Annotated in this window: 55 protein-coding genes; 25 read left to right on the top strand and 30 right to left on the bottom strand. The window is 70.9% G+C overall.

Annotation, left to right across the window (positions count from 1 at the left end; genetic code table 11):
• Positions 1 to 116: 116 nt before the first annotated feature.
• The 8 genes from ABZ622_RS15600 (at position 117) to ABZ622_RS15635 (ending at position 7023) form a co-directional block, all read left to right on the top strand.
• Complete coding sequence (locus ABZ622_RS15600; protein ID WP_360543302.1) at positions 117 to 761, top strand: HAD family hydrolase; 645 nt, start codon at positions 117 to 119, stop codon at positions 759 to 761.
• A 42-nt stretch (positions 762 to 803) separates the two neighbouring features.
• On the top strand, positions 804 to 2009 hold the full coding sequence (locus ABZ622_RS15605) for an MFS transporter (protein WP_360543304.1): 1206 nt from the start codon (positions 804 to 806) through the stop codon (positions 2007 to 2009).
• Positions 1978 to 3150: an acetoin utilization protein AcuC gene (locus ABZ622_RS15610; RefSeq protein ID WP_360543306.1), complete on the top strand. Its 1173-nt coding sequence runs from the start codon at positions 1978 to 1980 to the stop codon at positions 3148 to 3150. The genes ABZ622_RS15605 and ABZ622_RS15610 overlap by 32 nt, the downstream gene beginning before the upstream one ends.
• 121 nt (positions 3151 to 3271) lie before the next feature.
• Positions 3272 to 4087 (top strand): phosphatase, encoded by an 816-nt coding sequence (locus tag ABZ622_RS15615; protein WP_360543308.1) that lies wholly within the window; start codon positions 3272 to 3274, stop codon positions 4085 to 4087.
• A 128-nt stretch (positions 4088 to 4215) separates the two neighbouring features.
• A complete protein-coding gene (locus tag ABZ622_RS15620) occupies positions 4216 to 4428 on the top strand; it encodes a helix-turn-helix domain-containing protein (protein WP_014046653.1) in 213 nt (70 codons plus the stop codon).
• A gap of 110 nt (positions 4429 to 4538) precedes the next feature.
• Positions 4539 to 4637, top strand: a complete 99-nt coding sequence (locus ABZ622_RS15625; protein WP_003948845.1) for an AURKAIP1/COX24 domain-containing protein — start codon at positions 4539 to 4541, stop codon at positions 4635 to 4637.
• A gap of 211 nt (positions 4638 to 4848) precedes the next feature.
• Positions 4849 to 5943: an NAD-dependent epimerase/dehydratase family protein gene (locus ABZ622_RS15630; RefSeq protein WP_360543310.1), complete on the top strand. Its 1095-nt coding sequence runs from the start codon at positions 4849 to 4851 to the stop codon at positions 5941 to 5943.
• 15 nt (positions 5944 to 5958) lie between these two features.
• Positions 5959 to 7023: a lysophospholipid acyltransferase family protein gene (locus tag ABZ622_RS15635; protein WP_360543312.1), complete on the top strand. Its 1065-nt coding sequence runs from the start codon at positions 5959 to 5961 to the stop codon at positions 7021 to 7023.
• 105 nt (positions 7024 to 7128) lie between these two features.
• Here the strand turns inward: ABZ622_RS15635 and ABZ622_RS15640 are convergent, their stop codons facing one another.
• From ABZ622_RS15640 to ABZ622_RS15650, 3 genes are all read right to left on the bottom strand, one after another.
• Positions 7129 to 8319, bottom strand: a complete 1191-nt coding sequence (locus ABZ622_RS15640) for a DUF5667 domain-containing protein (RefSeq protein ID WP_360543314.1) — start codon at positions 8317 to 8319, stop codon at positions 7129 to 7131.
• Between the two features lie 224 nt (positions 8320 to 8543).
• Positions 8544 to 9320: an ECF subfamily RNA polymerase sigma factor, BldN family gene (locus ABZ622_RS15645; RefSeq protein WP_351265330.1), complete on the bottom strand. Its 777-nt coding sequence runs from the start codon at positions 9318 to 9320 to the stop codon at positions 8544 to 8546.
• 359 nt (positions 9321 to 9679) lie between these two features.
• Complete coding sequence (locus ABZ622_RS15650; RefSeq protein WP_360543315.1) at positions 9680 to 10633, bottom strand: HAD-IB family hydrolase; 954 nt, start codon at positions 10631 to 10633, stop codon at positions 9680 to 9682.
• A 147-nt stretch (positions 10634 to 10780) separates the two neighbouring features.
• Here ABZ622_RS15650 and ABZ622_RS15655 point away from each other — a divergent pair, with 147 nt between their 5' ends.
• From ABZ622_RS15655 to hemB, 6 genes are all read left to right on the top strand, one after another.
• Positions 10781 to 11056, top strand: a complete 276-nt coding sequence (locus ABZ622_RS15655; RefSeq protein WP_360543316.1) for a glutaredoxin family protein — start codon at positions 10781 to 10783, stop codon at positions 11054 to 11056.
• A 272-nt stretch (positions 11057 to 11328) separates the two neighbouring features.
• The gene (locus ABZ622_RS15660; RefSeq protein WP_124722649.1) at positions 11329 to 12096 is read left to right on the top strand and encodes a redox-sensing transcriptional repressor Rex; all 768 of its coding nucleotides are present in this window, start codon (positions 11329 to 11331) and stop codon (positions 12094 to 12096) included.
• Positions 12093 to 13592, top strand: a complete 1500-nt coding sequence (locus ABZ622_RS15665; protein WP_360543319.1) for a glutamyl-tRNA reductase — start codon at positions 12093 to 12095, stop codon at positions 13590 to 13592. Before ABZ622_RS15660 ends, ABZ622_RS15665 begins: the two co-directional genes overlap by 4 nt.
• Positions 13589 to 14575 (top strand): hydroxymethylbilane synthase, encoded by a 987-nt coding sequence (gene hemC, locus ABZ622_RS15670; protein WP_360543321.1) that lies wholly within the window; start codon positions 13589 to 13591, stop codon positions 14573 to 14575. Before ABZ622_RS15665 ends, hemC begins: the two co-directional genes overlap by 4 nt.
• The gene (locus tag ABZ622_RS15675; RefSeq protein ID WP_360543323.1) at positions 14572 to 16242 is read left to right on the top strand and encodes a bifunctional uroporphyrinogen-III C-methyltransferase/uroporphyrinogen-III synthase; all 1671 of its coding nucleotides are present in this window, start codon (positions 14572 to 14574) and stop codon (positions 16240 to 16242) included. Before hemC ends, ABZ622_RS15675 begins: the two co-directional genes overlap by 4 nt.
• Before the next feature lie 136 nt (positions 16243 to 16378).
• A complete protein-coding gene (hemB, locus tag ABZ622_RS15680; RefSeq protein ID WP_360543325.1) occupies positions 16379 to 17374 on the top strand; it encodes a porphobilinogen synthase in 996 nt (331 codons plus the stop codon).
• Positions 17375 to 17441: 67 nt separating this feature from the next.
• Here hemB and ABZ622_RS15685 read toward each other — a convergent pair whose 3' ends face one another.
• The 9 genes from ABZ622_RS15685 to ABZ622_RS15725 all read right to left on the bottom strand — a co-directional run bounded on the left by ABZ622_RS15685 (position 17442) and on the right by ABZ622_RS15725 (position 25402).
• The gene (locus tag ABZ622_RS15685; RefSeq protein WP_360543327.1) at positions 17442 to 18722 is read right to left on the bottom strand and encodes a choice-of-anchor A family protein; all 1281 of its coding nucleotides are present in this window, start codon (positions 18720 to 18722) and stop codon (positions 17442 to 17444) included.
• A gap of 184 nt (positions 18723 to 18906) precedes the next feature.
• The gene (locus tag ABZ622_RS15690) at positions 18907 to 20892 is read right to left on the bottom strand and encodes a transglycosylase domain-containing protein (RefSeq protein WP_360543329.1); all 1986 of its coding nucleotides are present in this window, start codon (positions 20890 to 20892) and stop codon (positions 18907 to 18909) included.
• 102 nt (positions 20893 to 20994) lie between these two features.
• Entirely contained in the window at positions 20995 to 21453 is a 459-nt protein-coding gene (locus tag ABZ622_RS15695) for a hypothetical protein (RefSeq protein WP_360543331.1), read from the bottom strand.
• Positions 21454 to 21478: 25 nt separating this feature from the next.
• Entirely contained in the window at positions 21479 to 21841 is a 363-nt protein-coding gene (locus ABZ622_RS15700) for a DUF983 domain-containing protein (RefSeq protein WP_360543333.1), read from the bottom strand.
• Positions 21842 to 21912: 71 nt separating this feature from the next.
• Positions 21913 to 22704, bottom strand: coding sequence for a DUF4253 domain-containing protein (locus ABZ622_RS15705; RefSeq protein ID WP_360543335.1), 792 nt, complete (start codon positions 22702 to 22704; stop codon positions 21913 to 21915).
• A gap of 51 nt (positions 22705 to 22755) precedes the next feature.
• Positions 22756 to 23418 carry a 1,4-alpha-glucan branching protein gene (locus tag ABZ622_RS15710; RefSeq protein ID WP_360543337.1) on the bottom strand — a complete coding sequence of 221 codons (663 nt, stop codon included), beginning with the start codon at positions 23416 to 23418 and terminating at the stop codon, positions 22756 to 22758.
• 30 nt (positions 23419 to 23448) lie between these two features.
• Positions 23449 to 23700: a DUF397 domain-containing protein gene (locus ABZ622_RS15715; RefSeq protein ID WP_360543339.1), complete on the bottom strand. Its 252-nt coding sequence runs from the start codon at positions 23698 to 23700 to the stop codon at positions 23449 to 23451.
• Complete coding sequence (locus ABZ622_RS15720; RefSeq protein ID WP_360543341.1) at positions 23697 to 24521, bottom strand: helix-turn-helix transcriptional regulator; 825 nt, start codon at positions 24519 to 24521, stop codon at positions 23697 to 23699. Before ABZ622_RS15720 ends, ABZ622_RS15715 begins: the two co-directional genes overlap by 4 nt.
• A gap of 77 nt (positions 24522 to 24598) precedes the next feature.
• On the bottom strand, positions 24599 to 25402 hold the full coding sequence (locus ABZ622_RS15725) for a HEAT repeat domain-containing protein (protein WP_360543343.1): 804 nt from the start codon (positions 25400 to 25402) through the stop codon (positions 24599 to 24601).
• A 67-nt stretch (positions 25403 to 25469) separates the two neighbouring features.
• On the opposite strand from ABZ622_RS15725, the gene ABZ622_RS15730 reads away from it, so the two are divergent.
• Both ABZ622_RS15730 and ABZ622_RS15735 read left to right on the top strand, forming a co-directional pair.
• On the top strand, positions 25470 to 25937 hold the full coding sequence (locus tag ABZ622_RS15730; RefSeq protein WP_360543345.1) for a hypothetical protein: 468 nt from the start codon (positions 25470 to 25472) through the stop codon (positions 25935 to 25937).
• A 41-nt stretch (positions 25938 to 25978) separates the two neighbouring features.
• Positions 25979 to 26596 (top strand): GNAT family N-acetyltransferase, encoded by a 618-nt coding sequence (locus ABZ622_RS15735; protein ID WP_360543347.1) that lies wholly within the window; start codon positions 25979 to 25981, stop codon positions 26594 to 26596.
• 36 nt (positions 26597 to 26632) lie between these two features.
• On the opposite strand, the gene ABZ622_RS15740 is transcribed toward ABZ622_RS15735, so the two are convergent.
• Entirely contained in the window at positions 26633 to 27088 is a 456-nt protein-coding gene (locus ABZ622_RS15740; RefSeq protein WP_360543349.1) for a hypothetical protein, read from the bottom strand.
• A 362-nt stretch (positions 27089 to 27450) separates the two neighbouring features.
• On the opposite strand from ABZ622_RS15740, the gene ABZ622_RS15745 reads away from it, so the two are divergent.
• Complete coding sequence (locus ABZ622_RS15745) at positions 27451 to 28650, top strand: serine hydrolase domain-containing protein (protein ID WP_360543351.1); 1200 nt, start codon at positions 27451 to 27453, stop codon at positions 28648 to 28650.
• A gap of 101 nt (positions 28651 to 28751) precedes the next feature.
• On the opposite strand, the gene ABZ622_RS15750 is transcribed toward ABZ622_RS15745, so the two are convergent.
• Positions 28752 to 29483, bottom strand: a complete 732-nt coding sequence (locus tag ABZ622_RS15750; RefSeq protein WP_360543353.1) for a DUF4232 domain-containing protein — start codon at positions 29481 to 29483, stop codon at positions 28752 to 28754.
• Positions 29484 to 29794: 311 nt separating this feature from the next.
• Between ABZ622_RS15750 and ABZ622_RS15755 the strand changes: the two genes are divergently transcribed.
• Complete coding sequence (locus ABZ622_RS15755) at positions 29795 to 31243, top strand: helix-turn-helix transcriptional regulator (RefSeq protein ID WP_360543355.1); 1449 nt, start codon at positions 29795 to 29797, stop codon at positions 31241 to 31243.
• Positions 31244 to 31378: 135 nt separating this feature from the next.
• On the opposite strand, the gene argS is transcribed toward ABZ622_RS15755, so the two are convergent.
• Complete coding sequence (argS, locus tag ABZ622_RS15760; protein WP_360543634.1) at positions 31379 to 33151, bottom strand: arginine--tRNA ligase; 1773 nt, start codon at positions 33149 to 33151, stop codon at positions 31379 to 31381.
• A gap of 158 nt (positions 33152 to 33309) precedes the next feature.
• On the opposite strand from argS, the gene lysS reads away from it, so the two are divergent.
• Positions 33310 to 35073, top strand: coding sequence for a lysine--tRNA ligase (lysS, locus tag ABZ622_RS15765; protein WP_360543357.1), 1764 nt, complete (start codon positions 33310 to 33312; stop codon positions 35071 to 35073).
• 90 nt (positions 35074 to 35163) lie between these two features.
• Here the strand turns inward: lysS and ABZ622_RS15770 are convergent, their stop codons facing one another.
• The 3 genes from ABZ622_RS15770 to ABZ622_RS15780 all read right to left on the bottom strand — a co-directional run bounded on the left by ABZ622_RS15770 (position 35164) and on the right by ABZ622_RS15780 (position 38899).
• Positions 35164 to 36633 (bottom strand): DUF2637 domain-containing protein, encoded by a 1470-nt coding sequence (locus ABZ622_RS15770; RefSeq protein ID WP_360543359.1) that lies wholly within the window; start codon positions 36631 to 36633, stop codon positions 35164 to 35166.
• Positions 36634 to 36842: 209 nt separating this feature from the next.
• On the bottom strand, positions 36843 to 37706 hold the full coding sequence (locus tag ABZ622_RS15775; protein WP_360543361.1) for a DUF3558 family protein: 864 nt from the start codon (positions 37704 to 37706) through the stop codon (positions 36843 to 36845).
• Positions 37707 to 37969: 263 nt separating this feature from the next.
• Entirely contained in the window at positions 37970 to 38899 is a 930-nt protein-coding gene (locus ABZ622_RS15780) for a DUF3558 domain-containing protein (RefSeq protein WP_360543363.1), read from the bottom strand.
• Between the two features lie 170 nt (positions 38900 to 39069).
• Between ABZ622_RS15780 and ABZ622_RS15785 the strand changes: the two genes are divergently transcribed.
• Positions 39070 to 40263, top strand: a complete 1194-nt coding sequence (locus tag ABZ622_RS15785) for an RtcB family protein (protein WP_266492657.1) — start codon at positions 39070 to 39072, stop codon at positions 40261 to 40263.
• A 218-nt stretch (positions 40264 to 40481) separates the two neighbouring features.
• Here ABZ622_RS15785 and ABZ622_RS15790 read toward each other — a convergent pair whose 3' ends face one another.
• The gene (locus ABZ622_RS15790) at positions 40482 to 41240 is read right to left on the bottom strand and encodes an SDR family NAD(P)-dependent oxidoreductase (protein WP_360543365.1); all 759 of its coding nucleotides are present in this window, start codon (positions 41238 to 41240) and stop codon (positions 40482 to 40484) included.
• A 56-nt stretch (positions 41241 to 41296) separates the two neighbouring features.
• Positions 41297 to 41632: a YnfA family protein gene (locus tag ABZ622_RS15795; RefSeq protein ID WP_259930096.1), complete on the bottom strand. Its 336-nt coding sequence runs from the start codon at positions 41630 to 41632 to the stop codon at positions 41297 to 41299.
• Positions 41633 to 42050: 418 nt separating this feature from the next.
• On the opposite strand from ABZ622_RS15795, the gene ABZ622_RS15800 reads away from it, so the two are divergent.
• Positions 42051 to 42449 (top strand): hypothetical protein, encoded by a 399-nt coding sequence (locus ABZ622_RS15800; protein ID WP_360543367.1) that lies wholly within the window; start codon positions 42051 to 42053, stop codon positions 42447 to 42449.
• Positions 42450 to 42531: 82 nt separating this feature from the next.
• On the opposite strand, the gene ABZ622_RS15805 is transcribed toward ABZ622_RS15800, so the two are convergent.
• On the bottom strand, positions 42532 to 43989 hold the full coding sequence (locus ABZ622_RS15805) for an FAD-dependent monooxygenase (RefSeq protein WP_360543369.1): 1458 nt from the start codon (positions 43987 to 43989) through the stop codon (positions 42532 to 42534).
• 125 nt (positions 43990 to 44114) lie between these two features.
• Between ABZ622_RS15805 and ABZ622_RS15810 the strand changes: the two genes are divergently transcribed.
• Positions 44115 to 44687, top strand: a complete 573-nt coding sequence (locus tag ABZ622_RS15810; protein ID WP_360543371.1) for a TetR family transcriptional regulator — start codon at positions 44115 to 44117, stop codon at positions 44685 to 44687.
• Between the two features lie 124 nt (positions 44688 to 44811).
• Entirely contained in the window at positions 44812 to 45300 is a 489-nt protein-coding gene (locus ABZ622_RS15815; RefSeq protein ID WP_360543373.1) for a MarR family transcriptional regulator, read from the top strand.
• 94 nt (positions 45301 to 45394) lie between these two features.
• Here ABZ622_RS15815 and ABZ622_RS15820 read toward each other — a convergent pair whose 3' ends face one another.
• The 4 genes from ABZ622_RS15820 to ABZ622_RS15835 form a co-directional block, all read right to left on the bottom strand.
• Entirely contained in the window at positions 45395 to 46138 is a 744-nt protein-coding gene (locus ABZ622_RS15820; RefSeq protein WP_360543375.1) for a Mut7-C RNAse domain-containing protein, read from the bottom strand.
• An 84-nt stretch (positions 46139 to 46222) separates the two neighbouring features.
• The gene (locus ABZ622_RS15825; protein WP_360543377.1) at positions 46223 to 47077 is read right to left on the bottom strand and encodes an NAD(P)H-binding protein; all 855 of its coding nucleotides are present in this window, start codon (positions 47075 to 47077) and stop codon (positions 46223 to 46225) included.
• A 168-nt stretch (positions 47078 to 47245) separates the two neighbouring features.
• Positions 47246 to 47809, bottom strand: coding sequence for a GNAT family N-acetyltransferase (locus ABZ622_RS15830; protein WP_360543379.1), 564 nt, complete (start codon positions 47807 to 47809; stop codon positions 47246 to 47248).
• A 36-nt stretch (positions 47810 to 47845) separates the two neighbouring features.
• Complete coding sequence (locus ABZ622_RS15835) at positions 47846 to 48646, bottom strand: helix-turn-helix domain-containing protein (protein ID WP_360543381.1); 801 nt, start codon at positions 48644 to 48646, stop codon at positions 47846 to 47848.
• Between the two features lie 91 nt (positions 48647 to 48737).
• Here ABZ622_RS15835 and ABZ622_RS15840 point away from each other — a divergent pair, with 91 nt between their 5' ends.
• Entirely contained in the window at positions 48738 to 49310 is a 573-nt protein-coding gene (locus ABZ622_RS15840; protein WP_360543383.1) for a TIGR03086 family metal-binding protein, read from the top strand.
• On the opposite strand, the gene ABZ622_RS15845 is transcribed toward ABZ622_RS15840, so the two are convergent.
• From ABZ622_RS15845 to ABZ622_RS15860, 4 genes are all read right to left on the bottom strand, one after another.
• On the bottom strand, positions 49243 to 49581 hold the full coding sequence (locus ABZ622_RS15845; protein WP_360543385.1) for a hypothetical protein: 339 nt from the start codon (positions 49579 to 49581) through the stop codon (positions 49243 to 49245). The genes ABZ622_RS15840 and ABZ622_RS15845 overlap by 68 nt on opposite strands.
• Before the next feature lie 176 nt (positions 49582 to 49757).
• Positions 49758 to 50981, bottom strand: coding sequence for a hypothetical protein (locus ABZ622_RS15850; RefSeq protein WP_360543387.1), 1224 nt, complete (start codon positions 50979 to 50981; stop codon positions 49758 to 49760).
• 83 nt (positions 50982 to 51064) lie between these two features.
• A complete protein-coding gene (locus ABZ622_RS15855; protein WP_360543389.1) occupies positions 51065 to 52006 on the bottom strand; it encodes a universal stress protein in 942 nt (313 codons plus the stop codon).
• Positions 52007 to 52024: 18 nt separating this feature from the next.
• Positions 52025 to 53026, bottom strand: a complete 1002-nt coding sequence (locus ABZ622_RS15860; RefSeq protein ID WP_360543391.1) for a nitroreductase — start codon at positions 53024 to 53026, stop codon at positions 52025 to 52027.
• Between the two features lie 178 nt (positions 53027 to 53204).
• On the opposite strand from ABZ622_RS15860, the gene ABZ622_RS15865 reads away from it, so the two are divergent.
• Entirely contained in the window at positions 53205 to 54194 is a 990-nt protein-coding gene (locus tag ABZ622_RS15865) for a universal stress protein (RefSeq protein ID WP_360543393.1), read from the top strand.
• Between the two features lie 93 nt (positions 54195 to 54287).
• Here the strand turns inward: ABZ622_RS15865 and ABZ622_RS15870 are convergent, their stop codons facing one another.
• Positions 54288 to 54956: a TetR/AcrR family transcriptional regulator gene (locus ABZ622_RS15870; protein ID WP_360543395.1), complete on the bottom strand. Its 669-nt coding sequence runs from the start codon at positions 54954 to 54956 to the stop codon at positions 54288 to 54290.
• Between the last annotated feature and the right edge of the window lie 70 nt (positions 54957 to 55026).

Raw genomic sequence — 55026 nt, forward strand, 5'->3', positions numbered from 1 at the left:
ACTGCAGGGGGGACCCTGTGGGAGAGTAGGACGCCGCCGAACTCCTTTTACGGGAAAGCCCCGTGTCCTTGTGGACACGGGGCTTTTCTGCGTTTCCGAACGTCTAGGCTCGAACCATGCGCTACGAACTGGTCATCTTCGACAACGACGGTGTGCTCGTGGACAGCGAGCCGATCTCCAACACCATCCTGGCCGAGTACCTCACGGAGCTCGGGCACCCCACCTCGTACCAGGAGAGCCTTCGGGACTACATGGGGGCCGCCGTGCACCGGGTGCACGATCTCGTCGAGGAACGGACCGGGGAGAAGCTGCCCGCGGACTTCGACGAGACGCTCCACTCACGGATCTTCGCCGCATTCGAGCAGGAGCTGGAACCGGTGGCCGGGGTCGAGGACGTACTGGGCAAGCTCGTGGCCGACGGGATTCCGTACTGCGTGGCGTCCTCCAGCAGCCACGAGCGGATCCGGGTCGCGCATCGCAAGACCGGGCTCGACCAGTGGTTCGAAGAGGAGTGGATCTTCAGCGCGGAGGATGTCGGGCGGGGAAAGCCGGCGCCCGACCTGTTCCTGCGCGCCGCCGAGCGGATGGGCGTGCCCCCCGAGCGTTGCGTCGTCATCGAGGACAGCCCGCTCGGAGTGGAGGCGGCCAGGGCCGCCGGGATGGATGTGTACGGGTTTACGTCGATGATGCCGGCGGACCGTCTCTCCGGGGTCACCGGGCACTTCTCGGACATGGGTCAACTCCGGGAATTGCTGGCCTGATCCATCTACCCACGGGTAGAAACTGGCCTTACGCTCGCGGCCATGACAGATGCTCGTTTGCGGCACGGCAGGGCCTCCCTCGCGGTGAGTTTCTTCGTGCAGGGAGTCACCTTCGCTCTGCTGGTGACGCGGATTCCCGCCATTCAGGACCAGTACGGGATATCCGACGGGCTGCTGCCCGTCTTCCTGGCCGCGGTGCCCATCCTGGCCGGGGTCGGCAGCGTGGTCACCGAGAAGGTGGTCGTGCGGGTGCGGCCCAGGGTCGTGCTCAGGTGGGCACAGCCCGTCGTGATGCTCGCGCTGCTCGGCGCCGGCGCCGGGAACGCGCTGTGGGAGGCGGCCCTGGCACTGGGCGTGTTCGGGCTCTCCGTCGGGGCGCTCGACGCCTCCATGAACATGATGGGCGTCAGCCTCCAGCGGGCCTACGGGCGATCCATCATGCTCGGGTTCCACGCCGCGTACAGCCTGGGCGGGATCGCCGGGGCGTCCATGGCCTGGGCCGGGGCGCACTGGGACCTGTCGCTGCTGGTCTCCTACCTGCCGGCGGTCGCCGTGCTGCTGCCCGTCGCGTTCATCGGGAGCCGGTGGTACGCCGAGGGCGCGGAGCCGGACCCGGCGGCGGGCGAGGCGCAGGGCAAGGGGGCGGCCTCGGTCTCCTTCAAGCTGCTGATGCCGCTCTGTCTGGTGATGAGCTTCGCGTACATCGGGGACTCGACGGTCTCCAACTGGAGCGCCAAGTATCTGCAGGACGTACTGGGGAGCTCGGAGCAGCTGTCGACCGTCCCGTACAACGTCTACATGGTGACGACCCTGCTGGGGCGGGCCGTGGGGGACCTCGGGGTGCGGCGGTTCGGGGCCGTGGCCGTGGTGCGGTTCGGGAGTGTGCTGGCCGCCGCCGGGTTCGCCGTGGTGGCGGTGGCCGGTGGGGCGTGGACCGGGATGCTCGGGTTCACCATGCTGGGGCTCGGGCTCTGCGTGATCGTGCCACAGACCTTCGCCGCCGCCGGGCGGATGTTCCCCGGGGCGAGCGATACGGCCATCGCCCGGCTGAACGTCTTCAACTACGTGGGATTCCTGGTGGGATCGCCGTTGGTGGGGGCGCTCGGGGACGCCTGGAGCTACCGCGGGGCGATGCTCGTACCGATGGTGCTGGTGCTCGCGACGCTGGTGTACGCCAAGTCGTTCGGCACGGAGTCCGCCCGATACGGTGGCGGGCATGAGCGGCCGCGCACAGTTGATGTGGGATGACGCAGTAACGGGATACGACTTCGGGGAAAGTCATCCGATGGACCCCGTCAGGCTCGCCCTGACGATGGGGCTGGTCCGGGCGTTCGGGCTCGACGGCGCGGTGGACGCGGTCGCGGCCAAGCCCGCCGGGGATTCCACGCTGCGGCTGGTGCACCGCGAGGACTATGTGGCCGCAGTGCGGGCCGCCTCGGCTGATCCGAAGCACGCCGATCAGAAGTACGGGCTCGGGACCGTGGACGATCCGGCGTTCGCCGGGATGCACGAGGCCTCGGCGCTGATCGCCGGGCAGTCGGTGGCGGCGGCCGAGGCGGTGTGGCGCGGGGACACCGCGCACGCCGTGAATTTCACGGGCGGGCTGCACCACGCGATGCCGGGCGGCGCGGCGGGGTTCTGCGTCTACAACGACCCGGCGCTCGCCATCGCGCGGATGCTGGAGCTGGGTGCCGAGCGGGTCGCGTACGTCGATGTGGATGTGCACCACGGGGACGGGGTGCAGGCGGCGTTCTGGGAGGACCCGCGGGTCCTGACCGTCTCGCTGCACGAGCACCCGCGGACGCTCTTCCCGCAGACCGGCTGGCCGGAGGAGACCGGCTCCGGGGCGGGTGAGGGCAGTGCGGTGAATGTGGCGCTGCCGGCCGGTACGGGGGACGCGGGGTGGCTGCGGGCGTTCCACGCGGTGGTGCCGGAGCTGCTGGCGGACTTCCGGCCGCAGGTGCTGGTGAGCCAGCACGGGGCCGATACGCATTTCGAGGATCCGCTCGCCCATCTCGCGGTGTCGCTGGACGCGCAGCGCGCGGTGATGTCGGCCTGTCACGACCTCGCCCATGAGTACGCGGAGGGCGGTCGCTGGGTGGCCCTCGGCGGGGGCGGCTACGCGGTGGTCGATGTGGTGCCGCGGTCCTGGACGCATCTGGTGGGGATCGCCGCGCACGCGCCGGTGGACCCGGAGTCGGTGATTCCGTCGTCGTGGCGGGACGAGGTCTACGCCCGGACGCGGCAGTTGGGGCCGGCCCGGATGACGGACGGCCGTACGCCTTCCTGGAAGTCGTGGGAGGAGGGGTACGACCCCGCGGACCGGCTGGACCAGGCGGTGCTGGCGACGCGGCGGGCGGCGTTCCCCTTGCGGGGGCTGCTGACCTGAGGCGGGCGGGGGCGGTCGTGGTGCGGCCGTTTCCGGCGGTGGCGCGTAATGGTTACGCCAACTGTGGGGCGTAACCGGGCTTCCGGCCCCCCGGCCGGGTGACTGGGGGAGCATCGGTGGGGTGTTGAGCACCGGAGCGCTGCGTGCGCATCTGCTGGCGGCCCGGCTGGCCGGGCCCGTGGCCACCTCGCGGGAGGTGAGTCTGCGGAGTTATCGGCTCTTCGCGGCCCGGGATCCGCGGGTGACGCTCGGTCTCGACCCCGGGCGTGGCTGGGCGGAGCGGGATCTGCTCCGGCTGATGGCCGACAGGTGCGGGGTCTCGGACGATCCCGCTCATGTCACGGGGCCGGATGTGATCGATCCGGAGCGGACTCTGGCAGGTCTGGACGCTTTTGCCGAGCGGCTCTCGTATGCCGCGGTCCGGCGGGCGCCGGTGCTGTTCGGGACCGGTCATCCGCACCGGCTGCTCGGTTTCTACGCAGCGCTGGCAGACGCCATGTCGGCGGCGGGGTGTTCCGTACTCACCCCCGCGCAGGGGCGATGTATCGACATAACGACCCGGTTCGGCGTACGCACGTGCAGCCTCGACTACGTACGGGGAGTCGCGATGGTGCGCGAACCCGGCGTGCGGTCGCACGGTGGTGACACCGGCGCACACACCCATTCCCCGCTGCCGGTCAGGGTCGTCCTGGAGGCGGCGGCGGAGGGTCGGGGACGGTTGCCGGAACTGGTCGTCGGGGACCACGGCTGGGTCTGCGGGGCAGGTCAGCTGGGCATTGAGACGATCGGTCTCGCCGATACGGACGATCCCGCGCTGTTCGTCGGAGAGGCCGAGGGGCGGGTGGCGGTCGCCGTGCCGCTCGACGACGGGGTGCCGTCCGCGTACTACCGGCCGCTGACGCGCTATGTACTCAATCGGGCGTTTCTGTCACGGTAGGCGGCCGATCGTCTCACCTCTTCCCCACTCGCATCACCCGCCCCTAATCTGGGGAGTGAGCGCACAACGACGAAGAGTCACCGGAGGGGAAGCCGGTGGGCGTCTCGTGCGGAAGGTACAGGTGGGTCATGGCTGCTGGCAGCGAGAGGCCTCTCAACGAGGTCAAGTTTCTGACCGTGGCGGAAGTCGCCTCGGTCATGAGAGTGTCGAAGATGACCGTGTACCGCTTGGTGCACAGCGGTCATCTGCCGGCGATCCGGGTGGGCAGGTCCTTCCGGGTTCCGGAGCAAGCGGTTCACGAGTATCTCCGCGAGTCTTTTGTGGGGGTGGAGTCCGCCTGAGGTTCACCTCGGATTACGCCCCTCACGCGCTGGCGGGTAGGCTAGGCCGACGTAGGTCGTGTGGGCCCAGACGCCCCGCACCAGTGAAGAAGAAGTGAGCGAGGGTAGTCGTGGGCTCTGTTATCAAGAAGCGGCGCAAGCGGATGGCCAAGAAGAAGCACCGCAAGCTGCTCAAGCGCACGCGCGTTCAGCGTCGCAACAAGAAGTAAGCGAACGCTGTTCGTGAATCCGCAGCCCTCCCGCCGGTCCGGTGGGAGGGCTGCGGTGCGTTGTGGGGGCAGTCGCTTCGGCGGTCGCGCCGGCGGTCCGCCCGCATTCGGGCCAAAGACATGGAGGAAGGCCGCCGCGCGGTCATCACAGGGCAGCATCCACCCGCTACGGTGACGGCCAGGGGAAACCTTTCGACGGAGGGCGCTGATCTTGGGGAAGGTCGTGCTGGTCACGGGAGCGGCCCGGCAGCTGGGCGGCCGCTTCGTGCGGCGCATCCAGCGTGATCCGGGTGTGGACCGGGTGATCGCCGTCGACGCGGTCGCGCCCGGACACGGGCTGGGCGACGCCGATTTCGTGACGGCGGACATCCGCCAGCCCGCGATCGCGAGAGTCCTCGCCGAGCACTCCGTCGACACGGTGGTGCATCTGGACGTCTCGGCCAAGGCGGTCGGCACGGGCGGCCGGACGACGGTCAAGGAGACCAACGTCATCGGCACCATGCAACTGCTCGGCGCCTGCCAGAAGGCGGCCGGCGTGCGGCGGTTGGTGGTCAAGTCCAGTACGAACGTGTACGGCTCGGCGCCCCGCGACCCGGCGGTCTTCACCGAGACCACCCCGCCCAAGTCGCTGCCCAGCGGGGGCTTCGCCAAGGACACGGTGGAGGTCGAGGGGTACGTACGGGGCTTCGCGCGCCGCAGGCCGGATGTCGCCGTGTGCGTGCTCAGGTTCGCGAACATCCTCGGACCGCAGGCCGATTCGCCGCTGGCCGACTATCTGTCGCTGCCCGTGCTGCCGACGGTGTTCGGATACGACCCGAGGCTCCAGTTCGTGCACGAGGACGATGTCGTCGACGTCCTGGGCCTCGCGTCCGGTGAGCCGCGGCGCGGGACGCTGAACAGCGGCACGTTCAACATCGCCGGGGACGGGGTGCTGTTGCTCTCGCAGTGCTCGCGGCGGCTGGGGCGGCCGACGATGCCGTTGCTGCTGCCCGCGGTCACCTGGGTCGGCCAGGCGCTGCGTACGGTCGGCATGACGGACTTCTCGCCGGAGCAGATCCGGCTGCTCACCCACGGCCGGGTGGTCTCCACCGTGCAGATGCGCGAGACCCTCGGCTTCCACCCCCGGTTCAGTACCGCGGAGACGTTCGCGGAGTTCGCCGGCAGTCAGGGGCCCGGACTGCTGCCGCCCGAGGCGGTGGGCAGGGCTGTCGACCGACTGGCCGCGATGCCGTTCGCCGTGGCGGGCGGCGATGCCGCGGGGATCACCGGGGCCGGCGACACCGAGCCGACCCCCAGCGCCAGGTAGAGGAGCGCACCGACGATGGCGGATGCCAAGGTCATTCCGTTCGACGACGACCGTTCGCGGACGGGCGGTTCGGCGCGCCCCGCACGGCGCCGGCCCTCGGGGGGCGGCGGCCGGGGGCCCACGGCGGCCTCCCCGGTGGGGACCGCGGCCGTGAGCGCCCTGCCCGGGCAGCAGGACGCCTCGAACCAGCCCCAGGAGCCTCAGCGGGCCGGGCAGGGGGGCGTGGAGTCCGACGGGCGGGGCGGCTGGGACCGGCGGATCGCCGGCGGGCTCTCGTTCCTGCGGCGGCGGGTCACCGGTGAGTACGACGTCGACGAGTTCGGGTACGACGAGGAGCTGACCGATCAGGTCCTGATGTCGATGCTCCGGCCGGTGTACGAGAAGTACTTCCGGGTCGAGGTGAAGGGCATCGAGAACATCCCCTCCGAGGGCGGGGCGCTCATCGTGTCCAACCACTCGGGGACGCTGCCGCTGGACGGGCTGATGCTCCAGGTCGCGGTGCACGACAACCATCCGGCCGGCCGGCATCTGCGGCTGCTCGCCGCCGATCTCGTCTTCATGCTGCCGGTGGTGAACGAGCTGGCCCGCAAGGCCGGGCACACGCTGGCCTGTGCGGAGGACGCGGAGCGGCTGCTGCGACGCGGCGAGGTCGTCGGGGTGATGCCGGAGGGGTTCAAGGGCATCGGGAAGCCGTTCGGGGAGCGGTACAAGTTGCAGCGCTTCGGGCGGGGCGGCTTCGTGTCCACGGCGCTGCGGGCCGGGGTGCCGATCATTCCGTGCTCGATCGTGGGGGCGGAGGAGATCTACCCGATGATCGGCAACTCGAAGACGCTGGCGCGGCTGCTGGGCGTCCCGTACTTCCCGGTCACGCCGACGTTCCCGTGGCTCGGGCCGCTCGGGGCGGTGCCGCTGCCGACGAAGTGGACGATCCAGTTCGGGGAGCCGATCTCCACCGACGGGTATCCGGTGGAGGCGGCGGAGGACCCGATGCTGATGTTCAACCTGACCGATCAGGTGCGGGAGCAGATCCAGCACACGCTGTACCGGCTGCTGGTGCAGCGGCGCTCGGTGTTCTTCTGAGGCGCTCGGTGTTCTTCCGAGGACGGTGCCGGTACGCACGGGCGTGCCGGTACGCGGAGGGGGACGGACTCGACGAGTCCGTCCCCCTCCGCGTATGAGGTGGCGCTAGTCGTTCTTCAGGTCCTCGCCATTGATCCCCAGGCCCGGCAGGAGGCCGGGGAGGAGCGGCGGGAGGGTCACGTCCGGGGTGGGCGGGGTGCTGACCCGGCCGTCGGCGGGCGGGACGGTGCCGGGGGGCGGGGTGCCGAACAGGCCGTCCGTGCCGCTGATCAGGCCCTCGGACGAGGCGCTGCCCGAACCCGAGGGGTGGGGCGAGGCGCTGTCGCCCGTGCGGCCCTGGGAGGCTTCCGGCGACGTGGGCGCGGAGGGGGCGGTGTGCGAGGGGCGGGTGTCCCGGTCCGCGGTGCCCGGGCGCCGGGCGTCGCCGCTGCTGTCCGGGGTGCGGGGCAGCAGTGACTGGAGCGGCTGGACTTCCTGGTCTATGGCGTCGAAGACCGAGCTGACCTGGTCACCGACGTCCGTCAGCTGTACGGGGAGCCGGTCGCGGAGGCTGCTCCAGCTGTCGCGGTGCGAGCGGGAGAAGGAGTCCAGGGTCTGGATGGGGCCGATGGCGCCGTTCTGCCGGTAGGCGGAGTGGAGCAGGCGGTGGCCCTCGCCGACGTCGTGCGTCATGCCGTTGAGCGTGCGCCTGATCTCGCCGAGCTGTTCGTGGTCCAGGTGGCCGGAGCGGGCGCGCTCCATCAGGCGGCGGGCCTCGCTGAGCCGGGTGGACGCCTGGTCGAGGTAGGCCTCGCCGCGGTCGGCGTCGCCGCTGGCCATGCCGAGGTGGATGTCCTCCATGCCGCGCTTGAGCCCGTACAGCGAATCACCCGGCAGGGCGTCGGAACTGGCAGCGGCCACTCCGCCGAAGGCGCCCGCCGCCACACCGACGGTGAGCCCGCCGGCCGCGAGCCCCTTCGTCCAGCGCGAACGCGGACGCAATTTCCGGAGCGGGGAGGCCCGGTGGGCTCCCTTGGCCCGCTGTTCGGGCACCGTAGGGCCCGCGGACGCACCGCCCTGGGTGAACATGGCCTCCATGGCGGCGACGAGCTGGGCTCGCTGCACCACTTTGACCTCGGGATCCAACTCCGGCCTCGGTACCTCACCGAGGCCGTTCGCCAGGGCCAGCAACGGTCCGTGGTCGGCCGGTTCGGCCGGTTCCTCGGGCTGTGCGGCCGCCGCACCGCGGAGCGACTGCTCCTCCAGGGCCTGGGCGAAGGCGTTCGCCCGCCGGTGTGCCGAAACGTTTGCGATCACTGGCGGCACCTCCTCTCGTCATGACGGTCGACTCCCCTGGGGTCCGGAAGGTTGCACACCTTGAGCGCTTCCACACGAATGAGTGAGTGTCGGCGGACATGGGGTGACGACAGGGGGCCTGCAACCGGCACAACGAGGGGCGCGGCACTTGGGTTACGCACGAAGGATGATCGGACCAGTGTGTGATGGGGGTGTCGCCGAGAGTGACTCGGCCGGGGGTGTGATCAGCGGGCATCGTCCGGGAGGAGCCGGGCCAGCGTACGGACGGCGCGGTACTGAAGGGTCTTGATCGCGCCCTCGTTCTTGCCCATGACCCGGGCGGTCTCGGCGACCGAGAGGCCCTGCAGGAAGCGCAGGGTCACGCACTCCTGCTGCTGGGGGTTGAGCCGGCGCACGGCCTGGAGCAGCGCGGCGTTGGAGAGGGACTCCAGGACGGAGTCCTCGGGACTGCGCTCGACCTCGTTGGCGTCGAGCATTTCGCCGGTGGTCACTTCCAGTCGGAAGCGACTGGACTTGAAGTGGTCGGCGACCAGATTGCGGGCGATGGTGACCAGCCAGGCGCCGAAGTCACGGCCCTGCCAGGTGAACGTGGAGATGCGGCGCAGGGCGCGCAGGAAGGTCTCACTGGTGAGGTCCTCCGCCGTCGCCTTGCCGCCCACGCGGTAGTAGATGTATCGGTAGACGGTGTCGCTGTACTGGTCGTAGAGGCGGCCGAAGGCGTCGGCCTCGCCGGCCTGCGCGCGCTCGACGAGATCCATCATGCGCGCGCTGTCGCTGTCGGCGGTCGGCCGACGAACGGTGGACGTGGTCGTTGCGCCGCGGTTGCTGCGTCTTCCGACCGCCGCACTGCGTTCGGCCAGGGCGTAGCAGGGGCCGGCAGGTGCAGGGGTGGCAAATGCGGGTACGGCGTACGCGGTGGGGACGAAGCCGCGCAAGCGGTCGGCGACCGTTGCGCGCAGCGTAGCCAGGCCCGAGGCGTCAACCCCGACGTGTGGGTACACGGGACTCCCAGAGGCAGAGCTTCCATCACGTTCAGTGCGAAACCGCCACTCGTCGTAGTGAGTGGTGGGTTCCGGAATGCGTCTGAGGAGAATAACGCTTCGTACAGGCAGTGCTACACCCAGTTGCTCAAATCATCGATTACGTCGCTTCTGTAGCGACTAAACGACGCATCAAGTAGCACATCGTGACCGCTTATTGATCGAATTACTTCGCTATCTGCCTGTCGGGGCGACGGGTTGTGGTCGTGTGCGAGCAACGCGACTGGCCGGAGCGGTCGGTGGGTAGGGTGTTCCGATCGGCCGGCGGGGTCCGGGCGTGCCGATCCGGCCCCGGGCGGGGCCGGGCGGGACGGCCCGGGTCAGCGGCGGCGGCGGTGCAGGGCGACGGCGGCGGCGGTGCCGCCCGCGATCGCGCCGACGCCGGCCGCGGCCGGGATGCCGACCTTGGCCGCCTTGCGGCCCGTCCGGTAGTCCCGCAGTCGCCAGTCGAGCGCGCGGGCGTGCTTGCGGAGCTTGGCGTCCGGGTTGATCGCGTACGGGTGTCCGACCAGGGACAGCATCGGGATGTCGTTGTGCGAATCGCTGTACGCCGCGCAGCGGTCGAGGTCCAGGCCCTCGGCGGCGGCCAGGGCGCGGACCGCCTCGGCCTTCGCGGGGCCGTGCAGCGGCTCGCCGACCAGCCGGCCGGTGTAGACGCCGCCGACGGATTCGGCGACCGTGCCGAGCGCGCCGGTCAGGCCGAGCCGGCGGGCGATGATCGTGGCGGTCTCCACCGGGGCCGCGGTGACCAGCCAGACGCGCTGCCCGGCGTCGAGGTGGGCCTGGGCGAGGGCCCGGGTGCCGGGCCAGATGCGGTCGGCCATGTACTCGTCGTAGATCTCCTCGCCGATGGACATCAGCTCGGAGACCCGGTGGCCCTTGACGATGGACAGGGCGCTGTCGCGGGCGTCCTGCATGTGTTCCGGGTCCTCGACGCCCGCCAGTCTGAACCAGGCCTGCTGCCAGGCGAACCGGGTCAGCTCGCGGCGCTGGAAGAACTTCCGCTTGTACAGGCCGCGGCCGAAGTGGAAGATCGCCGCGCCCTGCATGACGGTGTTGTCCAGGTCGAAGAAGGCGGCGGCCCGTTCGTCGCCGACGACGGGGAAGGGCGCCTCCTCGGCCTCCGCCTTCGCGGCGGCGTCCTGCTCGGTGCCGGGGGGCTGATCGTCGGGGAGGGTGGATTTCCGCGCTGCCTCAGCTGCTGCCTCGCCGGCCAGCACGCTCCGTGCTGTCGCGGGGCGCCTACGGGGTGTGAGCCATCCAAGAGCGGCCATGTCGTGAGCATAGCCAGTCGGTTCGTCCCTTCCCGACCTGCCGGGATGCCGCGGCGTGAACTCTCGGCCGCCGATCTGGTGAACGGGTGATTCCGGGCGTACCGGATCAAGAGGGGAACAGCTTCCCTCCCGGCGCAGAATGAAGGCATGAGTGCCTTGTTTCGACGTACGAAGAAGAAGCCCGCGGACCGCGTGGTGACCCTGGTCGGGAAGCCCGGGTGTCACCTCTGTGACGACGCGAGGCGGGTGGTGCGGGAGGTGTGCGAGGAGACCGGCGCGTCCTGGGAGGAGAAGGACATCACCGTGGACGAGGAGCTGTACCGGGAGTACTGGGAGCAGATTCCGGTGGTGCTGATCGACGACGAACAGCACACGTTCTGGCGGGTGGATCCGGCGAGGCTGCGCACGGCACTGGGGTCGTGAGCGAAAGGCGGTTACCATCGTGGGCGTTTTGAGTGCTCTCGGGGGAGTGGCTGTGAGGAGTGTGTGCCGCATTGCCCCCTTCGGGCCCGCAACGGGCTGATGCGATCCTTGGTTCCGGGATCGCGCGACGAATGTGCGTGACCCCGGTCACTTTGACCGGACAAAACGGACACTATCTTTGTGCACGCGTTCACAAAGACATAGCCTGCATTCGACGGGGCGGTCTTGGGAAATACGGCCGCCTGCAGCCCCGCTCATCCCGCAGGAGCACCGTGGCAACTGGCCGAACTCACCGACCGGCGACCCGTAGCCGAGGAATTCCCGAGGCCACCGTCGCCCGACTTCCGCTGTATCTGCGCGCACTGACCGCGCTCTCCGAGCGCTCGGTACCCACGGTCTCGTCCGAGGAACTCGCCGCGGCGGCGGGGGTCAACTCCGCCAAGCTGCGCAAGGACTTCAGCTACCTCGGCTCGTACGGGACGCGCGGCGTCGGCTACGACGTCGAGTATCTCGTGTACCAGATCTCCCGCGAACTCGGGCTCACCCAGGACTGGCCGGTCGTGATCGTCGGTATCGGTAACCTCGGCGCCGCGCTCGCCAACTACGGCGGCTTCGCCTCCCGCGGTTTCCGGGTCGCCGCGCTGATCGACGCCGACCCCGCGATGGCCGGAACGCCGGTCGCGGGCATCCCCGTGCAGCACGCCGACGAACTGGAGCGGATCGTCGGCGACAACGGCGTGTCGATCGGTGTCATCTCGACCCCGGCCGGTGCCGCGCAGCAGGTCTGCGACCGGCTCGTCGCCGCGGGCGTCACCTCCATCCTGAACTTCGCGCCGACCGTGCTGTCCGTGCCCGACGGCGTCGACGTCCGCAAGGTCGACCTCTCCATCGAGCTCCAGATCCTCGCCTTCCACGAGCAGCGCAAGGCCGGCGAGGACACCACCGAGAGCAGCCCGGACCCGGCCGCACCCCCGGTGCGCTCGGCCTCCGGCAGCCGGAAGGGACCCGACGGGGACATGCCCGCCGTGATGCCGGCATGAGTCTCCTCGTCGTAGGACTGAGCCACCGCAGCGCCCCGGTCTCCGTACTGGAGCGGGCCTCGCTGCCCGCCGAGGCGCAGGCCAAGCTGCTCCAGGACACGCTCGCCGCGGAGCCCGCGGTCGAGGCCGCCGTGCTGGCCACCTGCAACCGCATCGAGCTGTACGCCGACGTGGACAAGTTCCACGCGGGCGTCGCCGAGCTGTCCACGCTCCTCGCCCAGCACAGCGGCGTCGGGCTGGAGGAGCTCACTCCGTATCTCTATGTGCACTACGAGGACCGGGCCGTCCACCACCTCTTCTCGGTGGCGTGCGGGCTGGACTCGATGGTCGTCGGCGAGGGCCAGATCCTCGGCCAGATCAAGGACGCGCTGGCGCTGGGGCAGGAGCTCCACACCGCCGGCCGGCTGCTGAACGACCTGTTCCAGCAGGCCCTGCGGGTCGGCAAGCGGGCCCACAGCGAGACCGGGATCGACCGGGCCGGGCAGTCGCTCGTCACCTTCGGTCTCGAACAGCTCGCGGCCGGTGCGGACGTCGCGGGCTGGGCCGCGGGCAAGCGCGCGCTGGTGATCGGCGCGGGCTCGATGTCCTCGCTCGCCGCCGCCACCCTGGCCCGTACCGGTGTCGCCGAGATCGTCGTCGCCAACCGGACCCGGGCCCGCGCCGACCGGCTCGTCGAGATCCTGGTCCAGCCCCCGGGCACCGGCGTGGCCGCCCGTGCCGTGGAGATGGCCGCGGTCCGCGACGAACTGACACGTGCCGATGTCGTCGTCTCCTGCACCGGTGCGACCGGTCTGGTGCTGACCGCGGAGGCCGTCGCCACCGCGCTCGGACTGGACGTCGACGACGCCGTCGAGACGCCGACCGCGCCCGCGGTGCCCGCTCCCGCCCCGGCCGACGCCGACCGGCACGCCGCCTGGGTGGAGAACGGCAGTGCCGGTGCGGTGCGCCAGGCGGTCCGCCGGGCCACCGTGCCCGCCCAGGGCGCCGGCCCCGTACGCCTGGCCCTGCTCGACCTCGCGATGCCGCGTGACATCGACGGCGGGGCCGCCCGGCTCGACGGTGTGCGCCTCGTCGACATCGAGTCGCTCGCGGAGGCGTCCGCGGACGCCCCGATGGCCGCCGATGTGGACCAGGTGCGCACCATCGTCGCCGACGAGGTCGCCGCCTTCGGTGCCGCCCAGCGCGCCGCCCACATCACCCCGACCGTCGTCGCGCTGCGCACGATGGCCGCGGGAGTGGTCGCGGGCGAGATCGCGCGGCTCGACGGACGCCTCCCCGACCTGGACGAGAAGCAGCGCGCCGAGATCACGCAGACCGTGCGCCGCGTCGTCGACAAACTCCTGCACGCGCCCACCGTGCGGGTCAAGCAGCTCGCCAGCGAGCCCGGCGGCGCCGGGTACGCCGATGCGCTGCGGGAACTCTTCGACCTCGACCCGCAGACGGTCGCCGCCGTCTCCCGGGCAGACCTGAACGACCCGAATCGAGGGCGGTCATGACCGACAACTCAACCCCGGTCGCGGGGGCCGACAAGCCGCTGAGGCTGGGCACCCGCCGCAGCAAGCTCGCCATGGCGCAGTCCGGCATGGTCGCCGACGCGGTCGGCGAGGTGACCGGGCGCGCCGTCGAGCTCGTCGAGATCACCACGTACGGCGACACCTCGCGGGAGCACCTCGCGCAGATCGGCGGCACCGGTGTGTTCGTCGCGGCGCTGCGCGACGCGCTGCTGCGCGGTGAGGTGGACTTCGCCGTCCACTCGCTCAAGGACCTGCCGACCGCGCAGCCCGAGGGCCTCGTGCTGGCCGCCGTGCCGGTGCGCGAGGACCCGCGCGACGTACTGGTGGCGCGGGACGGGCTGACCTTCGAGCAGCTGCCGTCCGGCGCCCGCATCGGTACCGGTTCGCCGCGCCGCATGGCGCAGCTCAATGCGTACGCCCGTAACCACGGCCTCGACATCGAGACCGTGGCGATCCGGGGGAACGTCGATACGCGTATCGGATTTGTCCGGAGCGGTGAGCTGGACGCGGTGGTACTCGCCGCGGCCGGGCTCAGCCGCCTCGGCCGGACCGGTGAGGTGACCGATTTCCTGTCGGTCGACACCGTCCTGCCCGCTCCCGGCCAGGGAGCACTGGCGATCGAGTGCGCTGAGACCAGCGCCGACCTCGCCGCAGCGCTCGCCGAGCTCGACGACCCGTACACCCGGGCCGCCGTGACCGCCGAGCGTGCCCTGCTCGCCGCCCTGGAGGCCGGCTGCTCCGCACCTGTGGGTGCGCTGGCCGATCTCCTGGTCGACGGACAGGCTGTCAACGAACTGCGCCTGCGCGGAGTCGTCGGTTCCACCGACGGTTCCTCGCTGGTGCAGCTGTCCACCACCGGTCCCGTTCCCACGTCGCAGGACGACGCGGCGGCCCTCGGTCGCGAGCTCGCGGCCGAGATGCTTGCCAAGGGTGCGGCCGGTCTTATGGGGGAGCGAGCACTTTGAGCCCCACCGGCCCCGCCGCATCCGACTTTCCGGCCCTGTCCGCACAAGGGCACGTCACCTTCCTCGGCGCCGGTCCCGGCGACCCGGGACTGCTGACTCTGCGCGCCGTCGAGGCGCTTGCGAGCGCGGACGTCCTTGTCGCCGAGCCGGACGTCCTCGGCGTCGTTCGCTGCCATGCGCGGGCAAGCGTAAGCACACCTGAGCTGACGGTTGTTGACGCGCAGTCAGCAGCCGCCGGTGTTCCCGTTCTCAGGGACGCGGCCAATCTTGTCATGGAGGCGGTGAGGGGCGGCAGGCGGGTCGTCCGTGCCGTTTCGGGCGACCCGGGACTGGACGGGAACGCGGGTGCCGAGATGCTCGCCTGCGCCGCCGCCGGCATCCCCTTCGAGGTCGTGCCGGGCGTCGCCAACGTCGTGGGTGTGCCCGCGTACGCCGGTGTGCCGCTGCGTGACGCGCAGGGCGCGGACGTCAGGTTCGTGGACGCCCGTACCGCCTCCGACCGCTGCTGGACCGAGGTCGGCGCGAGTGATGCCACGGCCGTCATCTCGACGACGCTCGACTCGGTGGCCGCGGCCGCCGGTGAGCTGGTCTCGGCGGGCCGCAAGCCCGACACCCCGCTGACCGTGACGGTCGCCGGTACGACGACCCGCCAGCGCACCTGGACGGCGACCCTCGGGACGATCGCCCAGATCCTGAAGCAGGCGAAGGTGCTGCCGTCGCCGGAGGGCCACCGGCCCGTCATAGCCGTGGTCGGTGAGCGCAGCTCCGCCGCCCAGCGCGACCAGCTCGCGTGGTTCGAGTCCAAGCCGCTGTTCGGCTGGAAGGTGCTCGTACCGCGTACGAAGGAGCAGTCCGCTTCGCTCTCCGACCAGCTCCGTTCCTACGGTGCCGTGCCGCACGAGGTCCCGACGATCGCCGTCGAGCCGCCCCGTACGCCCCAGCAGATGGAGCGCGCGGTCAAGGGCCTGGTCACGGGCCGCTACGAGTGGATCGCCTTCACCAGCGTGAACGCGGTGAAGGCCGTCCGGGAGAAGTTCGAGGAGTACGGGCTCGACGCCCGTGCCTTCGCCGGGATCAAGGTCGCGGCCGTGGGCGAGCAGACCGCCGCCGCGCTCGTCGACTTCGGTGTGAAGCCGGACCTGGTGCCGTCCGGTGAGCAGTCCGCCGCCGGTCTGCTGGAGGACTGGCCGCCGTACGACCCGGTCTTCGACCCGATCGACCGGGTCTTCCTGCCGCGCGCCGACATCGCCACCGAGACGCTGGTGGCCGGGCTCATCGAGCTGGGCTGGGAGGTCGACGACGTCACCGCGTACCGCACGGTCCGCGCCTCGCCGCCGCCCGCCGACACGCGTGAGGCCATCAAGGGCGGCGGTTTCGACGCGGTGCTCTTCACCTCGTCGTCGACCGTGCGGAACCTGGTCGGCATCGCGGGCAAGCCGCACAACGTGACGGTGATCGCGTGTATCGGCCCGGCGACGGCGAAGACCGCCGAGGAGCACGGCCTGCGGGTCGACGTCCTGTCCCCGGAGCCCTCGGTGCACAAGCTGGCCGAGGCGCTCGCCGAGTTCGGCGCGCGGCGCCGGGAGGCGGCGAAGGAGGCCGGTGACCCGGTGACGCGGCCGAGCGAGCGGCGTCCGGGTGCGCGGCGGCGTCGTACGACGACCTGAGCCGCGCGTTCGGAGTGTGTGGCGGAGTGTGTGAGGGGCCCGGTCGCTTCGGCGGCCGGGCCCCTGCCCGTTTCGCGCTTCTTTCCCGGCACGGGTGTCGGTAAGACGGTGATGTGTACGGGTCTAATCTCGAAGGATGACTGTGTACGGAAACTTCCCCGGCTCCCGCCCCCGGCGGCTGCGGACGACCCCGACGATGCGGCGGATGGTCGCCGAGACACGGCTCGACGCGGCGAATCTGATCCTGCCCGCGTTCGTGCGCGAGGGCATCGACGCCCCGGTCGCCATCTCGACCATGCCCGGCGTGCAGCAGCACACCCTGGACACCCTGCGGAAGGCCGCCGTCGAGGCGGTGTCGGCCGGGGTCTCCGGGATCATGCTCTTCGGCGTTCCCACGGACGAGAAGAAGGACGGTCGGGGCACGGCGGGCACCGACCCGGACGGCATCCTCCAGGCCGGGCTGCGCGCGGTGCGCGCGGAGGTCGGTGACGATCTCGTCATCATGTCCGACCTGTGCCTGGACGAGTACACCGACCACGGCCACTGCGGTGTGCTGACCGAGGACGGCCGGGTCGACAACGACGCGACGCTGGAGCGGTACGCCGAGATGGCCCAGGTCCAGGCCGACGCGGGCGCCCATGTGGTGGGCCCCAGCGGCATGATGGACGGCCAGGTCGGTGTCATTCGCGACGCGCTCGACCAGACGGGCCACGAGGACGTCTCGATCCTCGCCTACACGGTGAAGTACGCCTCGGCGTTCTACGGACCGTTCCGGGAGGCGGTCGGCTCCTCGCTCAAGGGCGACCGCCGGACGTATCAGCAGGACCCGGCGAACGCCCGCGAGTCGCTGCGCGAGCTGGCGCTCGACCTCGCGGAGGGCGCCGACATGGTCATGGTGAAGCCGGCCGGTCCGTACCTGGACGTCCTCGCGAAGGTCGCCGAATCGGTGGACGTGCCGGTCGCGGCGTACCAGATCAGCGGTGAGTACGCGATGATCGAGGCCGCCGCGGAGAAGGGCTGGATCGACCGGGACGCGGCGATCCTGGAGAGCCTGACCGGGATCCGGCGCGCGGGTGCGCAGATGATCCTGACGTACTGGGCGACGGAGGTCGCGCGGCGGCTCTCCGCGTAGTCGGGCAGGCGCCGGGGCGCCTGTGGGATTTCCGTGTGTGCGGGGTTCCCACAGGCGCCCTTTCGCGTCAGGCCCGCTTGGAGCGGCGGCGGGCCGCCACGGTCAGGCCGGCGCCCGCGGCGAGCACCACGACGGTGCCGATGGCCAGCGGGACGGTGCCGCTGCTGCCGGTCGAGGCCAGGTCGCCGTCCTTGCCGCCGGGTGTGCTCTGCGACGGGGCCGGGGTGGCGGGTGCGGACTCGGACGGGCTGTCGGACGGGGTGCCGCTCGCCGGCGGTGTGCTCGCCGGGGCGGAGGGCGTGCCGGTCACCGGCGGTGTGGTGCCGGGGGTGTTGCCCGGGGTCGGGGTGGCCGGGGGCGGGGTCTCGCCGGTCTCCGGGAGGCAGCCGGTGAAGGGGAAGTGGTGCGTCTCCGCGCCGCCCGAGCCGTGCAGCGAGGCGACCCAGACCGAGCCGTTGACGGGGGCGCCGGTGCCCAGCTCCAGATGCGCCTTGGGGGCCAGCACACTGCCGGGCCAGGCGGCCTGGCTGCTCTTGGTGACCGCGGTGGCGTCGGGGAAGTTCCACAGCAGGCGGGAGCGGACCTTGCCGTCGGAGGCGCTCTGGAGCTTGTCGTCCAGCACGTAGTCCTGGCCGCCGGAGAGGAAGAAGCCGGTGGTGCCGGCCTTGGCCATGTCGTACGTCGTGCCGCTGACGTTGACGATCGCGGTGGCGCCGGCGGGGACCTTGAGGTAGACGTCCTTGGCGCCTTCGAGCTGTTCGGCCGTCACCTCGAAGATGTTGCGGCTGGTGTTCCCGCCCTCCAGGGTGAGTTTGCTGCCGGTCAGTTCCACTTCGGTGCCGGTGGTCGAGGGTTCCTTCGCCAGTGCGGCGGAGTAGGACCGGAGCTTGCCGAACTCGGCGTCGAAGTCGATCAGCCCGGCGTTCTTGCTGAAGGTGCCGGAGTGCATTTCGAGGGCGCGGTCGCTGACCTTGCCGCCGACGGCCGCGTTGCCCTTCATCACCGCGGTGACGGAACTGCCGTTGAGCAGGTCGCCGCGGACGACGAGGGACGCCCGGCCGGGCAGGGCGTCGACCTCGGCGGCCGTCAGTTCGTTGGCGGCGCTGAAGCCGCCGCGGAAGTCGGCGTTGCCACCTACGGCCACCGCGCCTTCCGCGTCGGGGGTGTGGACGTCGTCACCGAGGACGAACTCGCCGTACTTTCCGGCGATTCCGAAGGCGTCGGTGGTGCAGGCCGCCGCGTCGGCGGCGGGTGCGGCCTGTGCGGCCGGGACGGCCGTCAGGCCGAGGACGAGGGCTCCGCCGAGCACTGCGGAAGCGGCGGCGGTTGTGGTGGTGGATATGCGCATGGGGCGTGTTTCTCCAGCGGAGGTGCTTGTAAAGATTCTGTGGCGGCTTCGGCCATAGTCTTCACACAATAGGAGATTGGTCAAGACCAATGCGCGAGGTGCTGCTTTGTCCGGTCGTCAGTTCCGGCCCCGTGCCGCTGTCGGTTCTCGGCCCCAGGCCGCTGTCGGCCCCTGCCCCGTGGGCCTACTTCCCCGTGACGTAGGCGTTCCAGATCCGGAGCGGGAAGACATTGCCGCGTTGCGAGTCGAGCCCGCCCACCCCCTGCATTCCCAGCAGTTGAGGGGTGCCCGGCTTGTTGCGGAACATCGTGACGGCCGTGGTCAGCCCTTCGGTGTGGCCGATGAACCAGGCCGACTTCATCCGGTCGTCCTCGCCGGTCGCGCCCGCCGAGAGGCCGTCGGCGGCCCTGCTCCTGGCGAACGTGGCGAGCTTCCCGTCCTGGCCCAGCCGCGTCCAGGCCACCATCCCCAGGGTGTTGTTGACATCGTTGGCCACCGAGGCGTCCATCGCGCGTCGCGGCTCGGGCTTCCCGAAGCCCTCCACCGTCTCGCCGTCCCGGGTCATCCTGGTCACCGAGTAGGGATCGGCCCTCATGCCCTCGTTGCTGAAGGCGGTGTACGCGTCCGCCATCCTGACCGCGCTCGGTGTGGACGTGCCGAGGGGGAAGGACCTGTCCAGACGGGCCAGGCTCTCCTTGTGCAGTCCGGCCGACACCGCCAGTTCCTTCACCTTCTTCAGCCCGATGTCCTTGCCGAGCAGCGTGAAGGTGGCGTTGGACGACTTGATCAGAGCGTCGCGCAGGGGCGTCGGCGCGGTGACCATCGCCCGGCCGGGACCGGCACCCGACGGGGTGGGGAGCGCCGTGTACGGGCCGTTCTTGATCAGGCGCCCCCCGCTGTCGTAGCCGCTGTCCAGGGAGATCCCGTCGCCGTGCTGAAGGGCGGCGGCCAGCACGAAGGGCTTGAAGGCCGAACCGACGGGGACACCCGCGGTGTCGGCGTTGTTGGCGAAGTGGGTGACCGCGTCGGCTCCGCCGTACACCGCGACCACGGCCCCGTCGGCCCGCACGGATGCGGCGCCGACCTCGACGTACTTGTCCTCGGAACGCTTCTTGGGGTCGAGGTCGCGCCGGCGCACACTGCGCACGGCCCGCTCCAGCTGCCCCACCCTGGCCTTGTCGAAGGTGGTGTGCACCCGGTAGCCGCCCCGGAAGAGGTCCTTGTCGGTGAGGCCCGAACGCTTCTTGATGTCCTTGTTGGCGATGTCGACGAGATAGCCGGTCTGACCGCCGAGGCTGGTCGGCTTCGCGGCAGGCTTCGGCTCGGGGAACTTCTGGTACGCGGCCCGCTCGGCCTTCGTCATCGTCCCGATCTCCACCTGCCGGTCGAGGATCCACTCCCAGCGGTCGACGGCGCGTTCGTGGTTGCCCTTGCCGCCCGCGGGGTCGTACTGCTCCGCCCCCTTGAGCAGGGACGCGAGCAGCGCCGCCTGACCGGGGTCGAGGTCCTTCGCGGGGATTCCGTAGTACGCGTTCGCCGCCGCCTGGATGCCGTAGGCGCCACGCCCGAACCAACTGGTGTTCAGATACCCCTGGAGGATCTCCTTCTTGCTCTGCTTGTTGTTCAGCTTCAGCGAGATGAAGAATTCCTTGAACTTCCGGGTGGCCGACTGCTCCTGGCTGAGATAGGTGTTCTTCACGTACTGCTGGGTGATGGTGGAGCCGCCTTGGGTCTCACCGCCCTTGACGATGCTCACGGCCGCGCGGGCGATGCCCGTCGCCGATACCCCCGGGTCGGAGTAGAAGGTCTCGTTCTCGGCGGCGATGACCGCGTTCTCCACCGAATCGGGTATGTCGGCGAGTGTGACGTTCTGCCGGTTGACCGCGCCCACGCTCACCAACTGGCTGCCGTCCGCCCAGTAGTAGACGGTGCCCTGCCTGCGCGCCTCGTCGTTCTCGTTCGGGATGTCGACGGACGCGTACACCACGGCGAACAGGCCGGCCGACGCGACGAGTCCGAGTACGGCCCCGCTCAGGGCCTGCCGCCACGAAGGGATCCAGCGGCGCCAAGTACGTTTCCCCCGGCGGGGACCGTCGGCACCGGGTCTGCGATGGCGGATCGCGCGGACGGGGCGGATCGCGCGGATCGCGCGGATGGGGCTTCGGGCCATGGTCCAGCTCCTCGTTCACCGTCCCGTACCGGTGGCGCGGGGCTTGTGAGAGAGGATGTTCCGGATTGCGATCGGGTTGTCTCGAAGCCCGTCCGGGTGTGCTCAGGCGAGGCCCGCCTCTTCCAGGGCGGCTCTCGCGCAGGCCTGGACGAGGGGGTCCTCCTCGTCCCCTCCGGCGGCGGTCAGGGCCTCGGTGACCGCCGGGTCGTCCGAGGCGTAGGGGCCGAGCGCCATCGCCGCGTACTGGCGCACCAGATCCTCCTCGGGGTCGTTCAGCGCCGCCAGCAGGGCCCTGCCCGCGCGGTGGCGCAGGTCCGGGTCGGTCGGGGGCCACAGGCGCAGGACGGTGGCGGCCTCGGTGCGGGCCAGGTCGTACTCGCCGGCGTCGGCGACCACCGAGACGAGGAACGGCCCCGCGGCCGCGTTGTCGTCCAGTTCGGCGATGATCTCGCGTTTCCTGTCGTTGTCGGCCGGCAGGGCGCGGAACTCCTCGACGAGACGGGCGAGGTGGTCGGCGCGGTCGGCGCGGGCGGCGTCGCCCTGGGCCGGCTCGGCGTTCATGGGCGGTGTTCCTTCGCTCGAAGGCTCAGGGCCAGTTGATCAGGGTCATGAAGGCGACCCAGGTGAAGAACACGGTGGCGGGTGCGGCCACGGCGAGGCCGATCGCGGTCGGTGGCCTGCGCCTGGTGAACACCCAGCTCGCCACCAGGATGACCAGGGCCAGGAGCAGGCCGCAGCAGGAGACCGTCCAGGCCGGACCGAAACTGGCGTCGAATCGGTCGGCATCCGCCTCCGAGCAGGAGTCGCAGGTCATCGGCGAAAGCATGCTGTACACCAGGGCGAAGAACGCGAGCGGGAGCGTGACGACCGTGGAGATCAGTGAGGCGACCCAGGTGTGCCGGGCACTGTCGGTGCTGTCGGGGGCGTCGTCCGTGATGTTGTCGGGCATGCGTGCGATTCAACCGGAAGCCCCGGTGCGGCACATGAGCTGCCGTACTCAGGGCCTCCGGCCGGTTCGGGTCAGTCCCACCAGAAGGACCAGGTCTCCTGCCCCAGCACCGCCTTCTCCGCGTAGACGTCCAGGTCGTACGGCGGGCTCTGGTTGATGTTGTCCGGGCAGAACGCGAAGTGCTCGGCGGCGACCGCGCGGGCCTCCGGGAGGGTGGTGGGCGGGCGCCCGACCGAGACCGTCAGGGTGTCGAATCCCAGCACCACGACCCGTATGCCGAAGCGGTCCTCCCAGGAGCGGAGCACGGCAGAGAGCCGGGCCGTGTCCTCCTCGTAGTTGAGCGGGCCCGACCAGCCGATCGCCGCCGGTATGTCCGCGCTGCGCCGGGCCGGGACGAGCGCCACGCGTGTGCCGGGGTACCAGCCGTCCGGGCCGACGCACTCCTCGGCGATCGCGGCCGCCAGGTCGTCGGGGGTGTCCTGTCCCTCGGCGGCCGGGACGGGGGCCAGACCCGGCCAGTCGCCCTCGGCGGCGTCGAGCTCCTCGGGCGCGCAGTCCTCCCAGTACTGGCTGAGCACTTCCTCGGCGTCGTGATCGCCGGGGTACGACGTGCTGTCCGGGGTCAGGTCCCAGTCCTCGGGCCACTCGTCGCGTCTGCCGCCGTCGATCAGTACGGGAAGCAGGCCGACTGCCCGCCCGGCCGCGCGCAGCGTGCGCCATGTGCCGTGGGACGCGGGCTCGTCGGCGCACCAGAGCAGCGGCTCGTGCCAGGTGCCGTCGATCGTGGCGTCCACCAGTGTGCCGGGCGGGAGTTGGAGCCCTGACGTGGCCAGGGACGGGAGTGGGTTCGGGAGCGTCGCCATGACCAAACTGTAGGCCCGGCCACTGACAACCGGCCGGGCGCTGCGGTTCGGCTACGGGTGTGCGTGAACCACGACGAATTCGGTGGGCGCCGGGGTGCCGTCGGGCAGCGGTGCGGGCGCGGTGACGCGGCCGAGCGCCTGGCCGTTCGCGTTCCGGCCGGGCTGGAGTACGCGGTTGAGGTGGAGGGCCAGTTGGCGTCCGTCGGGTGCCGTCGTGACCAGGATGGCCGTGCCGTCCGGGGCGTCGGTGGTGGCGAAGGCGGCGAGCTCCGCCGTGATGCCCGGTGCGTCGAGCCGGGCGGTGACGGACGGGTCCGGGGTGTGGCTCGTGCTCTGCATCTGCGGCTCGGCCTCGCCGGCGACGAGCGCGAACAGCTGGGCCACGACGACCGGGTCGTGCGCCCCGTCGTACACCCAGCGCTGCCCCAGTACCCCGTGCTCCATGGTGCCGATGAGTGCTTCGTCGGCGCCCGCGAGCGGGGTGCCCCGGTAGCTGAACGGCACTTGGTACGTGACCGGTTCGGCCCCTGACGTGTCGGTGACCACCATGAACTCGATCCCGACCTCGCCCGCCGGGTCGTCCAGGCGGAATCCGCCGGTCCTGGCCGGCTCGGGCTGCTGCCCGGTGGCGCGGTACCAGGGCTGCTTCGGGAGCCAGGTGGTGAGGAGTTCCAGCTTGGTGGGCGTCAGGGTGGTGCGGTGGATGACAGCCATGGTGGTGGGGTTCCTCCTGCGGGTGTGGGCTCAGACGGTTCGCCGGGCGGCGGCGAAGCCGGCGAAGGCCGACCAGGTGGTGGGGGCGACGGTGAGCATGGGGCCGTCGGGGTTCTTGGAGTCGCGGATGTGGATGGCGGTGGTGTGGGCGGCGACCTCGACGCATTCGCCGCCGTCGCTGCCGCTGTAGCTCGACTTCTGCCAGTCGTAGGCGACTTCGAGGCAGGCCCCGCCTTCGCTGCCGCTGTAGCTGGACTTGAACCACTCTCGTGCGGTGCTCATAACTCTCCTAGCAGCCGGTCCAACAGGCCCTTCGTTTCCTCGGCGTTGAGAGCCTGCGTCCGCAGCATCGCATATCTCTGGGCGAGGATGCTGATCTCGTCCGGGTTGGAGATGAGCTGGCTGCCGCGCTGAGTTTCGGTGTACGCGACGCGTTGATAGTCCGGCGTTTCCAGCAGGATGAACGGCCCGTCGAGCGCCGCGTGAGTCGTTCGACCCAGCGGCATGACCTGGAGGGAGATGCCCGGCAGGCCGGCGCAGTGCCGAAGACGGTGCAGGGTTTCCCGGTACACCTCATCGCCCCCGAGGCGGTCTCGGACAATGGCCTCGGAGATGACGAAGCTGGTGGTCGGTGGCACTTCGCGGCGCAGGATTTCCTGACGCTCCAGCCGTTTGTCCACGTGTGCGTCGATCTCCTCCCTGCTGAACGTGGGAACTCGGCTGTCGAACACGGCACGTGCGTAGTTCTCGGTCTGGAGCAGACCGGGCAGGACCTGGTTGGCGAAGAAGCACAGTGCCAGGGCCTCCCACTCCAGTTCCAAGTACTCCTCCGCCCACGCCGGGATCAGGTCGATCTCCGGCATGTGTGCCACTGCCTCCTGCAACGCGCCCTTGGTGTCCAGCCGTTCGTCCAGCTTGGCGGCGAGGTCGGGCAGCAGGGCGCGTCGGCCCTGCTCGATGGAGGCGATCGTCTCGACCTGGTGGCCCACCAGGCCCGCGAGTTGGGACTGGGTCAGGCCGGCCGCCCTGCGGAAGACGGCGACCAGTCTGCCCACGAGTTTCATTGCCGACGCGTTCTTGCGCTTCCGCTTTCCGGGGTGCATACGGAGCGAACTTCCACGTGCGCGCCCGCGTCACGCGCGTACGACCCGTACAAGAAATCTGTACGGGTGCGCAGGGGTCAGGACCGGGGCTCGGGCGGAGTCCATTCGACGGCCTCCCGGACCGTCGCGTCCGGGTCCTGGGAGAGACGGTGGAGGAGTTCCGTGGTGCCACGGGACGACCAGTTCTCGACGGCCCATACGAGGGCTCTGCGGACCTTCGGGTCCGGGTGGTCCGCGAGGTGGGCCAGTTGGTCGACCGGGCCGCGTCGGCGCATCCCGAACCAGTGGAGCGTCTGGATGAGCTGTTCGGAGTCGCCGGGGCTGCCCGCCGCAGCGATCCGGCGTATGAGGACCGCGCTCGCGGGGGCCGGGCCGTCGAGGGGGTGCGGTCGGCGTTGCCGCAGGCGCTGCGATCCGTACTCGCCGCGCACCCGGCAGCCGAAACAGGTGCAGGGCGTCTTGCCGTTCGAGTCGGGGAAGTACCGCCAGCCGGTGACCTGGCTGACCGCGCGGATGCGGTGCACCTCGCGCTTGGTGACCGCCCGGGGGACGAACACCTCCCAGCCGCGCGGGTCGGGCAGGGCGGCGACCCGGCGTACGGCTTCGGCGGCCGTGACGGTCGCGGGGTCGCGGTGGTAGCGGCCCAGGGTGACGGGTTCGTCGTCCGGCAGACGGATGTGCACGGCGACGAGTCCGCGCGGGCCGCTGCGCCGGGACAGTTCGCGCAGCCACTGGTGGGTGAGGGTGTACGAGGGGAGGACGGGGAAGCAGTAGAGGCCCCGTGGCAGTGAGGCGGCGCGGCCCTGGCTGATGGCCCGTATTCCGGAGCGGCGGAGGCGTGGAGCGTTCGCCGCAGGTGTCAGGTGCACGAACATCGCCATGCGGGCGATGGTAACGAGTGGGTGTGCGGCCGGCCGGGCCGGTGTGTGTTCTGGGATGCTCGGCGGTGTGGATGCGGGCAGCGTGGTCGTGCAGATGATCGTCGTGCGGTGGTCCGTGTCGTCGCGGGGCGGCGAGGGAGCCCGGCTGCGGAGCCGGGTGCCGAAGGGGTTCCTGCTGCCCGAGGGGGTGTCCGGGCCCGTTGTCCACCGAGTGGAGTGCGACGAGCTGAACGGGTTCGTGCCGCGCTTCCGTACGTTCGACAGTCTTCGCCCGCTGGAGAGCGACACGCCGTTGCGGCTCGCGATGGAGGCCGACGGCGTACGTGTCTTCGCCGACCGGGACCGGCGGGTCACCGCTCCTCCTGCCCGCCGGCTGAGGGCCGGGCAGTGGCTGCGTTGGCGGGACACGTCCAGCGGGCGACGGCGGGCCGGGATGGCGGTCGTGAACGTCGCGGCCGTCGGCCGCCCTCCGTCGAACCTCTTTCTCGGGGCGCCCGCGTACAGCGCCGAGTCCGTGGAGACCTGGATCGGCTGACGGGTCGCCCGCCGGTCGGTGTTGATCAGCAAGTGTGCAGAATGAGCTCCATGTCGATGACGAACACCCCGAAAACGGCAACGGTCGACGATGCTGAGCAGATCGGCCGCATGCTGGCCAGTGCCTTCGACGGCGACCCGATGATGCGCTGGTTCTTCCCCGGGGACGCCTCCCGCGAGGAGGGGATGGCCCGCTACTTCAGCACGATCTTCGCCCGGCAGTACGTCCGCCACGGAGTGTGCGAGCGCACCGGCGCGGCGGCCGCCTTCTGGGTGTCGCCGGAGGGCCAGGCGAAGGCCGTTCCCGACGCGGAGACTGTCCAGGAGCTGGTGGACATCCTCGGCGACCGGGCTCCGCTGTTCCGCGAGGCGGTGGAGCTGGCGGCCGAGCACGGGCCGAAGGAGCCCCACTGGTACCTGGCGGTGGTCGGCGCGGACCCGGCCGCCCGGGGGCAGGGGCACGGGGCGGCACTGCTGCGCTCCGGCCTGGCCAAGGCCGACGCGGCGGGCCTGCCGGTCTACCTGGAGTCCTCCAAGCCGGACAACCTGCCCTTCTACGAGCACTTCGGCTTCACGGTGCTCGGCGAGGCGGAACTGCCGGGCGGCGGACCGAAGCTGTGGGCCATGCGGCGTGCTCCCCGGACGCCGGACGGCGTCTGAGACCCTCGTACGGGCTGAGGGACCGGCGCCGGTCCCTCAGCCCCGGGCAGGGGTGGAACGGCCCTGGTTCTTGCGGTAGTTCAGCCAGGAGACGGCCAGGACGGCAATTCCGGCTCCGAAGATCGTGACCGGTGTCCAGACCTGCCGGTGGAGCGGCGACGTGGAGTCGTACGCCCAGCCGCCGCCCGCGAAGATCGTGTCACCGGCGGACACCTCGGCGCCGGTGATCTTGCCGGAGGCGGTGCGGCCGTCCCTGAACGTCCACGTTCCGTAGCAGTGGGCGGCCGGCAACTGCGGGCCGCCTTCCACGCACTGTGTGACGCTGCGGACGGTGGCGGACTCGCCGGTGATCAGTTTCCGGGCGCCGTCTCCGGCCCACAGGGCGACCAGGAGCGGCAGGAGGGCGGCCAGGAGCGCGGCGGCGACAATGGAGGCCAAGGACTTGAGCCGGGTTGTTCCGCCGGGGCGGACCCGGTCGTTCGCCTCGGACATGGCAGCCCTCTCCCGTACAGCTCCAGAGCTTGTCGGCGCGGAGGACCCGGTCGCTGCGCACCGGGTCGTCGTCGATCAACGAATTGACGGCGGTATGCGACCGCTCTTCGTACGCACGCTTCCCCCTCGGGCCCGCTTTCCGATTCTACGGTCGACTGCCCTTTCGGGAGTATGAGTTGCGCGGCGGAGCCGGGGCGCGGGCACCGCGACAGGGGGATAGCCCGACCATCGATCCGGATGATCGCCCCATCGCGTCGGCCCCCGCCCGCCGGGCACCTTGGAGGGCACAGGGCAGCGAGGTGTGAGGAACCGTCAGACCACGTGCTGCGGCCAGTACTTCGAGGATTGAGGACGTACACGTGATGAAGCAGAAGCGCGCACCGGCCGGTGCACTCACACTCGCCGTGGCGCTCGGCGTCGGGGGAGCAGCGCTACCGGGGAGCGCTGCCGCCACGACCACCGCCGCAGTGTCCGCGAGCCACGGGTCCGCGGGCTATGGGTCGGCCACCGACCGCACCCGGCTGCAGGAGATTCTCCAGCGGCTGACCACCGTCGACGGCGCGCCCGGAGCCCTCGCCGAGGTGCGGGACCGGCGCGGCAGCACGGTGCTGACCAGTGGCGTCGCGAATGTGGAGAGCCACACGCCGGTTCATCGCGACAGCAGATTCCGGATCGGCAGCATGACCAAGATGTTCACGGCGACGGCCATGCTCCAACTGGTGGGAGAGCATCGCGTCCGCCTCGACGCTCCGGTGGAGCGCTACCTGCCCGGCGTCGTCCGCGGACACGGCAACGACGGACGGCAGATCACCGTCCGTCAGCTGCTCCAGCACACCAGCGGCCTGCCCGATTTCCTCGACCACCTCAAGCCGCAGGAAGTCGTCGCCAACCCGCTGGTCCGCCATGACCCCCGCGATCTCGTGGCCCTGGCGCTCAAACACCCCCGGGTCTTCGAGCCGGGCACCGGCTGGGACTACTCCAACACGAACTACCTGCTCGCCGGCCTGATCATCGAGAAGGTGACCGGCAACACGTACGCCGAGGAGGTCCGCGAGCGCATCATCGAACCGCTGCACCTGCACGAGACGTACATGCCGCGCGGCTCGGCGATCCCCGGCCCGCACCCGCGCGGGTACGCGCAGCCCGGCAAGGACGCGCCGCTCCTGGACATCACGAAGGTCGACCCGTCCGTCGGCGGCGCGGCCGGCGGGATGATCTCCAGCGGCACCGACCTCAACCGGTTCCTGGGCGCTCTCCTCCGCGGCGACCTGCTGCGCCCGGCCGAGCTCCGGGAAATGATGAAGACCCGGTGCACCGGCGGCAAGGACGGCCGTGCGTACGGCCTCGGCCTGGAGAGCAGGCCGCTGCCCGGCGGCGGTCTCTACTGGGGGCACACCGGTGACTTCCTGGGGTACGAGACGATGGCCGGTGCCACGGTCGACGGCAGAAGGGCGACGGTCATGGTCAATCTCGGCCCGGGAGGCTCGGACGCCCAGAGCGATGACATCGAGATGGTCATCCGGACGGCGCTCTCCGCGGGCCGCCCCTCCGCCCACCGGTAGCGTGCCCGCGGTGGGGTGGGGCGGCAACGTGGTCCCGCGCGGTCCGGCGTGGTACCCGGCTACCGGGCTCGCCGCCTTCGCCGAGGCCGGACACCGGAGGATCAGAACGTGAGGGCGTCGGCCATTTCGCTCTGCCAGTAGGTGACGAAGCCGTTGTCGCCCCATGACGTGCCGGCGGGGAGCGTCAGCTCGGCCGCGGCGCCCGTGGAGCCCTGGTTGGCCTTGCCGGTGAAGTACACCGAGAGGTGGGTGCCCTTGTGCAGTTCCTGCCCGTCGGGCTCACCGGACAGTCCGATCGCGGCGTAGGCGGACTGGCCCGGCTCAAGGGTGACCACGGCCTGCGGGATGCTGTCGCGGAGGACCGGGAAGGCGGCCTGGGCGTCGTCGAACCGGAGCGCCGGAGCGTGGTACGCGTAGCAGGGGGCGGAACCGGTGTTGGTCGCGGTGAGCAGCAGGTGGTTGATGGGGCGGCTCACCTTGGTGACGGTGACCTTGGTGTTCGAGCCGGTGCAGGTGACGGGGGACTTGCTGCCGCTCCCGGTGGTGCCGGAGCCGCTCTTCCCGCTGCTGCTGCTGCCGCTGCCGCTGCCGCCGGTGGAGCCCTTGGACGCGGTGGAGACGTTCTCGGCGGGCGCGTCGGTCTTGCCGCCGCCGGTCCCCTTCGCGTCCTCGGCGTCCTTGCCCGTGTCGGGGGTGACGGTGCTGCTCGCTGCCGGAGCCGCCGCGTCGGTCTTGCCGTCGTTGCCGTTCTCGTTGCCGCCGCAGGCGGTGAGCGAGAGGGCGGCCAGGAGGGCGGTCGCGGCGAGGGCGGTGGTGCGGATGTGGTTGCGCATGGTGCTGGTACTCCCCGTGTGCTGGTGATGGTGTTCGGTCAGTTGTGGCAGATCAGGAACATGACGATCGCGGTGGACACGATCACCACTCCGATGGCCACGGCATCGATGGGCTCGATGCGGAAGTGGATTCGCACTGCGTTGTCCCGGTGGTCGCTGCGGTGTGTTCACAGATTGCGGGGTGACGGATTCCGGCCGCAACGCCGAACAGCCCATTGGGGATGCTGGAATGGCTGCGCGTACTGTGACCTGGGCAGATTCCACGTCCCTGGAACGGCGTTCCGGGACGAACCAGGAGGGGGAACGCCGCAGTGGTGACGCCGGAGGCCGGGGAATTCGCGGCTCTGCTGAAGGAACTGAAGGAACGTTCGGGACGCAGTTACGGGGTGCTCGCCGGGAGACTGCACGTCAGCACGTCGACGCTGCACCGTTACTGCAACGGTGACGCGGTGCCGAACGAGTACGCCCCGGTGGAGCGGCTGGCGCGGTTGTGTGCGGCGACTTCGGAAGAGCTGGTGGAGCTGCACCGGCGGTGGATCGTGGCGGATGCGGCGCGGCGGCGCCCTGCCCAGGCTGCTCCTGCGGCTGTTCCTGCTCCTGTTCCTGCTTCTGAAGAGCCGGTGCGGGATGCGGATTCCGGGGCCGGGGCCGGGGCCGGAGCCGGTTGCGATGCGTCCGGGAGTACGCCCGTGTCCGTGTCCGTGTCCGTGTCCGTGTCCGAGCCCGAACCCGAACCCGAACCCGAACCCGAACCCGAACCCGAACCCATGATTCTGGCCGGTGGGCCGAGCCGGCCCCGGCGGTTCCTGGCCTCCGCACGGATGCGGGTGCTGCTCGCGGCCGTCGCCGTCGTCGCGCTGACCGTGCCGACCTCGATCGTCGTCAGCAATCTGTCGGGCTCGGACAAGGACGATCTCAGCAACCTCCCCGCCGTGGACGCGAAGGGCCCGGACGACGACGCGCGCGCCCGGTCCGGCCTCGACCCGAGCATCACTGCCTCGCCCAGCGGGACGAAGAAGTCGGGCAAGACCGTACCGTCCGGCTCGGCGACCGTCTCGTCCCCGCCGTCCGGCGGCGCCTCCGCCACGTCCGGGAAGCGCGGCACCGGAGCCGGGCCGGGTGGGCAGCAGAGCGGGGGCGTGCCGCTGAGCGCCACGATCAGCTCGTACAACTGGGAAGAGCCCTGCGGCCAGCACTACGTACTGGACCAGAAGCCGGAGGATGTCCCTCCGCCGCCCTCGCCGCAGGGCACCCGGGGCTGGGCCAAGACGCTCGGCGGGGTGGACGGCGGCAGCATGCAGCTCGAAGTCACCGTGCAGGGGAAGTCGGGCCTGCCCGTCGTGCTGAACGGACTGCATGTGCGGACGCTGTCCCGGAAGGCGCCGCTGGCGTGGTCGGCGTACTCCATGGGCGAGGGCTGCGGGAGCGGTGTGACTCCGCAGTCCTTCGATGTCGACCTCGACGACACCCGGCCGAACCTCACCCCGGTGGCGGGGCAGCAGGGGGAGACACGGGTGCCGCCGAAGGACTTCCCGTTCCAGGTGTCCTCCACCGACGTGGAGGTGTTCGACCTCAAGGTCCACGTCGAAGGGCACGACGTCAGCTGGTACCTGGACCTGGAGTGGAGCAGCGGCGGCCGGACAGGGATGCTGCGCATCGACGACGGCGGGAAGCCCTTCCGTACCAGCAGCATCCAGGCACGGCCGAAGTACATGTACCGGTACGACACGGCCCAGTGGGTGCCCAAGGAGTGGGACTAGGGCCTCTCGTTTGGATCATGCCTGGCTGATCCGAACGAAAGACCCTGGCGTCCCTCGTGGTCACGGCCACCGGGCCGGTGCGTACGGAGTCCGTACGGACGACCGGCCGGCGTCCCGGCCGGAGGCGCTCGGGGGTCAGAGGCGCTCGGGGGTCCGGATGCCGAGCAGCTCCATGCCCTGGTGCAGGGTGCGGGCGGTGAGGTCCGAGAGGAAGAGGCGGTTCTCGGCCACATTGCCGGGGACCTCGGGCTTCAGCACCGGGCACTGGTCGTAGAACGTCGTGAAGAGCGACGACAGCTGGTAGAGGTACGAGGCCAGCTTGTGCGGCTCGTACGCGGTGGCGACCTCGGCCAGGACCTCGGCGAACTGGTCCAGGTGCAGGGCCAGCGCGCGCTCGGCCGGGGCCAGCTCCAGCTCCGGGTGGGGCTGGGACTTCAGCTCGCCCGCCTTGCGCTTGATGGAGCGGGACCGGGCGTGGGCGTACTGGATGTACACGCTGGTGTCGCCGGTCAGCGAGACCATCTGGTCCAGGTCGAACTTGTAGTCGCGGGCGGCCGACGTCGACAGGTCCGCGTACTTCACCGCGCCGATGCCGACCTGCGTGGCGCGCTCGGTGATCTCGTCCTCGGTGAGGTCCTTGGCCTTCTCGCGCACGACGGTGGAGGCCCGGTCGATCGCCTCGTCGAGGAGGTCGACCAGCCGGACCGTCTCGCCCTCACGGGTCTTGAACGGCTTGCCGTCCTTGCCGAGCACTGTGCCGAAGGCGAGCTGGACGGCCTTGACGTCCTCGTTCAGCCAGCCGGCCCGGCGGGCGGTCTCGAAGACCATCTTGAAGTGCAGGGCCTGCCGGGCGTCCACGACGTACAGCAGGGTGTCCGCCTTGAGGTTCCGCACCCGGTCGCGGATCGCGGAGAGGTCGGTCGCCGCGTAGCCGTAGCCGTCGTTCGACTTCTTGACGATCAGCGGCGTCGGGTTGCCGTCCGGGCCCTTCACGTCGTCGAAGAAGACGCAGAGTGCACCCTCGGAGCGGACGGCGACGCCCGACTCCTCAAGGATCCGGCAGGTCTCCTCAAGCATGTCGTTGTAGCCGGACTCGCCGACGATGTCGGCGTCCCGGATCTCCATGTCGAGCTTGTTGAAGACCGAGTAGAAGTAGATCTTCGACTCGTCGACGAAGCGCTGCCACATGGCGAGCGTCTCCGCGTCACCGGCCTGGAGCGCCACGACGCGGTCCCGGGAGCGGGCCTTGAACTCCTCGTCCGAGTCGAAGAGCGCGCGCGAGGCCTTGTAGAGCCGGTTCAGCGAGGACATGGCGGCTTCGCCGTCCACCTCGCCGCCGTCGCCCTCGTGGGTCAGCTCGCCCGGGTGCTCGGTCAGGTACTGGATGAGCATGCCGAACTGGGTGCCCCAGTCGCCGATGTGGTGCCTGCGGACCACGGACTCGCCCGTGAACTCCAGGATCTGCACCATCGCGTCACCGATCACCGCGGAGCGCAGGTGGCCGACGTGCATCTCCTTGGCCACGTTCGGCTGGGCGTAGTCGACGACGGTCGTGCCCGCGGCGCTGTTGTACGGCACCCCGAGCCGGCCCTCGTCGTCCGCGGCGCGCGCGGCGAGGGTCTCGATGATCGCCTTGTCGGTGAGCGTGATGTTGAGGAATCCGGGGCCGGAGACCTCGATCTCCTTGATCAGGCCGCCCGCCGGGATCGCGGCGGTGACCTGCGAGGCGAGCTCGCGGGGGTTGCCCTTGAGCTTCTTGGCGAGGGCCAGGATGCCGTTGGCCTGGAAGTCGGCCCGGTCGCTTCGTCGCAGCAGCGGGTCCGCGGTGCCGGCATCCGGCAGGGCTGCCGTCAGGGCGTCCGCGAGCTGCTGCTGGAGCGTGGAAGCGAGGGAATTGACCGAGGCCATGAGCTGGCTGCCGTTTCCGTAGGAGTACAAGGGATCACGCCCAGTATCCCACGGGGTGCAAAGCCGTTTTCGCGCTGCCGGTGGGACCTGGGAGAATGGGCGGTGCCCCTATGAGTCCCACAAGGGTGTTTCCTACGAGTCCTACAAGAGAGAAGGACGTGCAGACCGTGGCTCAGAGTCAGAGCAGCACAGAGACCGACTGGGTCTCCCGCTTCGCGGACGATGTCATCGCCGAATCGGAGCGTCGTGCGCCTGGCAAACCGGTCGTCGTCGCGTCCGGCCTCTCCCCGTCGGGCCCGATCCACCTGGGCAACCTCCGCGAGGTCATGACCCCGCACCTGGTCGCCGACGAGATCCGCCGCCGGGGGTACACCGTCCGGCACCTGATCTCGTGGGACGACTACGACCGGTACCGCAAGGTGCCGAACGGTGTCCCGGGCGTCGACGAGTCCTGGGCCGAGCACATCGGCAAGCCGCTGACCTCGGTGCCCGCCCCGGCCGGGTCCGCGTACTCGAACTGGGCCGAGCACTTCAAGGCCGCCATGACCGCCGCGCTGGACGAGCTGGGTGTCGAGTACGACGGCATCAGCCAGACCGAGCAGTACACGGCGGGCACCTATCGCGAGCAGATCCTGCACGCGATGAAGCACCGCGCCGACATCGACGCCGTCCTCGACCGGTACCGGACGAAGAAGGACCCGGCGGCCGCGGGCGCCAAGGGCGGCAAGAAGCCGCAGCAGAAGAAGGTCGACGAGGCCGAGCTGGAGGCCGAGGCGGGCTCCGGCGCGGCGAGCGAGGACGACGGCAGCGGCGGCTCGTCCGGCTACTTCCCGTACAAGCCCTACTGCGGCAACTGCGAGAAGGACCTCACCACCGTCACGTCGTACGACGACGACAGCACCGAGCTGAACTACACCTGCACGGCCTGCGGCTTCGCCGAGACGGTGCGGCTGAGCGAGTTCAACCGCGGCAAGCTGGTCTGGAAGGTCGACTGGCCGATGCGCTGGGCGTACGAGGGCGTGATCTTCGAGCCGAGCGGGGTGGACCACTCCTCGCCGGGCTCGTCGTTCGTCGTCGGCGGCCAGATCGTCCGCGAGATCTTCGACGGGGTGCAGCCGATCGGCCCGATGTACGCCTTCGTCGGCATCTCCGGCATGGCGAAGATGTCCTCCAGCAAGGGCGGCGTGCCGACCCCGGCCGACGCGCTGAAGATCATGGAGGCGCCGCTGCTGCGCTGGCTGTACGCGCGCCGCAAGCCCAACCAGTCCTTCAAGATCGCCTTCGACCAGGAGATCCAGCGGCTCTACGACGAGTGGGACTCGCTGGCGCGCAAGGTCGCCGACGGCTCGGTGCTGCCGGCCGACGCCGCCGCGTACGCGCGGGCCATCGGTACGGCCGCCGGTGAGCTGCCGAGCACGCCGCGCCCGCTGCCGTACCGGACGCTCGCCTCGGTCGTCGACATCACGGCCGGGCACGACGAGCAGACGCTGCGCATCCTGAGCGAGCTGGACCCGGAGAACCCGCTGACCTCGCTGGACGAGGCGCGGCCGCGGCTGGACCGAGCGGAGAACTGGATCACCAACCAGGTCCCGGCCGAGGCCCGCACGATCGTGCGCGACGAGCCGGACAAGGAGCTGCTCGGTTCGCTGGACGAGCAGGGCCGCCGGTCGCTGCGGCTGCTCGTGGAGGGGCTGGACTCGCACTGGTCGCTGGACGGGCTCACCACGCTCGTCTACGGCGTGCCGAAGATCCTGGCGGGCCTGGAGCCGGACGCCAAGCCGACGCCCGAGCTGAAGGTCGCGCAGCGGTCGTTCTTCGCGCTGCTGTACCGGCTGCTGGTCAGCCGGGACACCGGGCCGCGGCTGCCCACGCTGCTGCTGGCCGTGGGCGCCGACCGGGTGCGCGGGCTGCTGGGCGCGTAGCGGTTGGTTCCGGTTCATTCCGGTCTGTTGATCACGTAAGGGCCGTCACCCGGTGGATCGGGTGGCGGCCCTTCGGCGTCGCTGCGGCTCTCAGGCGATGTGGTCCGCTTCGAGTTCGGCGTGGTAGCGGTTCTTGAACTCCGGCATCATGCGGCGGATCAGTGCCGCGCTGCGCGGGTGCCTGACGTTGTGGCCGTCCGTGACGTGTATGTCCAGGGCGTCGACGCTCGGGAAGTCGTTGTGCTGGTTCACGAACGCGGCGAACACCTCGTACGCGATCACGGCGAACTCCGCGTCCTCCTGCGCCCACTCGGCGGGGTCCGGCTCGGGCTCCTGGGGCTGCTCCTGGAGTTGGAGCTGTTCCTGGAGTTGTTCCTGGGCCTCGTGGTTCTGCTGGGGCTGTTCCTGCCCCTGTTCCTGCTGCTGCTGGTGCTGCGCGGTGCGGGGGCCGGGAACGGCGCCGATCGTACCCACGCTGCCCAGGGGGCGGGTGCGGCCGCCGGGGCCCGTGGGGACCATCACCGGGGTCGGCTCCAGGCCCTCGACGTACGTCGGGTTGTAGGCGCTCTCGTACGCCTCGTCCGGGACCTGGGGCGCCGCGAACCAGGGGCTCTCGTGCGAGCCGGGCCCTTCCTGGGCCCAGTCCTGGGGCCAGTCCTGGGGCCACTCCTCGGCGGCGCCGGGGCCGGAGGGGTGGCTGTGCTGCGGGCGCTGTTGCTGTTGTTGCTGTCGGGCCTGCTGGTGTTGTTGTTGCTGGTGGTGTTCCTGCTGGTCGTGGCCCTGTTCGTACTGCTGGGCGTACTGCTGCTCGGGGGCGTACGGCAACTGGGGCTGGAACTCGCCCGGTTCGGCCTGGGTCAGAGCCGGGGGGAGCAGGGCGGGTTCGATGCCCGCGGCGGCCAGGCCGGCCGGGGCGGTCTCGGCGAGCGGGACGCCGTACTTCGCCAGGCGCAGCGGCATCAGGGACTCGACGGGGGCCTTGCGGCGCCAGTTGCGGCCGAAGCGGGCCTGGAGGCGGGCCTGGTAGATCAGCCGGTCCTGTTCGAGCTTGATGACCTGCTCGTAACTGCGGAGCTCCCAGAGCTTCATCCGGCGCCACAGCTTGAACGTCGGGACGGGGGAGAGCAGCCAGCGGGTGAGGCGGACGCCCTCCATGTGCTTGTCGGCCGTGATGTCGGCGATCCGGCCCACCGCGTGGCGGGCGGCCTCGACGGAGACCACGAACAGCACCGGGATGACCGCGTGCATGCCGACGCCGAGCGGGTCGGGCCAGGCCGCGGCGCCGTTGAAGGCGATCGTCGCGGCGGTCAGCAGCCAGGCGGTCTGGCGCAGCAGCGGGAACGGGATGCGCAGCCAGGTCAGCAGCAGGTCCAGCGCGAGCAGGACACAGATGCCCGCGTCGATGCCGATCGGGAAGACCAGCGAGAAGTCCCCGAAGCCCTTCTGGAGGGCGAGTTCGCGCACCGCCGCGTACGACCCCGCGAACCCGATCGCGGCGATGAGCACCGCTCCGGCGACCACGAGACCGATGAGTATCCGGTGGGTGCGTGTCAGCTGCATCGCGGCCACCCGCGTTCCCTCCCCGTTTCCCGTATCCGACGTCATGTGTCGGCGTCGTGCTGTGACTTCTGGCGGGCACAGCCTGGCACATGGGGGCGCGGGGCATTGCGCGGGGAGGGGCGAAGCCCGGTGCTCGGGGGAGCACCGGGCTTCGTGAAGCCGCCTCCGGGCCGGCGCCGCGGCCGGCCCGTCGGACGGGCCGGGCGCCGCTAGCTGGTCTTCCTGACGGACGACTTGTGGGCGGAGGTCTTCTTCTTGTCCGTCGACTTCTTGCTGTCGTCGGACTTGTCGTCGTCGGTCTTGCCGTCCGAGGACTTGGGGTCGTCCGCCTTGTCCGTGGCCTTCTCGCCCGGTGTGGCCGAGCCGGAGGCGACCGCGGCCACCGCTTCCTTGGCCGCCTTCTCGGCGCCCTTCAGGATGTCGCCGGCGGAGGGGGTCTTCGCGCCCGCGTAGCCCGCACCGTTGTAGGTGAGGGTGATGACGACGTTCTCGGTACGGGTCACGACCGTGGCGTACTTGAAGTCCTCGCCGGTCTTGCTGAGGTCGTAGGCGATCGTGCTCGCCTGGTCCCCGATGCCCGCGGCGGGTGCTTCGACGACCTTCTTGGCGCCCTCGGCCGCCTTCGCCTTGTCGACCTGCTTCGCGAAGTCCTGCTGCGCGCGCTTGGCACCGCTGCCCAGGGCCTGGTCCGACCCGAAGCGGGTGAAGCCGACGTCGAGCCAGCGGTACTGGGAGCCCTTCACACCGTTGTCGTCGAGGCCGTTCCAGGAGCAGCCGGCGCGGGAGGCGGTGTCGCTGGAGCTGGCGGCCGTGCCGTTCTTGGACTTCGCCGAGGGGACCAGGGATGTGACCGTCTTCTGGGTGATCGACTTGCACGGGTCGGGCAGCGCGGCGAACTTCGCGGGCTCGACGGTCGGTTCCGCCTTCTTGCTCGCGCTCGGCGATGCGGACGACGCGGACGAGCCCGATTCCTTCTTGTCGCCGGAGTCCGACGAGCAGCCGGCGACGACGAGCATCACCGGGACGGCGGCGCAGGCGAGTATGCGGGAGAGTCGCGGGGCTGAACGGTGCATGGTTCCTTCACTCGGGTGGCGCGGCGGGCGGGCTGCCAGGTGGTCGGGCGGGTGGTCGGGCGGGCTGCCACGTGGTCGGTCGGGCGGTCGGGCGGGCTGCCACATGGTCGGGCGGCCGGTCGGCCGGTGGTCCGGAGGGTGTCCCGGAAGCGGCTCCGGAGGGTTTTCCGGAGGGCCACGGTACGACGGACTGCGACCGGATGCCGCCTCGGCCGGGGGCCCGGTGGTCGGGGAGGACGTGGGTCAGGGGTGCCCGGGACGGGTCATTCGCTGAACTTCTCGACCAGCTTCCGGGCCAGTGCCTGGGCCTTCTCCTGCAGTTCCTTGCTGTCGGGGACCACGGTGGAGACGGTCGGCTGCTCGGCGTACTCGACGGTCACGATGACGTTCGATGTGCGGAATACCACCTTCACCGTGCGGTGCTGTGCGGTGGAACCTGCCCGGGTGGGCAGATCATCCAGAAATGCGCTGTCGCCGAGGTCGTCGAGAACGCGCGGCTGGAGGCTCTCGTCCGGGGTGCCGGTGCCGTCGTCGGTGTTCTCGCCGTCGGTGCTGTCGTCCTCGGTGGTGGGGCCGGTCAGGGCGTGCGAGGTGGGGTCGGAGGCGTCGTCGGAGGCGGCGGGCGTCTGCTCCTTCCCGTCCTTGCCCTTCCCGGCTTCCTTGTCCTTGCCCTTGTCCTTCTCCGTGCTCTTGTCTTCGTCCTTGTCCGTGTCCTCGTCCGCCGCGTTCTCCGTGCTCTTCGCGACGTCGGGGGTCGCGGAGGGGGAGGACAGCCCGGCGGCGGTCTCCTGCTTCGTGTACACCTCGCGGGCGCGGTCGTCGTCGCTCACCGCGGGGTCGTAGGACACGACGCGCTCGAAGTCGATGGACAGGGTGTGCGAGGAGGAAGGGTCCTCGGACTTCCAGTTGCAGCCGACCCGGCGATCGGTGTTGTAGGTGACGGAGGCGGTGCCCTCGTACACCTTCTGCTGCTGTTCCTCGGTGAGTTCGGCGGCGCCCGGAAGCAGGTCCTTCAGTGTCGAGGTCTCGACGGCGCGGCAAGGCTCGGGAAGGGTGCGGTACTTGCCGGGTGCCGCGGCGGCGACGGTCTCCTCGCCGGGCTTGCCGTCGGCTGCGGAACCACCGGTTCCGGAGTCGGCGCTGCAGCCGACGACGAGCGCTGCCAGTAGCGCGGTGCCGGTTACGAAGGCCATTCGTCGCACGGTCCTGGGCTCCCTTCGTGCGAAAAACGGTTGCCGCCCGATGGCGACCGGTGGACACAATGTGTATCGCACGCGCCGCTGTGAATGCCGGTCGACCGACTCATTTGCCGACCTTGGCACCGGTTTTGCGCTTTCAGACTTTTCGGGGGAATCGAGGAACTATGTCTTATGTAGAGGTGCCGGGGGCGAAGGTTCCCATCCGCATGTGGGCCGACCCGGCCTCGGTCGAGGACGTCGCGATGCGGCAGCTGCGCAATGTGGCCACGCTGCCCTGGATCAAGGGTCTCGCCGTCATGCCGGACGTCCATTTCGGCAAGGGCGCGACGGTCGGTTCGGTGATCGCGATGCACGGTGCGGTCTGTCCGGCGGCGGTCGGTGTGGACATCGGCTGCGGAATGTCCGCGGTGAAGACCTCGCTGACGGCCAATGACCTGCCGGGCGACCTGTCCCGGCTGCGGTCGAGCATCGAGCAGGCCATTCCGGTGGGCCGGGGCATGCACGACGACGCCGTGGAGCCGGACGGGTTGTACGGCTTCCGGGCGCCGGGCTGGGACGACTTCTGGGGACGGTTCGACGGGGTGGCCGACGCGGTCAAGTTCCGTCAGGAACGTGCCACGAAGCAGATGGGGACGCTCGGATCGGGCAACCACTTCATCGAGTTCTGCCTCGACGAGGCGGGTTCGGTCTGGCTGATGCTGCACTCCGGATCGCGGAACATCGGCAAGGAGCTGGCCGACTTCCACATCGGGCAGGCGCAGAAGCTGCCGCACAACCAGGACCTGATCGACCGGGATCTGGCGGTGTTCATCGCCGACACCCCGGAGATGGCGGCGTACCGGAACGACCTGTTCTGGGCGCAGGAGTACGCGAAGCACAACCGGGCCATCATGATGGCGCTCTTCCAGAACGTGGTCCGCAAGGAGTTCAAGAAGGCCAAGGTGACCTTCGAACCGGTCATCTCCTGCCACCACAACTACGTGGCGGAGGAGCGGTACGAGGGCATGGACCTGCTGGTCACGCGTAAGGGTGCGATCCGCGCGGGGTCCGGGGACTTCGGGATCATTCCGGGGTCGATGGGCACGGGTTCGTACATCGTGAAGGGCCTCGGGAACGAGAAGTCTTTCAACTCGGCCTCGCACGGCGCCGGTCGGAAGATGAGCCGGAACGCCGCGAAGCGACGCTTCTCGACGCGTGATCTGGAGGACCAGACGCGGGGCGTGGAGTGCCGTAAGGACTCCGGCGTCGTGGACGAGATTCCGGCCGCGTACAAGCCGATCGAGAAGGTCATCGAGCAGCAGCGGGACCTGGTGGAGGTCGTCGCCAAGCTCAAGCAGATCGTGTGCGTGAAGGGCTGAATCGGTTCTACATCGATTCGTCGTTGGTTCTTCGTTGGTTCTTCGCGCGCGGTGGGCGGAGGGGCCCGGGACGCGGGTGGGTGTGTCCCGGGCCCCTTTCTGTCCGGCTGCTTCCTGTCCGGTCTGGTCCGGTTCGTTCCGGTGTTGCTCGGCCCCGGCCGCGTCCGGTTCGCCCCGGTGTTGCTCGGCCCTATCCCGTCCCGTCCGGTCCGTTCCGGTCAGGCGGTGCGGTGGACCTTGGAGTTGGAGGCCTGGGCGCGGGGGCGGACGACCAGGAGATCGATGTTGACGTGGCTGGGCCTGGTGACGGCCCAGGAGATGGTGTCGGCCACGTCGTCGGCGGTGAGGGGTGCGTCGACGCCCGCGTACACCTTGGCGGCCTTCTCGGCGTCGCCGCGGAAGCGGGTGGTGGCGAACTCCTCGGTCTTGACCATGCCCGGAGCGACCTCGATGACGCGGACCGGGGTGCCGACGATCTCCAGGCGGAGGGTCTCGGCCAGGACGTGCTCGCCGTGCTTGGCGGCCACGTAACCGCCGCCGCCCTCGTACGTGGAGAGGCCGGCGGTGGAGGAGAGGATGACCACCGTGCCGTCGCCGCTCGCGGTGAGGGCGGGGAGCAGGGCCTGGGTGACATTGAGCGTGCCGATGACGTTGGTCTCGTACATCTGCCGCCAGTCGGCGGGGTCGCCGCTGGCGACGGGGTCGGCCCCGAGCGCGCCTCCCGCGTTGTTGACGAGGACGGCGAGGGTACGGAACGCCGTGGCGAACTCGTTCACCGCATCGCGGTCGGTGACGTCCAGCGCGTAGGCCGTGGCCTGGTGGCCCGCTTCGTTGATCTCGGCGGCGAGCGCCTCGATGCGGTCCTTGCGGCGGGCGGTCACCACGACGCGGTAGCCGGCGGCGGCGAGCTGCCGGGCGGTCGCGGCGCCGATGCCGCTGCTCGCTCCGGTGATGACGGCGATCGGGGTGGCGGCCATGGCGGACTCCTCGGACAGCTGATCGGTACGGGGGTCAGGATAGGCAGGTGCCGGGGTCAGTGGCTGCGGGGGGCGTACATGATCACTGCCATGCCGGCGAGGCAGATCAGCGCGCCGATCACGTCCCAGCGGTCGGGGCGGTAGCCGTCGGCGACCATGCCCCAGGCGATCGAGCCGGCGACGAAGACCCCGCCGTACGCGGCGAGGATGCGGCCGAACTCGCCGTCCGGCTGAAGCGTGGCGACGAAGCCGTAGGCGCCCAGCGCGATGACGCCCGCCCCGATCCAGATCCAGCCCCGGTGCTCGCGCACGCCCTGCCAGACCAGCCAGGCGCCCCCGATCTCGAAGAGCGCGGCGACGACGAAGAGAGCGACGGATCGGGCGATCGACATGAGGGCAGCGTGTCATGTGAGGAGAAGGGCGCGCCGAACCGGTCGGTAAATACGGATGATTCGGGGCGATCTGTATCTTCGGGGCATGGTAGTGACACATAGAGCTGCGCGAGCTGTCTCCGCGACGGCGTTGTTGGCCGGGAGTGTGGTGCTGGGGGCGGGGGCCGCGACCGCCGTGCCTTCCGCGGCCATGATGCCCTCCGCGCTTCCTGGGGCTTCGGATCGCCTCGGCGCCTCCGTGCTTGCCGGGGCTTCCGCTCGTCCCGGTGCCTCCGTGCTTCCTGCGGCTTCCGCTCGTCCCGGTGCCTCCGTGCTTCCTGCGGCTTCCGCTCGTCCCGATGCCTCCGTGCTCGCTGCGGCTTCTGCTCGTCCCGATGCCGCCGCGCTCTCCGGGGCCTCCGCTCTTCCTGAGCCCTTCGTGGGCATTGCGCCCGAGGCCGATGTGTCGCACCACGGGCATGTCCTGCTGTGGGGTGCGGGGCTCAAGGTCCGGGTGCGGACCGACAACCACGGCCCGTCGAGTCTGACCGGAGTGACCGTGCGCGTGCGGACCTCGGTGGCGCTCGCCGGACGGCAGGAACTTCCGCAGAGCTGTCTGCGGGCCGACCGGCGGACCGTGTTGTGCCGGACGGGCAGCCTCCGCGCCGACGGGGTGCAGGAGCGGCGGCTGGCCCTCGAACTGCGGCTCGCCGGGCGGCCGGACGAGGTCGTCGTACGGGTCGACACCCTGTGGAACGGCGGAGCGACCGACCGGAACTCCAGGAACAACGACCACAAGGTGCTGGCCCCGGCCACCGGCGACGAGTACGTGTTCTGAACCCCGGCGGTCGACACGGCGAGCGACGCGGCGGGTGGTTCGGGCCCGGTGCTCGTAGGGGCAGCCGATGCGGGTCCGGTGCTCATCGGTCGAGTGCGGCCCGCAGGGCCGCCGGGTCGGGGTGGTCGCTCGCCCAGGCGATGTAGCCGTCGGGGCGGACGAGCAGGGTGGTGGTGCGGTCGCCCTGCCAGTGGGCGTGCACCAGCGGGGTCGGTGCTGCCGGAGCGGCGGTGCCGTCGGGGGTGACCAGGACGAACGTGCCGTCGCGCAGCAGTTGGTGCAGGCGGCCCTCCCGGAGGCTCAGGTCGGGGGCGCGCTTCGCGGTCAGGGGATGCGCACCGCGTGGGGCCCGGTAGGCGATCGAGATGCCGGAGACCATGCCGATGGCCCTGTCCGAGGCGGGCCGGACGATGGCCAGTGTCTTGGCGGTGAAGGTCCTGACCGTCCGCTGGAGCGGGGTGCGGGCCATGGCGAGGCGGACAAGCGCGCCGCTGGTGTGGAGCACCCTCACGCCGACCGGGTGCCGTTCGGCGTGGTAGCTGTCGAGGAGCGCTTCGGGGTCGGCCGTGCGCCCCCGTAGTACGGCGGCGAGCTTCCAGGAGAGGTTGGCCGCGTCCTGGAGGCCGGTGTTCATGCCCTGGCCGCCCGCGGGGGAGTGGACGTGGGCGGCGTCCCCGGCGAGGAAGACCCGTCCGGTCCGGTAGCACGGGACCTGGCGCTCGTCGCTGTGGAAGCGGGAGATCCAGCGTGCTTCGTGCATGCCGAAGTCGGTGCCGAGGGCGGTGCGGCAGATCTCGCGCAGCTCGTCCAGGTCGACGGGGTCGCTGTCGGCCGCCTGGTGCGCGCGGTGCCACCCCATCACGCGGTACCAGCCGTCGCCGAAGGGTGCGATGAAGGCGAAGGCATCTCCCCCGCCGCTGACCGTCAGGATGTCGGAGGGCTCGTCGGTGAGCCGGACATCGGCGAGGACCATCGACCGGATCACCGATCTGCCGGGGAAGGGGAGCCCGAGTGCATGGCGCACGGGACTGCGCATTCCGTCGGTGCCTACGAGATAGCGGGCGGTGAGGGTCGTCCGGCTGCCGTCCGCCTCGCGCAGCTCGGCGGTGACGGATTGCGCTGCGGCGCTCTGGTGGAGCGAGGTCAGCTCCGTCTCGTACCGGAAGTGGACGCCGGCGGTGCGGGCCCGGCGCTCCAGCAGGTGCTCCACCTCGTACTGCGGAGTGATCAGCACGAACGGGAACCGGGTGTGCAGCCGGGAGAGGTCGAGCGAGAGCTTCCCGAAGAAGCGCAGGGAGGTGAGCGGGGTGCCGGTCTTGATCAGCTCGTCGGCCAGACCGCGACTGTCGAGCAGTTCGAGCGTGCGGGCATGCACGGCGAAGGCGCGGGTCATGTTGTTCGTCCGGTGCGGGCGGCGCTCGACGAGCGTGACGGAGATGCCCTGGGCCGCCAGGTCCCCTGCCAGCAGCAGGCCGGTGGGGCCGGCGCCCACGATGAGTGCGTCGACGGTTTCGGGTGCGGTGCTCGGGGTGGTGGTCATGACTGCCTCCTGGGCCCGTTCATCAGCTGTCACCGTTATGCCAACGACTGTTGGTCAACGCTTGTTGGCAACGGTAGCTCCGACGGAACTGGCATGTCAACGCTTGTTGGCCTACATTTGTTGGCATGACAGAGTCCGCCACCGCGCCCCGCCGCTCGGATGCCACCAAGGCCGCGATCCTCGATGCCGCGCGCGAGCGGTTCGCCGCCGACGGGTACGAACGCGCCACCATCCGGGCCATCGCCCGCGACGCGAACATCGACCCGTCGATGGTCATGCGCTACTACGGCAACAAGGAGGGACTGTTCGTCGCCGCCTCCTCGATCGACCTGCGGATACCCGAGCTGGGTGCGTTGCCGGGCAAGCACGTGGGTGCGGTGCTGATCGGGCATTTCCTGGACCGCTGGGAGGGTGACGACGTGCTCACGGGCATGCTCAGGGTCAGCGTCACCAACGAAGCGGGCGCCGAGCGGATGAGGGCGATCTTCGCCGAGCAGATCGGCGCGGTCACGGTCGGGGTCTGTCCGGTCCCCGCCGAAGCGGCCCGCCGTGCGGTGCTCGTCGCCTCGCAGATCCTCGGGATGGCGCTCGCGCGTTATGTGCTGCGGTTCGGGCCCGCTGTCGAGATGTCGCGCGACGAGGTGATCGCCTGGCTCGCACCCACCGTCCAGCGCTATCTGACCGCCGAGACGCCGTAGCCGGGCCGGGGCGGGGCGGGGCGGGGTGGGCCTGCCGGGAGCGGGCCTGACCCTGCCGGGACCGGCTCTGACCTGGCCTGACCTGGCCGGGCCGAGGCGGTTGGCTGCTCCGTACACTCTCTGTATGTCGCAGAAGCCCCAGCCCGGCCGCAGCGCGCTGATGGCCGAGCTGACCGTCGAGTCACGCCGCTACATGGCCGCCTTCGCGCTCTTCAATCAGGCCGTCGCCGACCATCTGCGGCTCCACCCGACCGATCTCCAGTGCCTCAACCTGCTCAGTCTGGAGGCGATGCCGGTCACCACGGGCCGCATCGCGGAGCTGACCGGGTTGACCACGGGCTCGGCGACCCGGCTGGTCGACCGGCTGGAGCGGGGCGGATACGTGACGCGCGAGCGGGACACCGTCGACCGGCGACGGGTGCTCGTCACGACCGTGCCGGAACGGATAGTGGAGATCGGGGCGGTCTGGGAGCGGCTGAACGGGGCGTGGGCGGCGATGTTCGAGGCGTACGACGACGATGAAGTGGCCCTGCTCATCGCCCACATGCGGCGGACGGTCGAGCTGAGCGCGCTACAGGTCGAGTCGCTGCGGGAGGCCACCGGCGGCGCGTGACGACCGCCGATGGTGTACGGCGGTGCGTGATGCGGCATGCGGCATGCCGCATGGCGTGTGGCATGCGGCGTGTGGCGGTGGGACTGGCGCCGGGCTACGCGCCGTCCGCCGATGTGGGTGCGAATTCCTTGAGGGCCTTCGTGACGATCGCCTCCAGGTGGGAGTGGTGGGCGCCCCGCCAGTAGACGCGGTCGCACTCCGTGCACTGCGCGAAGACGTCGTACGAGCTCCGGGTGCCGTGCTCCAGCTGCTCGCTGACCGCGTCCTTGTCGGCCGCCTTCAGCGGGCCGTTGCAGGCGGTGCACCGGGTCCACGGGGCGAGGTGCGGGGCGAACCGCTCCAGCACATCGCGGAGCTGGTCCTCCGGGCGGTCGCTGTAGACGTACGCCCCGGCCCAGATCTCGCGCCGGTGCAGCAGCCCGCGGTCCCGTGAGAGCAGTACGCGCCGCTCCTGTGCCGACCGGGCGGCAAGCGCGGGATCGCCGATGTCCTCGCTCTCGTACGCCGCGTCGACACCCAGCAGCCGCAGCCGCCGGGCCAGGGTGCCGAGGTGGACGTCGAGCAGGAACCGCAGGGGCGCGCCCGGGACCTGCTGGGGGCGTGCCACGGCACGAACCTCGACCAGTTCGCCGGCCCCCGGGATGTGTGAGACCGGCACGGGCCGGCCGTCGACCAGGATTTCCCCCGCCTCGGTGAGCGGGATGCCGAGCGACTCCACGACGTGGCCGAGGGTGGACGAGCCGTCCGTTGTCACGGCCGTGCGCCCCCGGCGGCGTTCATGTGCGACGAAGAGCCGCAGCTCGGGGGCGACTTCGAGGTGGATCTCCGGTCCGTTCACCCCGCCAGGATGTCATCGGCCGGGGTGTGCCAGCCAGGGGGTTTCGATGCTCAGAGAGTTTCGGTGCTCGCAGAGTTTCGTCGCTCAGGGGCGGAAAGCCGCGGCGTGCTCCTCGGCCCAGGCGGCGAAGGTGCGGGCCGGGTGGCCGGTCAGCTTCTCGGCGTCGCTCGTCACCTCGTCCGGGACGCCGTCCAGAGTGGCCGCGTACGCGAGCAGCCCGTCGGCGACCGGCCCGGGCATGAAGGCGGCCACCGACTCCTTCCAGGCGGCTCCGGTCACGGTGTTGACGGTGATGGGGTGCCCGGATGCCGCTGCCAGCAGGCCGATCTGCTCGGCGGCGGTGAACGATTCGGGGCCGGTCAGGTGGTACGCCGCGCCCTGCAGGCGGGGCTCGGTGAGCGCGGCGAGGGCGGCCTCGGCGATGTCCGTGGCATGGATGGGGCTGGAGTGGCTGTTGGGGTAGGGGAGATCGACGGAGCCGTGGGCCCGTACCGACTGCACCCACTGGAACGCGTTGCTCATGAACGCCCCCGGGCGCAGCAGCGTCGTGGTGAGGGGCGAGGCGATCACGGCCTGCTCCACCGCGTGGTGGGAGGAGGCGATCGGGTTTTCCCGGGCGTCCGGGGCCAGAACCGAACTGGAGGAGAGCAGCACGATGTGGCTCACCCCGGCGGTCTCGGCCGTGGCGAGGAAGGCGTCGATGCCGGACGGGGTGGCGTAGAGGAAGACGGAGTCGATGCCGTCGAGAGCGGCCCCGAAAGTGGCCGGATCGCCGAGATCGCAGGCCACGACGGGCACGCCGGCGGGCAGTGCGTCGGCCGTGGCGGCAAGGCTTTCGGGGGTGCGCGAGGCCGCCCGGACGGCGTGGCCGTCGCGGTGCAGCAGCGAGACGAGCGTGGAGCCGATACGGCCCCGGCATCCGGTGACGAGAGTGGTCATGGTGGAGGAATCCCCTCTGCGGGTACGGCAAATATACTTGCGGCAAGAATAAGCTGTGTCGCGCAGATAAATATTCAGGGGGATGGGAGAGGTGTCAAAGCACTTTCGGACGTCCCCGGAGGCGGGCCTCCAGGGACGGGGCGGCTGCGGCTACGTCTGCGTCTGCGGCTACGAAGCGAAGCGGCCGAGGTCGGGGTCGGGGTCGCGGCCGGGGTCGAGGTCGAGCCGCCAGTCGTTCGTCAGCAGCGCATGGCCGGGCGGGTACTCGAAGTCGCACTCGCCGATCAGGGCGAAGCCCGCCTTGCGGCACACCGCGTTCGACGCGCCGTTCTCCACGGACGGGTAGGCGTGCAGGAAGTGGTGCTTGCGCTCGGCGCGGGCCTGCTCGGCGACCGCCGTCGTCGCGGCCGTCGCGATGCCCAGGCCCTGGTACTCGGGGAGGACGGCCCACCCCGTCTCGTACACCTCCTGGCCCTGCCAGGTCCGCTCCCAGAAGCCGATCGTGCCCACCGCCTCGGCCCTGTCCGTCAGCGCGATGCGGAACATCCTGCCCCGGCCCGTGCGGTCCGCGCTCAGCTCCACGTAGCGCCCGTGGCGAGCTATGAGCTGCTCCTCCGTCTCGGGGCCGCCCAAGTGGTCCATCAGCTCAGGTGCGTTGACGCGGCGGAGCAGCTCCAGGTCGGCATCCGACCAAGCCTCGATCCGTACGGGAGATGAAGCGCTGCGTTCCATACCGGAACTGTAGGACGGGGCACTGACATCGGGCGGTCAGCGCGGGGCGAACGCCGTCGGGGGCACGCCGACCGTGGCGGTGAAGTCCCTGATCAGGTGGGCCTGGTCGCTGTAGCCGAGTTCCGCGGCGAGCGCCGCCCAGTTCACCTGCGGGTCCGATTCCGCCCGCTCCAGGGCCTCGTGGATGCGGTAGCGGAGGATGACCCACTTGGGGCCGACGCCGACGTACGAGGCGAAGAGCCGCTGGAGCGAGCGCGGCGACAGCCCCGCGGTGCGGGCGAGTTCGTCGACGCGACGCACCGTGCGGTCCGTGCGCACCAGGTCGGCCAGCGCCATCGCGCGTTCGGCCTGCGGGTCGGGTTCCGGGCCGAGCGCCAGCAGGTACTGGTCGAGCGCCGTCACCCGCGCGTCCTCGTCCGCCGGGCCGAGGACGTCCGATGGCGGGGCGGGCGGGGTGAACACCTCGTCGGCGGGGAGCCGCCGCCCCGTCCACTCCGAGACCGGCCGGTCCGGTGCGAACGGCCGGAATCCGCCGGGCCGGAACTGCACCCCGCAGACCCGGCCCCGGCCCTCCAGTTTCTGCGTGAAGAGCTCCAGCCCGATGCCCGAGACCTCCACGAAGTCGTCCTCGCCCTCGAACCGCTGGAAGACCAGGTTCACGGACGGGTGCGGCACCACGTGGGAGGCGTACGGCTGCGACAGGTCCCAGTCGATGAGCCAGTAGTGCTCCACGTACGGTCGCAGCTCGGCGGCGGGTTCGCGGCGGCGGAAACGTACCTGGGCGAAGAGTTCGGGGGCGTCGACGATGCCCCGGGTGTCGCGTCGAGGACCGGCCATGGCGGCGATCCTACGATCCCCGGACCGTCCCGGCGCGGACGGTGTCGCGTTTCTTCAAGCGCCCGGCCGCCCGGTCGTGCACCGTCGGAGGATGACGAAGATCAGTGATTTGCTGGCCACGGCCGTCGGACCGGCCGTGGCGGTGCTGGACGGGATCGACGACGACGGCCTCGACGCCCCCACTCCCTGTGCGGAGTACGACGTACGGGCCCTGATCAGTCATCTCTTCCAAGTGGTCGTCAACTTCCAGGCCCTGGCGGCCAGGAAGGAGGTCGACTTCGGGACGACGCCGGACATCGTCACCGGGGACTGGCGGGCCCGGTTCGGCGAGGAGGCGGCCGGGCTGGTGGCGGCCTGGGCGGTGCCCGGCGCGGACGAGGGGACCACGGGGGCCATGGGGCTTCCGGCCAGGACCGTCGGGAACATGGTGCTGGGCGATCTGACCGTCCACGCCTGGGACCTGGCGCGGGCCACCGGCCAGGAGTTCACCCCGGACGAGTCGGTACTGGACGAGATCGGTCCCGCGCTGGCCGCGATGGCTCCGATGGCCCGGGAGGCGAAGGTGTTCGGCGAGCCGCACCCCGTGCCGGACGGGGCTAGTCCCTTCGACGAGGTCCTGGCGCTGACCGGCCGGGATCCCGGCTGGCGGCTGCCCGGCGCCTGACATCTGCGGCCGGAGGGCGGGGGTCCGGGATCTCGGCCGCCGGTGCCTCCGGGGTGTCGTAGAGACCGTCCAGCCTGGTGAGCGCGCCGTCGACGACGTCCTCGGCGTCCACCAGCATCGCGCTCTCGGCCTGCCGGGCCGCCCGGTGCCCCGGCCGGCCGGGACACGGGGGCGCCGGGTGCCGTCGCCGCCACCAGTTCTCGCATTCCGCGTAGATGCCGCAGGCGAAGACCAGCACCGGGATGGACAGGGCCAGCAGGGCGTCGCCCACGGCAGACCTCCTCGCACGCACGGGACCAAGGCAGGTCTCCTCTCCATCGGCAGCTCCGCCGGGCCGACTGAAGATCTGTCTTCGGCCAATGTGTTCGGCCAGTGTGCTCAGCCAGTGAACGGGAGGAACGGCCGGATGCGGGGGCGGGTGCCCGGATGTGGGGGTGCGAGGGCGGTCTACCGGCTCCACACGTGCAGTGCGTCGCCCGCCTCCGACACCGTGTACCAGGTGCCGTCGCCGAGCGCCGTGGGTGCGCCGGATATCGGGAACGGGTATGTGACCTGCGCCGTCAACCGCATCCGTGCCCCGGCCGTGCTCACCAGCCAGTGGCGCTGCTCGCCGTACTCCCCGTCCCGCTCCGACGTACCGGCGATGACGGTCTCCTCGTCGAGGAAGCCGCAGTCGTAGTCCCAGAGCGTCTCGTCGGCGTCGCGGTCGTCGGGATCGGCCTCGGGATGGCGCGGGACGATGTGCTCGGTGTCGAGTTCGGAGAGTACGGAGCCGTCGTCGATCCGGTGCACGCCGAGCGTCTCCTCGTAGTGGGTCACCGTCAGGAAGCGGTCTCCCGAGGGGCTCACCCCCGTCAGGATCCGTTCGTCGTTGCAGAACTGCTCGACGGAGAGCTTCGCGCCGTCCCACCGGCCCCACCGCAGCGGCACCCCGTCCTGGCCCTCGCCGACGCACAGCCCCATCCGGGCAGGGTCGGGATGCGGGACATGGTCGGAGCCGGCCGCCACCGTCCCGGTCTCCGCACGGCCGAGGACCCGTCCGTCGGCGGCGTCAAGGATCAGCCACTCGTCCAGCGCCTCCGGATCGGGGCCGGAGGCGGCGACGGGGCCGCGGATATGGGCCCAGACGAGCGTCCCGTCCGCGGAGAACACGGCCGAGCCGCTGTCCGCGTACAGATGGCGGCGGTCGGCCGCGTACTCCTCGTACGTGGTGTGGAGGGTGCGGCAGCTGCCCTCCCAGCAGCCGTGCGCCACCTCCCAGCGCACCGCCCCCGTCGGATCCACCGCGCGCACCGCGTGCACCCCGGCGAAGACCGCGAGGCGGCCGCCCGGCGCCACCGTGCAGGTGCCGAAGTCGCGGGGCCAGGGCGCGGGGAAACGGACCGGCGCCGCGTCCGGATCGCCGGGGTCGACGGCGATCAGTTCGGTGTCGCCGCGCTGGACGAGCAGGCGCCGGAAGCCTGCTGACGGCCCGTCGCCGGAACCGGGCCGTGCGTCCGGCCAGTGCAGGAGGCGTGGGGCGTCCGCCGTCTTCCGTGCGTGGTCCAGCGGTGCGGCGAGGGTGGTGACAAGGCGTGCGGCAGTGACAGCGGTGGTGGCAGTGACAGTGGTGGCAGCGGCAGCGGCAGCGGCAGCGGCAGCGGCATCGGTAGTGGCAGCGGCATCGGCCATGGGGCGGGCCCTTCCCCTCGTGCGTGAGTGCATCGGTACGGGGAGAACCGTAAGGCGGGTCGGTGGGTGCCGGGACGGCGGCCTCAGCCCTGGTACGTGTCCGGGACGATGGCGACCGGGCAGGGTGAGTAGTGCAGCACCGCGTGGTTGACCGGGCCCAGTTGGAGCCCGTGCCATCCGCTGCTGCGCCGGGCGCCGACGACCAGGAGTTCCGCGTTCTCGGCGGCTTCGATGAGTACCTGGTGGGCCGGGCCCTGTGCCACGGAGCGGTGGATGACGACGGTTCCGGAGCCGTCCTGGCCGGGCGCGCCCTGCGGCTCCTGCGCCTGCTGTTGTTTCTTCCGGGTCTCCAGGGTTTCCAGGGCCTTCAGGACCTCGTCGAGGTGTTCCTCGGCCTGGCGGCGGTGGGTGGAAGCGGGGACGCCCGGGAGGGGCGGATGGGTCAGGAGCGCGTGCGCGGGGCGGCGCCAGGCGCGTACGGCGGTGAGCTCGCCGTGTCGCGATGCGGCCTGGGCCAGGGCGAAGACGGCGGCGGCCGACGGACCGGCTTCATCGCTGATCCCGACCACGATGCGGCCGGTTTGCGGCGGTGCGCCCGGCTGTCTCGCCGGAATCACCACGACCGGGCAGTGCGACCGGCCGGCCAGCGCCAGCCCCACGGACCCCAGGAGCATTCCGGCGATCCGGCCCCGGCCCCGGGAGCCCAGGACGACGAGTGACGCCTCGTGACTCTCCTGTACGAGGGCGGCCACCGGGTCCTCGGGCTGCACGTCGGCCACCACACTCACCTCGGGCCTGAGGTCGCGCACCCGGTCCCGGGCCGAGGCGACCAGATGCTCGGCGAGGAGCTGTTCGCCGGGCACCCCGGCGTCCACGGTGGGGCGCAGGCCCTCGTAGTGCTCCCACAGAGACGCGTGCACGACGCGCAGGGGGTGCCGGGAGCGCGACGCCTCGGCCGCGGCCCAGTCCAGGGCGCGCAGGCTGCCCTCCGAACCGTCCACCCCGACGACCACCGGGAGCCGCATCGCTCCCACCGCCTTTCTCTACGGTTCGATCGTCAGCACCCGGTCCAGGCGTCTGCGCGGCGTTCGCGGACCGGTGGGCCCGTATCCCATGCGGATGATCATCTGAGGGCTCCCCGTGCCGTGGACGGGGTCGCGCAGGACCCAGCGCAGGTCCGGCCATTCGACGGGCTGGGTCGCGAACGAGGTGGACACCGCGTCCAGTGTGGCGGTGAGCAGGACGCGTTCCACGGCCTGACCCGCGCTGAGCCAGTCCGCCGGGCGGTCGTTCTCGGTGGACAGCAGGGCCAGTTGCGGCCGTCGCTCGAACAGGACGCGGGCCCGGCCCGCCGGGGCGCCGGTGCCGGTGAAATCGCGGTTGATCGCCCGCTCGGAGGCGTCGCGCGGGCCGAAGGCGTAGTCGGGGATCCCGTCGACCGGCGCGTCGGTCTTCGTGAACCGGGCCCAGTGCTCCTGCTCGGCCTCCCGCGCCGGGTCGCCGCGGTCGTACCCCTCGGCGTCCCGGATCAGGTCGAGCACGGTCTCCAGATGCGGCGGAACCAGGAACGCGAGGTCCGCGCCCTCGGTACGGGCCGCGCTCACCAGGCGTGCGCGGACGTCCTCGGGGATCGGCTGCTCGTCGAACGGGTAGCGGCTGGTGTGCCGGTCCGCGATCGCGGGGTGAAGGGCGCGGAGCGCCTCGTCGGGCCGGTCGCGCGGGGTGTCGGGGCCGGCGTCGAGGCGTACGGCGGCCAGGAACGCCGGATCGGACGGGGCGGGCAGCAGTGTGGTGGCCGCGGACAGGCCGTGGTGGGCGGCGGACACCCGCAGGTTCAGCAGGGCCGCGCCGCAGCCCACGTGCAGAGCGCGGGTGGTGGGGTCGGCCGCGGGCATCGCGCGCTCGAAGTCGGCCCGGAGGGCGAGGGTGCGGTCGCCGCGTGTGTAGCGGAAGAGCCAGGGCTGGGCGTTGTGCATGGACGGAGCGGCGGTGGCGTCGGCCACGAGGTCGGCAACCACCGTGTCGGTGAGCGTCTGGGCGGACATCTGACCCCCCGCGGATCGGGAACTGTCGATGTCTCTCCAGCATGTATCAAGTGCCGCCGCGACGGTATGGGAGAAGGTCCGGGTTTCCGGGATCCCGCCGGTGGGGGATCGTGGAAGGGGAGGCGGGGGAGGGTGGCGACGGCACTTCGCGCACCGGAGGTGGATCATGACCGTCCCCGTGACCGTAGGACTGAACGGGACGCCCGCGAGCATGGCCGCGGCGGACTGGGGCGCCCGTGAGGCTGCGCTGAGAGGTCTGCCGCTGCGGCTGGTGAGCGCCTGGGAGTGGCAGCCGTTCTCGTACGCGCCGCTGGCCGGCAGCGAAATGCCGGAACAGTGGTCCGTACGGGTGCCGGAGGAGGCCGCCGCGGAGCTGCGGCGCCGCTACCCGGGCCTGGACGTCACCGCCGACCGGCTCACCGGCCCGCCGCCCGAGGTGCTGTGCGAGGCCGCGAAGGAGAGCGAACTGCTGGCTCTCGGGAGCACCGGGCTCGGCCCGCTCGCCGGATTCCTGCTGGGGTCCGTGGCGATGGCGACCGTCGCGCACACCGGGCGGCCGGTCGTCCTCGTGCGTGCCCCTGAGGGCGGGCAGGGCGAGGGAGAGGGGGCCGAGGAGGATGCGGGAGGGGAAGCCGGCAGTGGTGGTGGCAACGGTGGTGACGGTGGGGCGTCGGAGGCGGGTGACGGTGCCGTGGTGCTCGGCATCGATCTGAGCAGCCCCGGTGACGAGACGATCCGGTTCGGCTTCGCGGCTGCCTCCGTCCGGTCGGCGCCGTTGCGGGTGATCAATGGCTGGAATCCGCCGCCCTACTTCGGGCACGGCATCGGTGACGACGAGGGCCGGCGGTCCGAGGCGATCGACCGGGCCGCCGAAACGATGCGGGCCGTGCTGGCGCCGTGGCGCGAGCGGTACCCGGCCGTCGAGGTGGCCGAGGAGCCCGGGATCGGGCGGCCCGCCCGGCTGCTGTCGGAGGCCGGGGCAGGGGCCGGACTCGTGGTCGTCGGCCGCCGGGCGACCCCGCGCAGGCCCGGACAGCCGCGCATCGGGCACGTCGCTCACGCGGTCCTGCACCACTGCCCGGCGCCGGTGGCCGTCGTGCCGTCGGCGGACGTCGTACCGCTGGCGGCCGTTGTACCACCGTCGGATGTCGTACCGCCGGCGGCCTGAGCGGCCTGGGTCGCCGGTCGGCCTGAGCCATCTGAGCCGCCGGTCGGCCCGAGCGCCCTGAGCCATCTGAGCCGCCGGTCGGCCGGTCCGGCCTCAGACGGTTGCCCCGAGGCGGGTGACCAGGTGGTGCCAGGCTTCCTCCAGGTGCTCCGGGGGCATGCCGCGCTCGGTGGTGAGGTGGTGGACGAGGGCGGTGTCGATGGAGGCCAGCAGGGTGTGGGCGAGCAGCTCCGGATCGCCGGGCACCTTCGCCTGCCGCAGCAGCATCGCGAGGTGGTTGAGGCGCAGGCGCAGCGCCGGGACGGCGTAGTTGCGCAGCGGGTCGGTCCGGCTGGCCAGGATCAGCGGGTGCTGATCGCGTTCGTGGCGCAGCACGGCGGGCCCGAAGGCGTGCAGCCGTTCCGCCGCGGGGGCGTCCGGGCCCAGCGGCGGCGGGCCGGAGAGGAAGGCGGCCTGGAGCTGCTTCTCCCGGTGGTCCAGGAGCGCGAGCAGAAGTCCGGCCCGGTCGCCGAACCGCCGGAAGACAGTGCCCTTGCCCACCCCCGCCGCGGCGGCCACCGACTCCATGGTCAGGTCCGCCGCCCCGCACCCGGTCAGCAGCCGGGAAGCGGCGTCGAGCAGGAGCGTGCGGTTGCGTGCCGCGTCGGCCCGCAACTGCGGGGGCTCATCGATCGGGGCGAGCGGGAGAGTCGTTCGCGCATCCCCTGGTTCGGGCAGCGGTTCGGACAGCCTCGGCGTCGGAGGGATATCGGGGCCGGTCATGGTCTCAGCGTAGCGCCCGGAAAGGGTAAGTGGACCGTGGTCCGTTTAGGTGGTACAACTTTAAACGGAC

The organism is Streptomyces sp. NPDC007164, assembly GCF_040634135.1.
In the GTDB taxonomy this organism is placed as follows: Bacteria; Actinomycetota; Actinomycetes; order Streptomycetales; family Streptomycetaceae; genus Streptomyces; species Streptomyces sanglieri.

Coding starts and splice junctions, on each gene's coding strand:
- ABZ622_RS15690 (WP_360543329.1), bottom strand. CDS start 20,892: ATGGCCCGAAGCCCCATCCGCGCGATCCGCGCGATCCGCCCCGTCCGC.
- ABZ622_RS15665 (WP_360543319.1), top strand. CDS start 12,093: ATGAGTCTCCTCGTCGTAGGACTGAGCCACCGCAGCGCCCCGGTCTCC.
- ABZ622_RS15705 (WP_360543335.1), bottom strand. CDS start 22,704: ATGGCGACGCTCCCGAACCCACTCCCGTCCCTGGCCACGTCAGGGCTC.
- ABZ622_RS15605 (WP_360543304.1), top strand. CDS start 804: ATGACAGATGCTCGTTTGCGGCACGGCAGGGCCTCCCTCGCGGTGAGT.
- ABZ622_RS15720 (WP_360543341.1), bottom strand. CDS start 24,521: ATGCACCCCGGAAAGCGGAAGCGCAAGAACGCGTCGGCAATGAAACTC.
- hemC (WP_360543321.1), top strand. CDS start 13,589: ATGACCGACAACTCAACCCCGGTCGCGGGGGCCGACAAGCCGCTGAGG.
- ABZ622_RS15710 (WP_360543337.1), bottom strand. CDS start 23,418: ATGGCTGTCATCCACCGCACCACCCTGACGCCCACCAAGCTGGAACTC.
- ABZ622_RS15815 (WP_360543373.1), top strand. CDS start 44,812: ATGTCGCAGAAGCCCCAGCCCGGCCGCAGCGCGCTGATGGCCGAGCTG.
- ABZ622_RS15775 (WP_360543361.1), bottom strand. CDS start 37,706: ATGCACCGTTCAGCCCCGCGACTCTCCCGCATACTCGCCTGCGCCGCC.
- ABZ622_RS15850 (WP_360543387.1), bottom strand. CDS start 50,981: ATGGCCGATGCCGCTGCCACTACCGATGCCGCTGCCGCTGCCGCTGCC.
- ABZ622_RS15870 (WP_360543395.1), bottom strand. CDS start 54,956: ATGACCGGCCCCGATATCCCTCCGACGCCGAGGCTGTCCGAACCGCTG.
- ABZ622_RS15685 (WP_360543327.1), bottom strand. CDS start 18,722: ATGCGCATATCCACCACCACAACCGCCGCCGCTTCCGCAGTGCTCGGC.
- ABZ622_RS15620 (WP_014046653.1), top strand. CDS start 4,216: ATGGCTGCTGGCAGCGAGAGGCCTCTCAACGAGGTCAAGTTTCTGACC.
- ABZ622_RS15790 (WP_360543365.1), bottom strand. CDS start 41,240: ATGGCCGCCACCCCGATCGCCGTCATCACCGGAGCGAGCAGCGGCATC.
- ABZ622_RS15650 (WP_360543315.1), bottom strand. CDS start 10,633: ATGGCCGCTCTTGGATGGCTCACACCCCGTAGGCGCCCCGCGACAGCA.
- ABZ622_RS15735 (WP_360543347.1), top strand. CDS start 25,979: ATGAGCTCCATGTCGATGACGAACACCCCGAAAACGGCAACGGTCGAC.
- ABZ622_RS15795 (WP_259930096.1), bottom strand. CDS start 41,632: ATGTCGATCGCCCGATCCGTCGCTCTCTTCGTCGTCGCCGCGCTCTTC.
- ABZ622_RS15725 (WP_360543343.1), bottom strand. CDS start 25,402: ATGGCGATGTTCGTGCACCTGACACCTGCGGCGAACGCTCCACGCCTC.
- ABZ622_RS15740 (WP_360543349.1), bottom strand. CDS start 27,088: ATGTCCGAGGCGAACGACCGGGTCCGCCCCGGCGGAACAACCCGGCTC.
- ABZ622_RS15855 (WP_360543389.1), bottom strand. CDS start 52,006: ATGCGGCTCCCGGTGGTCGTCGGGGTGGACGGTTCGGAGGGCAGCCTG.
- ABZ622_RS15750 (WP_360543353.1), bottom strand. CDS start 29,483: ATGCGCAACCACATCCGCACCACCGCCCTCGCCGCGACCGCCCTCCTG.
- ABZ622_RS15695 (WP_360543331.1), bottom strand. CDS start 21,453: ATGAACGCCGAGCCGGCCCAGGGCGACGCCGCCCGCGCCGACCGCGCC.
- ABZ622_RS15635 (WP_360543312.1), top strand. CDS start 5,959: ATGGCGGATGCCAAGGTCATTCCGTTCGACGACGACCGTTCGCGGACG.
- ABZ622_RS15610 (WP_360543306.1), top strand. CDS start 1,978: ATGAGCGGCCGCGCACAGTTGATGTGGGATGACGCAGTAACGGGATAC.
- ABZ622_RS15600 (WP_360543302.1), top strand. CDS start 117: ATGCGCTACGAACTGGTCATCTTCGACAACGACGGTGTGCTCGTGGAC.
- ABZ622_RS15810 (WP_360543371.1), top strand. CDS start 44,115: ATGACAGAGTCCGCCACCGCGCCCCGCCGCTCGGATGCCACCAAGGCC.
- hemB (WP_360543325.1), top strand. CDS start 16,379: ATGACTGTGTACGGAAACTTCCCCGGCTCCCGCCCCCGGCGGCTGCGG.
- ABZ622_RS15655 (WP_360543316.1), top strand. CDS start 10,781: ATGAGTGCCTTGTTTCGACGTACGAAGAAGAAGCCCGCGGACCGCGTG.
- argS (WP_360543634.1), bottom strand. CDS start 33,151: ATGGCCTCGGTCAATTCCCTCGCTTCCACGCTCCAGCAGCAGCTCGCG.
- ABZ622_RS15700 (WP_360543333.1), bottom strand. CDS start 21,841: ATGCCCGACAACATCACGGACGACGCCCCCGACAGCACCGACAGTGCC.
- ABZ622_RS15860 (WP_360543391.1), bottom strand. CDS start 53,026: ATGTCCGCCCAGACGCTCACCGACACGGTGGTTGCCGACCTCGTGGCC.
- ABZ622_RS15805 (WP_360543369.1), bottom strand. CDS start 43,989: ATGACCACCACCCCGAGCACCGCACCCGAAACCGTCGACGCACTCATC.
- ABZ622_RS15840 (WP_360543383.1), top strand. CDS start 48,738: ATGACGAAGATCAGTGATTTGCTGGCCACGGCCGTCGGACCGGCCGTG.
- ABZ622_RS15780 (WP_360543363.1), bottom strand. CDS start 38,899: ATGGCCTTCGTAACCGGCACCGCGCTACTGGCAGCGCTCGTCGTCGGC.
- ABZ622_RS15825 (WP_360543377.1), bottom strand. CDS start 47,077: ATGACCACTCTCGTCACCGGATGCCGGGGCCGTATCGGCTCCACGCTC.
- ABZ622_RS15830 (WP_360543379.1), bottom strand. CDS start 47,809: ATGGAACGCAGCGCTTCATCTCCCGTACGGATCGAGGCTTGGTCGGAT.
- ABZ622_RS15835 (WP_360543381.1), bottom strand. CDS start 48,646: ATGGCCGGTCCTCGACGCGACACCCGGGGCATCGTCGACGCCCCCGAA.
- ABZ622_RS15715 (WP_360543339.1), bottom strand. CDS start 23,700: ATGAGCACCGCACGAGAGTGGTTCAAGTCCAGCTACAGCGGCAGCGAA.
- ABZ622_RS15745 (WP_360543351.1), top strand. CDS start 27,451: ATGAAGCAGAAGCGCGCACCGGCCGGTGCACTCACACTCGCCGTGGCG.
- ABZ622_RS15770 (WP_360543359.1), bottom strand. CDS start 36,633: ATGCAGCTGACACGCACCCACCGGATACTCATCGGTCTCGTGGTCGCC.
- ABZ622_RS15785 (WP_266492657.1), top strand. CDS start 39,070: ATGTCTTATGTAGAGGTGCCGGGGGCGAAGGTTCCCATCCGCATGTGG.